This is a genomic window from Micromonospora parva, assembly GCF_040649675.1.
GTDB classification, from domain to species: Bacteria; Actinomycetota; Actinomycetes; order Mycobacteriales; family Micromonosporaceae; genus Micromonospora; species Micromonospora parva.
In genome coordinates this window covers 398,486-455,495 of the sequence record NZ_JBEZFX010000007.1, presented here as the reverse complement: position 1 = coordinate 455,495, position 57,010 = coordinate 398,486, and the positions used below count along the sequence as shown (strand labels likewise).

At 71.6% G+C, this 57,010-nt stretch carries 50 protein-coding genes (2 of these 50 cut by a window edge); 22 read left to right on the top strand and 28 right to left on the bottom strand.

Annotation, left to right across the window (positions count from 1 at the left end; all coding sequences use genetic code 11):
- Positions 1-924 carry the 5' portion of an endo-1,4-beta-xylanase gene (locus AB0C03_RS20405; RefSeq protein WP_036411375.1) on the bottom strand. 192 nt of this gene lie to the left of the window's left edge, so 924 of the gene's 1,116 nt are visible here — the first part of the coding sequence; it begins with the start codon at positions 922-924; its stop codon lies beyond the left edge, outside the window.
- A 304-nt stretch (positions 925-1,228) separates the two neighbouring features.
- Between AB0C03_RS20405 and AB0C03_RS20400 the strand changes: the two genes are divergently transcribed.
- The 5 genes from AB0C03_RS20400 to AB0C03_RS20380 are packed head-to-tail and all read left to right on the top strand — an operon-like array spanning position 1,229 to position 6,577.
- A complete protein-coding gene (locus tag AB0C03_RS20400) occupies positions 1,229-2,827 on the top strand; it encodes a lipopolysaccharide biosynthesis protein (RefSeq protein ID WP_357638364.1) in 1,599 nt (532 codons plus the stop codon).
- A 33-nt stretch (positions 2,828-2,860) separates the two neighbouring features.
- Complete coding sequence (locus AB0C03_RS20395) at positions 2,861-3,892, top strand: glycosyltransferase (protein ID WP_030331241.1); 1,032 nt, start codon at positions 2,861-2,863, stop codon at positions 3,890-3,892.
- Positions 3,889-4,833 (top strand): NAD-dependent epimerase/dehydratase family protein, encoded by a 945-nt coding sequence (locus tag AB0C03_RS20390; RefSeq protein WP_357638362.1) that lies wholly within the window; start codon positions 3,889-3,891, stop codon positions 4,831-4,833. Before AB0C03_RS20395 ends, AB0C03_RS20390 begins: the two co-directional genes overlap by 4 nt.
- Complete coding sequence (locus AB0C03_RS20385; protein WP_357638360.1) at positions 4,830-5,870, top strand: GDP-mannose 4,6-dehydratase; 1,041 nt, start codon at positions 4,830-4,832, stop codon at positions 5,868-5,870. Before AB0C03_RS20390 ends, AB0C03_RS20385 begins: the two co-directional genes overlap by 4 nt.
- Complete coding sequence (locus AB0C03_RS20380) at positions 5,867-6,577, top strand: nucleotidyltransferase family protein (RefSeq protein WP_357638358.1); 711 nt, start codon at positions 5,867-5,869, stop codon at positions 6,575-6,577. The genes AB0C03_RS20385 and AB0C03_RS20380 overlap by 4 nt, the downstream gene beginning before the upstream one ends.
- 60 nt (positions 6,578-6,637) lie before the next feature.
- On the opposite strand, the gene AB0C03_RS20375 is transcribed toward AB0C03_RS20380, so the two are convergent.
- The 3 genes from AB0C03_RS20375 to AB0C03_RS20365 all read right to left on the bottom strand — a co-directional run bounded on the left by AB0C03_RS20375 (position 6,638) and on the right by AB0C03_RS20365 (position 11,615).
- The gene (locus AB0C03_RS20375) at positions 6,638-7,603 is read right to left on the bottom strand and encodes a glycosyltransferase family 2 protein (protein WP_357638356.1); all 966 of its coding nucleotides are present in this window, start codon (positions 7,601-7,603) and stop codon (positions 6,638-6,640) included.
- 269 nt (positions 7,604-7,872) lie between these two features.
- Complete coding sequence (locus tag AB0C03_RS20370; protein ID WP_357638354.1) at positions 7,873-9,615, bottom strand: O-antigen ligase family protein; 1,743 nt, start codon at positions 9,613-9,615, stop codon at positions 7,873-7,875.
- Positions 9,615-11,615, bottom strand: coding sequence for a trypsin-like peptidase domain-containing protein (locus AB0C03_RS20365; RefSeq protein WP_357638352.1), 2,001 nt, complete (start codon positions 11,613-11,615; stop codon positions 9,615-9,617). Before AB0C03_RS20365 ends, AB0C03_RS20370 begins: the two co-directional genes overlap by 1 nt.
- 201 nt (positions 11,616-11,816) lie before the next feature.
- Here AB0C03_RS20365 and AB0C03_RS20360 point away from each other — a divergent pair, with 201 nt between their 5' ends.
- The 7 genes from AB0C03_RS20360 to AB0C03_RS20330 all read left to right on the top strand — a co-directional run bounded on the left by AB0C03_RS20360 (position 11,817) and on the right by AB0C03_RS20330 (position 21,635).
- Positions 11,817-12,668, top strand: coding sequence for a MurR/RpiR family transcriptional regulator (locus AB0C03_RS20360; protein WP_030331255.1), 852 nt, complete (start codon positions 11,817-11,819; stop codon positions 12,666-12,668).
- 16 nt (positions 12,669-12,684) lie between these two features.
- Positions 12,685-14,343 (top strand): urocanate hydratase, encoded by a 1,659-nt coding sequence (hutU, locus tag AB0C03_RS20355; RefSeq protein ID WP_030331256.1) that lies wholly within the window; start codon positions 12,685-12,687, stop codon positions 14,341-14,343.
- Positions 14,340-15,542 (top strand): allantoate amidohydrolase, encoded by a 1,203-nt coding sequence (locus AB0C03_RS20350; RefSeq protein WP_030331257.1) that lies wholly within the window; start codon positions 14,340-14,342, stop codon positions 15,540-15,542. Before hutU ends, AB0C03_RS20350 begins: the two co-directional genes overlap by 4 nt.
- 256 nt (positions 15,543-15,798) lie before the next feature.
- On the top strand, positions 15,799-17,160 hold the full coding sequence (locus AB0C03_RS20345; protein ID WP_357638349.1) for a formimidoylglutamate deiminase: 1,362 nt from the start codon (positions 15,799-15,801) through the stop codon (positions 17,158-17,160).
- Positions 17,157-18,353: an imidazolonepropionase gene (gene hutI / locus AB0C03_RS20340; RefSeq protein WP_210863388.1), complete on the top strand. Its 1,197-nt coding sequence runs from the start codon at positions 17,157-17,159 to the stop codon at positions 18,351-18,353. The genes AB0C03_RS20345 and hutI overlap by 4 nt, the downstream gene beginning before the upstream one ends.
- Positions 18,350-19,888, top strand: coding sequence for a histidine ammonia-lyase (gene hutH / locus AB0C03_RS20335; RefSeq protein ID WP_357638346.1), 1,539 nt, complete (start codon positions 18,350-18,352; stop codon positions 19,886-19,888). Before hutI ends, hutH begins: the two co-directional genes overlap by 4 nt.
- A 271-nt stretch (positions 19,889-20,159) precedes the next feature.
- Positions 20,160-21,635 (top strand): glycosyltransferase family 39 protein, encoded by a 1,476-nt coding sequence (locus tag AB0C03_RS20330; protein ID WP_357638344.1) that lies wholly within the window; start codon positions 20,160-20,162, stop codon positions 21,633-21,635.
- Between the two features lie 79 nt (positions 21,636-21,714).
- Here the strand turns inward: AB0C03_RS20330 and rdgB are convergent, their stop codons facing one another.
- The 9 genes from rdgB to AB0C03_RS20285 all read right to left on the bottom strand — a co-directional run bounded on the left by rdgB (position 21,715) and on the right by AB0C03_RS20285 (position 28,694).
- A complete protein-coding gene (gene rdgB, locus AB0C03_RS20325) occupies positions 21,715-22,329 on the bottom strand; it encodes an RdgB/HAM1 family non-canonical purine NTP pyrophosphatase (RefSeq protein WP_030331263.1) in 615 nt (204 codons plus the stop codon).
- A 52-nt stretch (positions 22,330-22,381) separates the two neighbouring features.
- On the bottom strand, positions 22,382-23,113 hold the full coding sequence (rph, locus tag AB0C03_RS20320; RefSeq protein ID WP_030331265.1) for a ribonuclease PH: 732 nt from the start codon (positions 23,111-23,113) through the stop codon (positions 22,382-22,384).
- A 157-nt stretch (positions 23,114-23,270) separates the two neighbouring features.
- Positions 23,271-24,014: an MBL fold metallo-hydrolase gene (locus AB0C03_RS20315; RefSeq protein WP_030331266.1), complete on the bottom strand. Its 744-nt coding sequence runs from the start codon at positions 24,012-24,014 to the stop codon at positions 23,271-23,273.
- A 223-nt stretch (positions 24,015-24,237) separates the two neighbouring features.
- On the bottom strand, positions 24,238-25,203 hold the full coding sequence (locus AB0C03_RS20310) for a PLP-dependent cysteine synthase family protein (protein WP_030331268.1): 966 nt from the start codon (positions 25,201-25,203) through the stop codon (positions 24,238-24,240).
- 11 nt (positions 25,204-25,214) lie between these two features.
- Positions 25,215-25,601: a MoaD family protein gene (locus AB0C03_RS20305; protein WP_210858730.1), complete on the bottom strand. Its 387-nt coding sequence runs from the start codon at positions 25,599-25,601 to the stop codon at positions 25,215-25,217.
- Positions 25,602-25,666: 65 nt separating this feature from the next.
- A complete protein-coding gene (locus AB0C03_RS20300) occupies positions 25,667-26,155 on the bottom strand; it encodes a M67 family metallopeptidase (RefSeq protein ID WP_030331272.1) in 489 nt (162 codons plus the stop codon).
- 52 nt (positions 26,156-26,207) lie between these two features.
- Positions 26,208-26,708 (bottom strand): DUF2017 domain-containing protein, encoded by a 501-nt coding sequence (locus AB0C03_RS20295; protein WP_030331274.1) that lies wholly within the window; start codon positions 26,706-26,708, stop codon positions 26,208-26,210.
- Complete coding sequence (clpS, locus tag AB0C03_RS20290) at positions 26,705-26,995, bottom strand: ATP-dependent Clp protease adapter ClpS (protein WP_357638341.1); 291 nt, start codon at positions 26,993-26,995, stop codon at positions 26,705-26,707. Before clpS ends, AB0C03_RS20295 begins: the two co-directional genes overlap by 4 nt.
- A gap of 148 nt (positions 26,996-27,143) precedes the next feature.
- Positions 27,144-28,694 carry a P-loop NTPase family protein gene (locus AB0C03_RS20285; RefSeq protein ID WP_030331278.1) on the bottom strand — a complete coding sequence of 517 codons (1,551 nt, stop codon included), beginning with the start codon at positions 28,692-28,694 and terminating at the stop codon, positions 27,144-27,146.
- Positions 28,695-28,889: 195 nt separating this feature from the next.
- Here AB0C03_RS20285 and AB0C03_RS20280 point away from each other — a divergent pair, with 195 nt between their 5' ends.
- The 4 genes from AB0C03_RS20280 to AB0C03_RS20265 are packed head-to-tail and all read left to right on the top strand — an operon-like array spanning position 28,890 to position 34,780.
- Positions 28,890-31,568: a LuxR C-terminal-related transcriptional regulator gene (locus tag AB0C03_RS20280; protein WP_357638339.1), complete on the top strand. Its 2,679-nt coding sequence runs from the start codon at positions 28,890-28,892 to the stop codon at positions 31,566-31,568.
- A gap of 16 nt (positions 31,569-31,584) precedes the next feature.
- Positions 31,585-32,871, top strand: a complete 1,287-nt coding sequence (locus tag AB0C03_RS20275) for a nicotinate phosphoribosyltransferase (RefSeq protein ID WP_030331281.1) — start codon at positions 31,585-31,587, stop codon at positions 32,869-32,871.
- A gap of 36 nt (positions 32,872-32,907) precedes the next feature.
- A complete protein-coding gene (locus AB0C03_RS20270; RefSeq protein ID WP_030331282.1) occupies positions 32,908-33,489 on the top strand; it encodes an isochorismatase family protein in 582 nt (193 codons plus the stop codon).
- A gap of 40 nt (positions 33,490-33,529) precedes the next feature.
- Positions 33,530-34,780 (top strand): MFS transporter, encoded by a 1,251-nt coding sequence (locus AB0C03_RS20265; protein WP_030331284.1) that lies wholly within the window; start codon positions 33,530-33,532, stop codon positions 34,778-34,780.
- A 784-nt stretch (positions 34,781-35,564) separates the two neighbouring features.
- Here AB0C03_RS20265 and ctaD read toward each other — a convergent pair.
- Both ctaD and AB0C03_RS20255 read right to left on the bottom strand, forming a co-directional pair.
- Positions 35,565-37,322, bottom strand: a complete 1,758-nt coding sequence (ctaD, locus tag AB0C03_RS20260) for an aa3-type cytochrome oxidase subunit I (RefSeq protein ID WP_030331286.1) — start codon at positions 37,320-37,322, stop codon at positions 35,565-35,567.
- 130 nt (positions 37,323-37,452) lie between these two features.
- On the bottom strand, positions 37,453-38,559 hold the full coding sequence (locus AB0C03_RS20255; RefSeq protein WP_357638336.1) for an FAD-dependent monooxygenase: 1,107 nt from the start codon (positions 38,557-38,559) through the stop codon (positions 37,453-37,455).
- A 298-nt stretch (positions 38,560-38,857) separates the two neighbouring features.
- Here AB0C03_RS20255 and AB0C03_RS20250 point away from each other — a divergent pair, with 298 nt between their 5' ends.
- Positions 38,858-39,982 carry a glycoside hydrolase family 12 protein gene (locus tag AB0C03_RS20250; RefSeq protein WP_030331290.1) on the top strand — a complete coding sequence of 375 codons (1,125 nt, stop codon included), beginning with the start codon at positions 38,858-38,860 and terminating at the stop codon, positions 39,980-39,982.
- Between the two features lie 121 nt (positions 39,983-40,103).
- Here the strand turns inward: AB0C03_RS20250 and AB0C03_RS20245 are convergent, their stop codons facing one another.
- The 4 genes from AB0C03_RS20245 to AB0C03_RS20230 form a co-directional block, all read right to left on the bottom strand.
- A complete protein-coding gene (locus tag AB0C03_RS20245) occupies positions 40,104-40,598 on the bottom strand; it encodes a hypothetical protein (RefSeq protein ID WP_210865129.1) in 495 nt (164 codons plus the stop codon).
- 152 nt (positions 40,599-40,750) lie between these two features.
- Positions 40,751-41,716: a golvesin C-terminal-like domain-containing protein gene (locus AB0C03_RS20240; protein ID WP_030331295.1), complete on the bottom strand. Its 966-nt coding sequence runs from the start codon at positions 41,714-41,716 to the stop codon at positions 40,751-40,753.
- Entirely contained in the window at positions 41,716-41,868 is a 153-nt protein-coding gene (locus tag AB0C03_RS20235; protein WP_167337296.1) for a hypothetical protein, read from the bottom strand. The genes AB0C03_RS20240 and AB0C03_RS20235 overlap by 1 nt, the downstream gene beginning before the upstream one ends.
- Positions 41,869-41,993: 125 nt before the next feature.
- Positions 41,994-42,782, bottom strand: a complete 789-nt coding sequence (locus AB0C03_RS20230; protein ID WP_030331297.1) for an aldo/keto reductase — start codon at positions 42,780-42,782, stop codon at positions 41,994-41,996.
- 94 nt (positions 42,783-42,876) lie between these two features.
- On the opposite strand from AB0C03_RS20230, the gene AB0C03_RS20225 reads away from it, so the two are divergent.
- Both AB0C03_RS20225 and AB0C03_RS20220 read left to right on the top strand, forming a co-directional pair.
- Positions 42,877-43,917 (top strand): DNA polymerase ligase N-terminal domain-containing protein, encoded by a 1,041-nt coding sequence (locus AB0C03_RS20225; protein WP_357638332.1) that lies wholly within the window; start codon positions 42,877-42,879, stop codon positions 43,915-43,917.
- 13 nt (positions 43,918-43,930) lie between these two features.
- Positions 43,931-45,121, top strand: coding sequence for a threonine synthase (locus tag AB0C03_RS20220; RefSeq protein WP_357638330.1), 1,191 nt, complete (start codon positions 43,931-43,933; stop codon positions 45,119-45,121).
- A 42-nt stretch (positions 45,122-45,163) separates the two neighbouring features.
- On the opposite strand, the gene AB0C03_RS20215 is transcribed toward AB0C03_RS20220, so the two are convergent.
- From AB0C03_RS20215 to AB0C03_RS20200, 4 genes are all read right to left on the bottom strand, one after another.
- Entirely contained in the window at positions 45,164-46,531 is a 1,368-nt protein-coding gene (locus tag AB0C03_RS20215) for a pectate lyase (RefSeq protein WP_030331302.1), read from the bottom strand.
- Between the two features lie 238 nt (positions 46,532-46,769).
- Entirely contained in the window at positions 46,770-48,569 is a 1,800-nt protein-coding gene (locus AB0C03_RS20210; protein WP_357638328.1) for a glycoside hydrolase family 15 protein, read from the bottom strand.
- A gap of 42 nt (positions 48,570-48,611) precedes the next feature.
- Positions 48,612-49,004 carry a cupin domain-containing protein gene (locus AB0C03_RS20205; protein ID WP_036411381.1) on the bottom strand — a complete coding sequence of 131 codons (393 nt, stop codon included), beginning with the start codon at positions 49,002-49,004 and terminating at the stop codon, positions 48,612-48,614.
- Positions 49,005-49,261: 257 nt separating this feature from the next.
- On the bottom strand, positions 49,262-50,149 hold the full coding sequence (locus AB0C03_RS20200) for a sulfotransferase domain-containing protein (RefSeq protein ID WP_357638325.1): 888 nt from the start codon (positions 50,147-50,149) through the stop codon (positions 49,262-49,264).
- A gap of 91 nt (positions 50,150-50,240) precedes the next feature.
- Here AB0C03_RS20200 and AB0C03_RS20195 point away from each other — a divergent pair, with 91 nt between their 5' ends.
- A complete protein-coding gene (locus AB0C03_RS20195; RefSeq protein ID WP_030331310.1) occupies positions 50,241-51,308 on the top strand; it encodes a beta family protein in 1,068 nt (355 codons plus the stop codon).
- A gap of 10 nt (positions 51,309-51,318) precedes the next feature.
- Here the strand turns inward: AB0C03_RS20195 and AB0C03_RS20190 are convergent, their stop codons facing one another.
- Both AB0C03_RS20190 and AB0C03_RS20185 read right to left on the bottom strand, forming a co-directional pair.
- The gene (locus AB0C03_RS20190) at positions 51,319-51,600 is read right to left on the bottom strand and encodes an adhesin (protein ID WP_030331312.1); all 282 of its coding nucleotides are present in this window, start codon (positions 51,598-51,600) and stop codon (positions 51,319-51,321) included.
- Between the two features lie 193 nt (positions 51,601-51,793).
- On the bottom strand, positions 51,794-52,867 hold the full coding sequence (locus tag AB0C03_RS20185) for an NAD(P)-binding domain-containing protein (RefSeq protein WP_030331314.1): 1,074 nt from the start codon (positions 52,865-52,867) through the stop codon (positions 51,794-51,796).
- A gap of 109 nt (positions 52,868-52,976) precedes the next feature.
- Between AB0C03_RS20185 and AB0C03_RS20180 the strand changes: the two genes are divergently transcribed.
- Together AB0C03_RS20180 and dacB are read left to right on the top strand one after the other, a co-directional pair.
- The gene (locus AB0C03_RS20180) at positions 52,977-53,693 is read left to right on the top strand and encodes an MIP/aquaporin family protein (RefSeq protein ID WP_030331316.1); all 717 of its coding nucleotides are present in this window, start codon (positions 52,977-52,979) and stop codon (positions 53,691-53,693) included.
- 67 nt (positions 53,694-53,760) lie between these two features.
- Positions 53,761-55,344 (top strand): D-alanyl-D-alanine carboxypeptidase/D-alanyl-D-alanine endopeptidase, encoded by a 1,584-nt coding sequence (gene dacB, locus AB0C03_RS20175; protein ID WP_030331317.1) that lies wholly within the window; start codon positions 53,761-53,763, stop codon positions 55,342-55,344.
- 45 nt (positions 55,345-55,389) lie between these two features.
- Here the strand turns inward: dacB and AB0C03_RS20170 are convergent, their stop codons facing one another.
- The 3 genes from AB0C03_RS20170 to AB0C03_RS20160 form a co-directional block, all read right to left on the bottom strand.
- On the bottom strand, positions 55,390-55,719 hold the full coding sequence (locus AB0C03_RS20170; RefSeq protein ID WP_030331319.1) for a hypothetical protein: 330 nt from the start codon (positions 55,717-55,719) through the stop codon (positions 55,390-55,392).
- A 116-nt stretch (positions 55,720-55,835) separates the two neighbouring features.
- On the bottom strand, positions 55,836-56,780 hold the full coding sequence (locus AB0C03_RS20165; protein ID WP_357638322.1) for a hypothetical protein: 945 nt from the start codon (positions 56,778-56,780) through the stop codon (positions 55,836-55,838).
- A gap of 199 nt (positions 56,781-56,979) precedes the next feature.
- On the bottom strand, positions 56,980-57,010 hold the end of the coding sequence (locus AB0C03_RS20160; RefSeq protein ID WP_030331323.1) for a pentapeptide repeat-containing protein. 563 nt of this gene lie beyond the right edge of the window; only the last 31 of its 594 coding nucleotides appear in the window; its start codon lies off the right edge, out of view; the stop codon is at positions 56,980-56,982.

Genomic DNA, 57,010 nt, shown 5'->3' with positions numbered 1-57,010 from the left:
GAGCATGTGTTGGTAGAGCAGCGCCTGGTCCAGCAGTTTCTGGGTGGTGACCGGCAACGGAATCCGTACGTCCAGTTCGGTGATGGCCACCGAGACGCCCAACGCGGCGAAGCGGCGCAGGTTTCCCGTCGCGTCCTTCGGCGGCGCCCCCAACCGGATGTGGCTCTGGAAGCCGACCCCGTGCACCGGCGCGCCACCCGCGCGCAGCTCCTTGACCAGCCGCAGCAGGCCGTCGGCCTTCCGGGTGCGACCCTCGGTGCCGTAGTCGTTGATGAACAGTCGGGCGTCCGGGTCCGCCTCGTGGGCCCAGCGGAACGCGTCGGCGATGTAGCGGGGGCCCAGCTTGCGCAGCCACAACGAGTCTCGTAACGACCCGTCCTCGGCGAGCACCTCGTTGACCACGTCCCAGGCCCAGATCTTGCCCCGGTAGCGGCTGACGACTGTGGTGATGTGCTGCTTGAGCACGGCGCGCAGCTGCTCGGGCGACCAGCTCTCGGTCACCCACACCGGAGTGTTGCTGTGCCAGAGCAGGGTGTGACCGTAGACGGCCTGCCCGTTGGCCTTGGCGAAGTCGACAAACTGGTCACTGGCCGACCAGTCGTACACGCCGCGCTTCGGCTCCAGGATCGTCCACTTCATCGCGTTTTCGGACGTGACGGCGTTGAACTGACTCGACAGCGTCGCGCGGTACCGCGGGTCCGAAGCCAACATCTGCCCGCTGACGGCGGTTCCGATCCTGACGTTCGGCGGCATCAGGTCCCGCAGCGCCGGAGGACCCGGGGTTGCCGACGGCTGTGCGGTGGGGGCGGCGACCGACTCGACCGGGCCCACCCCGCGGTCCCAGCCAAAGTATGCTGCGCAGGCGACGAGGACCAGCACCACCACCGACAGCACCACCACACGAGCCCGGGGCAGCCGTGACATCGTGCGGTCGACCGATGTCGGCACCCGCGATGGCGACACCGGCCAGCCGTCGTCCGTTCGGACAACGGTGCCCGTCGCGGCACCGGCGCGGACCTCTTCGGTCATTAGCATCCCCAGACAGAAGTTGCGACGCAGCATGACGAGGCCCAACTGATGCGCCTGATCGATCCTACGACCCTCGACCATAAGGGTCCGCCCGCCTGTCGGCTGACCTCCTCGGCGCCGACGTTGCCGTGCAGGCCGACCGCAGCCAGCGTTCATCCCCGGTCGCGCCGCGACCCATAGAGACATCGGCGGTCTGACAGTGCAGCACGGTCATCCCATCAACGGCAGCGGCGCACGCCTGCGGGATCCGGGGGTCCCACCGCTCGGCGGCGCACCCGGTGACGCCGCCGCGCGCGGAGTCGCCGCGGTGCCCCCACCGAAGCCTCCGGTTCGTGGTGGTTCCACCATCGTGCGCAGCGGCGCGCTCTCGATGCTCGCCCTGGTGGCGGTGGGCGCGACCCGTCTGGTGCACGGCTCACTCACCAGTCACGCCACGGACCGCGCCACCTACGGGTTGGTCGGCATCATGCTGGCCGCGAGCATGGTGGCCAGCCTGCTGCTGCCCGGCGGCGTCTCCAGCGGCCTGTCCAAGTTCGTCGCCTTTCATCGTGGCGCCGGCGACCTGCCCGGGGCCTGGGCCGTACACCGGTTCCTCTCCCGGCTCGGCCTGACGGCCTGCCTGGTGCTCGGCGCCGCGACGGCGCTGGTGGTGCAAGGGATCTACCACCTCGGCGTGGTGGACACCCTGACGCTCGCGGTGTTGACAGCCACCTACTCGCTCTACACCGTGGACAAGGCGGCCATGTACGGCCACGGCCTCGTCCCCCAGTACGCCCGCATCGAACTGGCCACGTCCGCGCTGGCGGTGGTCACCACCGTCGTGGTGATCGCCACCGGTGAGACCGCCTACCTCCTGCCGCTCTGCCTCGGTTACGGCGTCTTCGTCGCACTGTGCCGGCACCAGCTGCGCGCGCACCGTCGGCGGGAGGGGGTGCCGGCCGGTGGCCGGTTCGATCGACGCGAGGTCGTCACGTTCGCCGTCCTGGGCAGCATCGGCACGCTGGCCAGCGCCGGTTTCCTCCAGACGACCCAGCTTCTCGGCGGTCACTTCGCGGACCCGTCCGAGGTGGCCTACCTGGTCGCGGCCGTCGCCCTGATCGCACCGCTGTGGTTCCTGCCCCGGGCGCTCGCGTTGGCGCTCTTCCCGGCCATGGCCGGGGCTCAGGGCGCCGGGGACACCACAGCGGTACGCCGACAGGTGGACGCGTCCACGCGTGCCCTGGCGGTGACGATGGCCCCGGTCTTCGTGGTGGGCCTGCTCGCCGCGCCCCTCGTGCTGGGCCTCTTCGGCGGCCAGGAGTACGCCGCCGGCGCCACCGTGCTGCGCGTCATGCTGTGCGCCGCCTTCCTCGGCATCCTTCAGGTGCCGTCGGTGAACGCGTTGGCCAGCGGCCCGCTGACCCAGGCCCGGGTGCCGGTGATCTCCGCCGTGGTGGGCTGCCTGATCGGGTTGGCCGTGGTGGTGGGCGCGGCCAGGTCGATGGGTGCCACCGGGGTCGGCATCGGCTACCTGGTGGGCACCGCCGTCACCGCGACCATTCCGGTCGTCGCGGTCTGGTGGCTGCACCGGCTCGCCTGGACGATGACCCTGGTCCGGAGCATCGCCCTGGTCGTGGTCGCCGCGCTGGTGACCCGCCTGGACGTCATGCAGACCTGGTCGTGGACCGCCGCCGGCGTGACCCTCGCCGGGTTCGTCGTGGCCGGGCTCGTGCTCAGTGGTGACATTCGCCGGCTGCTCGTCCTCGCCCGCAGCCACCGCCGCGGTTCCGCGTCCACCCCGGTCACCACTGCCGTCTGAGACCCGACAGAGCGTCTGAAGAAAGAGAACAGCGTGAACGAGACGTCCGAGCAGTTGTCCCCACCCCTCGCCCAGCAGCGCACCCTGCGGATCCTGGCGGTCACGAACCTGTGGCCGGAGCAGGGCAGTTACCGGGGCATTTTCGTGCAGCGACAGGTGTCCGCGCTGCGCGCGCTGGGCCACCACGTCGATGTCGAGGTGGTCGCCCAGTCCCGCGGCAAACTGGACTACTTCACCGCCGCCAGCCGGATCCGTCGTCGGGCCCGGTCCGGCGCTTACGACATCGTCCACGTGCACTACGGGATGACGGCACCGGCGGCGCGGCTCGCCGGTCACCCGGCCCGCGTGCTGTCGCTCTACGGCAGTGACGTCAACGCACCCCGCCAACGTTTCATGACGAAGCTGGGCTGGGGTGGCACCCGGGCCCGGATCTACGTGTCCCGCCGGCTGGCCGAGACGGCCGGTGACGCCGCCGGCCACGTGGTGGCCAACGGGGTCGATTTCCAGCTGTTCCAGCCCGGTGACCGGTTCGCCGCCCGGCAGGCACTCGGCATCGCCCCCGACGCGCGGGTGGTGCTCTTCGGCGCCGACCCCGGCCGGGCGGTGAAGGGTTACGACGTCTTTCGTGACGCGCTGGCCGAGCTGCGGCGCCAGGACCCCTCGGTGCAGGAGCTGATCCTGTCCGCGCCGGGTCAGCCCGAGGCCGACCTGGTCCGCAAGTACGACGCGGCCGACGTCATGCTGTTCACGTCACGGCCGGGCAGTGAGGGCTCCCCCACGGTGGTCAAGGAAGCCACCGCGATGGGCCTGCCGGTCGTCACCGTCGATGTCGGCGACGTCGGGGAGGTGCTGGCCGACGTACGACCGGGAGCCGTCGTGCCGTTCCCGGCCGGTCCGTTGACCGGGGCGGCCCGCGACCACCTGGTGTCGGAGCTGGCCAACCGGGTCCGCGAGGTGCTGCACCACGGCGTACGGGCAAACGGGCGCGAGCGAAGCAGCTGGCTGGACGAGCGCCTGGTGGCGCAGCGGATCGCCGAGATCTACCGGTCGGTGCTCGGGTCGTGAGCACCACGCTCGTGACCGGGTCGCACGGTTGGGTCGGCACCCACCTGCGTCGCCTGGTCGCCGCCAACGGTGAGCGGGTGGTCGGGCTGGGTCGCCGGCCCCGGCAGCCCGGTCCAGGCGAGACCTACCACCAGCTGGACCTGCACGATCCGGCGGCGGTCCGCGCCCGGCTCCAGGCGGTACGCCCCGACGTCGTCTTCCACCTGGCCGCGACCCTCCCCCAGCGGGGGGCCAGCGGGGCGGACGTGGTGGCCGATGCCGTGCACACCACCTACAACCTGTGCCAGGAGCTGCGCCGGGTCGACACCCGGTCGGGCCGGCCGGCGCGTCTCGTCCTGGCGGGATCCTCCGCCCAGTACGGCGCGGTGCCGCCGGAACTGAACCCGATCACCGAGCAGACGTTGCCCCGACCGGTGGGCGCCTACGGTCATGCCAAGGCGGCCGCGGAGTCGCTGGCCCTCGCGCTCGGCGCCGACGGGCGGATCGCGGTGGTGGCCGCCCGTCCCTTCAATCATGTCGGCCCGGGCGAGGACGGTGCCACGGTGGCCGGCTCGCTGGCCCGACGGGTGGCTGACGTGGTGGCCGGGCGCGCCGACCGGGTCCAGGTCGCCGACCTCGACGCGGTGCGCGACTTCACCGACGTCAGAGATGTCGCGCGGGCGTACGTCGAGCTGGCGGAGCTGGGCAGGGCCGGTGAAATCTACAATGTCTGCTCGGGTTCCGGGGTGACCGTCCGGCGGGTCCTGGAGATCCTGCTGGACCTGGCCGGGCTGGACTGGTCCGTCGTTGACGTGGTCGCCGGGCACAGCGACCTTCGCTGTCAGGTCGGTTCGGCGGCCAAACTCGCCGCCGGGACACCCTGGAAGGCTGAGACGCCGTTGCGGGATAGCCTACGTGGCCTGCTGACGGAGTTGGCAACGCCGGCCGGAGCCGGCCAATGAATGACAAGGAGAGGCACGGGATGACGGCGTTATCAACCGATGGGGCTTGGGCGGGGCGCCGAGTTCTGGTCACCGGTGCCGGCGGGTTCATCGGCTCCCACCTGACCGAGCGACTGGTCAGGGCCGGGGCGGAGGTACGCGCCATGGTCCGGTACACCGGTCGGTCCGACCTCGGCATGCTCGCCGACGTCGACCCGGAGGTCCGCCGGTCGGTGGAGGTGGTGCACTCCGACATCACCGATCCTTTCGCGGTCCGCCGTGCCATCGCCGATTGCGACACGGTCTTCCACCTGGCCGCGCTGATCGCGATCCCGTACAGCTACGTGGCCCCGGCGTCCTACGTGGCGACGAACGTGACCGGCACGCTGAACGTGCTGGAGGCGGCGCGTGACCTCGGGGTGCGCCGGTTGGTTCACACGTCCACGTCCGAGACGTACGGGACGGCCCGTTACACGCCGATCGACGAGGACCACCCGATTCAGCCCCAGTCGCCCTACTCGGCCTCGAAGATCGGCGCCGACGCGATGGCCGAGTCGTTCTACCGGTCGTTCGATCTGCCGGTGGCCGTGATCCGGCCGTTCAACACCTACGGTCCCCGGCAGAGCGCACGCGCGGTGATCCCCACCGTCGCCGCCCAGGTGGTGGCGGGGCGGGAGAAGATCGCCCTCGGCGACCTGCGGCCGGTGCGCGATCTGACGTACGTCACCGACACGGCGGCCGGGTTCATGGCCGTGGCGGCTGCCGACCAGTGCGTCGGGCAGGTCACCAACATCGGCAACGGCCGGGGCATCGCCATCGGTGACCTGGCGCGCCTCATCGCGGAGGTGGCGGGGCGACCGGACATCGACATCGTCGAGGACAGCCAGCGGCTGCGGCCCCCGCAGAGCGAGGTGTTCGAACTGATCGCCGGCACCGAGCGGGCGCGGGAACGCTGTGGCTGGGAGCCCACGGTGTCGCTGCGTCAGGGCCTCACCGAGGTCGTCGACTACGTGCGGGCGAATCTGGGCCGGTTCGATGTGGACCGGTACGTGGTATGAGGGCGATCATTCTCGCTGGTGGGCGCGGCACCCGGCTGCGTCCCTTCACCACCAGCTTCCCGAAGCCGCTGATGCCGGTCGGTGACATCCCGATCCTGGAGATCCTGCTCCGCCAGCTCAAGGCACACGGCGTCACCGACGTGACACTGTTGACCGGTCACCTGGCGTACCTGCTGGAGGGGTACTTCGAGGATGGCCGCAAGCTGGGCCTGCACATCGACTACATCCGCGAGGAGCAGCCCCTGGGTACGGCGGGGCCGTTGCGCCAACTGGCGGGCAGCCTGGACGACGACTTCTTCGTGATGAACGGCGACCTGCTCACCGACCTGGACTTCACGGCCCTGATGGCGCATCACCGGGGCAGCGGAGCCCCGGTGACGATCAGCGTGTACACCCGGTCGGAGAAGATCGAGCTGGGCATCCTCAAGATTGACGAGTCCGGTGACGTGGTCGGCTACGACGAGAAGCCGACGCTGAACCTCGACGTCTCGATGGGCGCCTACGCCATGTCACCCAAGGCGCTCGAGAAGATTCCGGCCGGCGCGTACGACATGCCGCAACTCATCCTCGACCAGCTGAGCACCAACGGGCGGGTCTCCAGTTGGCGGCACCGCGGCTTCTGGCTGGACATTGGGCGGGTGGACGACTACAGCCTGGCCAACAAGATGTTCGCGGAGAACCCGACCGGGTTCCTGCCGCCCGACTAACGCCACCACGACGATTCGGCCCGGCCGCCCCCGAGGGGTGGCCGGGCCGAGTCGTTTGGTTCAGCGACCGAGCGCGGAAACCAACCACTTGCCGATCTCGCTGCTGGCGCGCACCGCCTTGATGACCAGCGCCAGGCCCGGCACCCGTGGGCGGGTGTACCGGCTGATCAGCTGGAACCAGACGCTGAGCCCGGCGATCCGGCGGCGGCTGATGCTGCCCTCGTGCCGGTGGAACCGGACGACCGGATGGTCGAGGTGCGCCGGGTGGACGCCGCTGGCGAGCGCCCGCAGGACCAGCTCGACGTCGACCTTGATCGGTAGTTTCTCGTCGTAGCCGCCGAGGCGGACCAGCAGCTCGCGCTCGATGGACATGCCGGAGTGCTTGAACGGCAGCCGCGGACGGGTCAGGACCGACCAGAGCATGCGGCGTGCCGTCGGGTAGGACGGGAGGCTGATCGACCGAGCGGAGTTGCCCACCAGCTCTTCGTAGTCGGTGTAGATCCAGACGGCCCCGGTCCGGGTCAGGAACTCCTGGATGCGGGCCAGCCCGTCCTCAGTGAACTCGTCGTCGGAGTCGAGGACGGTGACGTAACGGCCACGAGCGACGCGCAGGGCCGTGTTACGGGCTGCGCTGATGCCCGACGGCTTCTGACGCACGAGTCGAATGCGCTGGTCGGCCAGGAGATCGGCGGCGGCCAGGCATTCCTGGGCCGGCACGGTGGAGCCGTCGTCGACCACGACGATCTCGAAGTCGTCGAAGGTGCCGCTGAGCACGCTGCGGATGGACGTCACGAGCAGTTCGGGACGGTCCCGTACCGCGATGCAGACCGAGATCGCCGGAGTTACCCGGCGCACCGGCTCGGTGAGCCCGACCGTCGGCGCGTCGACGGAGGGACGGACCGGCCCGGTGAGCCCGACCGTCGGCGCGTCGACGTGACGGCCGTGGGCGCCCGGCAGTGGCTGGAGTGCGCGAGGATCCCGGTCGGTCAACTGAGCGGCGCGCACCGCGAAAGGGCCCTCGCTCACCGCGAGCGTCGACCGCCGCTCGGGGCGAGGCTCGCGTCGACCGGTGCCCGGCCAACGGACGAGCCATCGGCTCTGCTTGTATCGCCCATGCCCACAACCCCCGTGATGGTCACTGCTGGTCGTCCCTTGGCGACGCTCCGGTAGGACCGTCACGCCGAAGGATGCCCGATCTGAACGCCGCGCGCGGCAGATGGATTCTAGCGACGCACTCATGATCGCACCACTACTGAATGTGGACGAGTAGTGACACAAACGCGTGTCGCGCTACCTCAGCGGAACCCCGCCGGGGGTCGCACCCGACGCGCCTGCGCCAGGATCTCGTCGGTGGTGAGGATGCGGGTGTCGTCCTCCCGGGCACCGGCGGGGCCCGTGGCATCGGCGGGCCCGCCGTCCTTCTGATCGATGGGGGCGGAGCGCCGTGCGGCCCACCAGGCCAGACCGACGACCGTCCAGAGAAGGGGCGGGAGCAGGGGATCCTCCATCGACGGCGAGAGGAAGCCAACGATGCAGGCGAATATGAGTGCGGCAATTCCCCACAGCACGTTGGGTGCCGGCCGGTGGCCCGTACGACGCAGTTGACGGGTCCGGGCCAGCAGTGGTTTGGCAATCATGAAGAGCCACACCAGGTACGCGCCGAACCCCAGAACGCCGACCTCCATGATCAGGTGCAGCCAGAAGGAGTCCACCTGAACCGCCTGGAAGCCGTAGCGGTTGAAGCCACCCGGGCCGAATTTCGGGTTCTTGTGCCAGTTCGGATTGTCCTTCTCGGCGACCACACCGCCGAACTGGCCGATACCGAAGCCGAGAAGGGGTTGACGCGGCAGGATTTTCCCTGCCTGCTGGAGGTAGAGCACCCGGATCTCGCGGACCGGCGCGGGCGAGTGGGTGGGCTGCGGCGTGGCCGCGCCCGGCGATCCGCCCGGACCGCCGGATCCGCTGGTCCCGGGCGACGTCGACGGCTTCGCCGAGGTCTTGGGGCCACCTGACGCGGTCGAGCCGCCGTCCGGCCGGGGGGTGGCCGTCGGGGAGGGCTTGGCCGTGGCCGCCGCCGGCGGAGCTGGCGGGGACGACTCGCTGCCCGCCGGGTGATTGAAGCTCGTGAACGCGTTGCCGATGCGGCGTTCCCATTCGGCCCGGTTGTCGGGCCGGGCGGCGATCTGGGCGACGGTGCAGAGGACCACCAGCAGGCAGACGGCGAGGATGCGTCGCGTGTTCGTGCGGGCCACCACCGCGATCACCACAGCGCCGATCAGGACGCCCAGCAGCGTTTCCCTGGACTGTGTCGCGGACATGGCGACGGTGGCGACGACGGCCACCGCCCACCAGCGCCGTCGGACGTCGGTGGCGGTCGCCAGCCAGGCGACGAAACCGAGCAGGGTCAGCCCCAGGACGTGGCCGAGGTGGTTCGGGTGGGACAGCAGCCCCTGCGCGCGGCTCTGCTCCGACCAGGTCAGGTCCACCCAGCCGAGTACGCGGTAGGCCGGCTCACCCACGACCATCTGGACGAGGGCGAGCAGAACGTTGACGCTCACCACCACGGCCACCACGATGAGCAGGCGACGGATCATCGTCGAGTTCAGGTCGGCCGCGCGCAGCGCGTAGAAGACGATGACGCCACGGAAGTAGACGAACAGCGCCTCGCCCATCAGGGACATCGAGGAGTCGTTCACCAGACCGGCGAGCACCATCACCAGCCCCAGCACCACCAGGGCGAGGTCGGCGCCGGTAAGGAACCGGTGCCACAGCCGATCGACGGCGACCTTGACCACCGTCAGCCCGGCGAGCCCCAGGTAGAGGACGGTCTTCAGCTGCTTGGGCCACTGGGCCGAGCCGTCGAGGTTGGCGCGCGGATCCACGCTCGTCGGCCCGCTCAGCACCTGGGCCCAGGTTTCGAGCAGCACATGCACCAGCAGCGCGCCGACGACCACCACGATCGCGGTGGAGAGCAGCCCCGAGATGGGCCGGGCGGGCCGGTCCGTCGGCGGGGCCATGCTCTGGATGGAACCGTTCATCACACGTCCCTACGGCGTCGGACCAGCATCACCACGAGCACGATGAGACCGACGAAGAGGGCGCCGCCGGCACCGGCGAGCAACGCCATCAGCCAGACCGACTGGTCGCTCGGCTCGGACTCGTTCTGCTGCCGTTCCACGGCATTCTGCCGGTACGCCTTCGCCAGCAGGTTGCCGGGGGATGCCTGCGCGACCGCGTCGAACTGGGTGATCGCCGCCGAGTGCTGACCAGCGAAGTAGGCGTCCAGGGCCTTGCGATACAGCTTGTCGGAGTCACCGAGCTTGTTGGCGGTTCCGGCCTCGCCGATCAGCGCGTTCAGGCTCGACGACGGGACAATCACCCGATTTGCCCTGTCGGGGCGAGCCTGATCCTGGTCGATCATCCCCGCCACCCGGCCGCTCGCGTCCAGGGCGATACCGCCGTGGGACGTGGTTCCGAGATCCTGGTTGATGCGGGAGATCGACGCCGACCCCCGCCGCCCGGTGCCGGTGATACCGACGAGCTTCGACTTTGGGCCGTAGGTTGCGGTGCGGAAGTCGTCATCGGTGGTGGCGAAGCCGACAATCAGCAGGGAACTTCCGTCGGTGAGGGTCGCCGAGGGGTTGAGCTCCGCCACCGGCAGGCTCCCCCGGCCCAGCTTGATGAGCGCGATGTTGCCGGTGTCGGGAGGCAGCGCCCGGACGACCTGCGCCGGGATCGCCGGCTCCGTGGTGAGGTTGCCCTTGGCGGTGTTGAGCTGGCCGTGGATCTCGGTACCGGGCTCGGTGCCCGGATCGATGCCGGTGAACTTCGTCTTGCCCATGTTGGTCCGGATGTACTCCTGGACCTGCGCGGGGACCAGTGTCTGCTCGCGCACGAGCATCCGGGCCACCGTGTCGAGCGCGATCTGCCGGGCGGTTTCCTGGGTGGGCTTGACGCACGCGCTACTGGTGAGGGCGTGCCCGTCCGGGGTGACCACGAAGGCACTGCACCTGCGGGTGAAGGTGATGGGCGTGGCCCGTATCGGCGCGTTGGTGCTGGCGTCGCGGACGTAGCCGGTGAAGACCGTTTCGACGAAGACGAGCGCGGGCGCGGCAACCGCCAACGCGCGCTCCTCGGGGCTGTACGGGGCGGCCTGCGCCCATGGCTTCAGTGGCGGGTCGACGGCGGCGGCAGTGGGGAACGCGGTGGCGCCAACTGTCGGCGGGATGTCGGGGTCGGTCGGCTCGTCGGGGGCGAGCGCCCAGACCGCCGCACCGCTGCCCACCGCCACCGCCAGCGCGAACGCGGCCACCTTGACCCAGAGGCCGGTGCGCCGCTTCGGTGGGGCCGACGGCTGGATCCGTCGCACCGGCGCGGCGAACGGATCGTGCGGTGGCGGGGCGTCCACCGGTCCGACGGCGGGCGGCTGCGGCTCGTCGGTGGCGGGCTGCGCGGGCGCGGGGTTGGGGTTGGGGTTGGGCGCCACCGGCGGGCCGGCGTGCAGCGCCCAGGGCGCCGGCGGAGGGCCCGAGGTCAGCTGCGGCACACCCGACACCTGTTGCGGCACCCCGGAAACCTGCTGCGGGACGCCGGACACCTGCTGCGGGATCCCGGAAACCTGCTGCGGCACACCAGACACCTGCTGAGGGATGCCCGACACCTGCTGCGGCACGCCGGAAACCTGCTGCGGGATGCCGGAGACCGGGGCGGCGGGAACGCCCTCGGTGGGCACCGGCTGGTAGTCCTGGCCGAGCGCCCGGAACAGTCGCTCCGCGCCCGGGCCTGCCTCCGCGGGGTACGCCACCCACGGCTCGGCCGCGGAGAAGTCGGCGTAGGCGAAGGTCTGACCGCCGGGCGCCTGCGCCAACCCGTTGGCGGTGCCGACGAAGGCCTCCCGCCAGCCCGGCGCGTCCGCGACGGCCGCGTTCAGCACGGCAATCGTCACCAACCGGCCCTGCCCGTCGATGGCTGCCCATGCCTTACCGGCCGGGCAGGTGCCCAGCATGTGGGTGAACCTGTACGGACCAACCGGTTGCATGCGCACTCCTCTGCTCAACCGCCGTGCGGATACTACAGAGAGCGCGCTCGTCCGCCGCCCTGGTGGTCGTCGGCCCGACAGCCGGTTTGACGGGGCCCGCGAGGCGCACTTTCCCAGCCCGTCAAGGGGTTCCCCGGCCAGCCGGCAAGCGACGTGTGACGCCTGTTGCTTATTGAAAGTTTTCATGCATAGAGTCACCGTGTGAATGAAGGAGCTGTCGGGGCACCGGCCGAGCAGGTGCTCGACCTGCTCCAGGGGGTGCGGCTCACCCCCACCCAGCGCCGGATCGCGCACTGTCTGGTGCAGCACGCGCCCACCGTGGCCTACCTGTCCGCCGCCGAGGTGGCCGAGTTGGCCGGCGTCAGTCAGCCGTCGGTCACCCGGTTCGCCGTCGCGCTCGGCCACGACGGCTACCCGGCGCTGCGCCGCCGGCTGCGCGACCTCACCACCACCGCACCGGGCGGGTCGGCGGACGCCGGCAACGAGCTCCAGCAGGCGGTCCGCGCCGAGATGGACAACCTGGACCGACTGGCCGGTCAGCTCGCCGACCGGGACCGGATCGCCGAAACCGGGCGGTTGCTCGCCGCGAGTCGTCCGCTGCCGGTGCTCGGCCTGCGCGCCGCCGCACCGCTGGCCGCGTACTTCGCCTACTTCGCGGCCAAGGTGCACCCGGACGTGCGCGTCCTCGACGACGGGGGAAGCCTGCTCACCGACCGCCTGGAGCAGGCCGCCGAGGCCGGGGCGAGCGCCGTGCTCGCCTTCGTGCTGCCCCGCTACCCCCGGGAAACCCTGGACGCGTTGCGCGACGCCCGCGACGCCGGGTTGACAGTGGTGGCGATCACCGACTCACCGGTCAGCCCGGCCACCGAGCACGCCGACGTGGTGCTCGCCGCCGCGGTGGGCGCGCAGCTCGTCTTCGACCTGCACACCGCCCCGATGACCCTGGCCATGGTGCTGCTGCAGGCGATCTGCGATGCCGCGCCGGCCGACACCCAGCGCCGACTGGAGGCGTTCGAAGCCTCGGCGGCCCGCCGACAGTTGTTCCTCGGTTGACCGGAGGAGACCAGAGATGACCCAGCCCATTCGTGCCGCACGAGGCAGCCAGCTCACCACCCGCGGGTGGCAGCAGGAGGCCGCCCTGCGGATGTTGATGAACAACCTCGACCCCGAGGTGGCCGAGCGCCCCGACGACCTGGTGGTCTACGGCGGCACCGGCAAGGCGGCACGCGACTGGCCGTCGTACCACGCGTTGGTCCGCACCCTGACCGACCTGCGCGAGGACGAGACGATGCTGGTGCAGTCGGGCCGCCCGGTCGGGGTCATGCGCACCCACGAGTGGGCGCCCCGGGTGCTGCTGGCCAACTCGAACCTGGTCGGCGACTGGGCGACCTGGCCGGAGTTCCGCCGCCTCGAACAGCTCGGCCTGACCATGTACGGGCAGATGACTGCCGGTTCGTGGATCTACATCGGCACCCAGGGCATCCTTCAGGGCACCTACGAGACGTTCGCGGCGGTGGCCGCCAAGCGGTTCGCGGGCACTCTCGCCGGCACGCTGACGTTGACCGCCGGTTGCGGCGGAATGGGCGGCGCGCAGCCACTCGCGGTCACCATGAACGGCGGCGTCTGCCTGATCGTGGACGTGGACCGCACCCGGCTCGACCGCCGCGTGCACGACCGTTACCTGGACGAGGTGGCCGACTCGCTCGACGACGCGGTGCGGCGGGTGCTCGCCGCGAAGCGGGACCGGCGCGCGCTCTCCGTCGGTGTGGTCGGCAACGCGGCGGTGGTCTTCCCCGAACTCCTGGTGCGGGGCGTGGAGATCGACATCGTGACCGACCAGACCAGCGCGCACGACCCGCTGTCGTACCTGCCGGTGGGGGTGGAGCTGGCCGACGCCCGGGAGTACGCGGCGGCCAAGCCGGCCGAGTTCACCGAGCGGGCCCGGGCGTCGATGGCCCGGCACGTGGCGGCGATGGTCGGTTTCCTCGACGCCGGCGCCGAGGTGTTCGACTACGGCAACTCGATCCGGGGCGAGGCGCAACTCGCCGGCTATCAGCGCGCCTTCGACTTCCCGGGTTTCGTGCCCGCGTACATCCGGCCGTTGTTCTGTGAGGGTAGGGGTCCCTTCCGGTGGGCGGCGCTCTCCGGCGACCCGGCCGACATCGCGGCCACCGACCGGGCCGTCCTCGACCTGTTCCCGGAGAACGAGTCGCTGGCCCGCTGGATCAGGCTGGCCGGTGAGCGGGTCGCCTTCCAGGGCCTGCCGGCCCGGATCTGCTGGCTGGGCCAGGGCGAACGGGACCTGGCGGGCGTGCGGTTCAACGACATGGTCGCCTCCGGCGAACTCTCCGCCCCGGTGGTGATCGGCCGGGACCACCTGGACACCGGCAGCGTCGCCAGCCCCTACCGGGAGACCGAGGGGATGGCCGACGGTTCCGACGCCATCGCCGACTGGCCGCTGCTCAACGCCCTGGTCAACACGGCCAGTGGCGCGTCCTGGGTGTCCATTCACCACGGCGGTGGGGTGGGCATCGGCCGGTCCATCCACGCCGGGCAGGTGTGCGTGGCGGACGGCACCGCCCTGGCCGGTCAGAAGATCGAGCGGGTGCTCACCAACGACCCGGCGATGGGTGTCATCCGGCACGTCGACGCCGGCTACGAGAGCGCCCGCGAGGTCGCCGACCGCACCGGCGTCCGGGTGCCGATGACCGAGGGCGGACCGGCGTGAGCGACGACCTTTCGGCCCGGTTCCGGGCGCTGTGGGACGAGATCGCGCCGGTCGGGCGGGACGCCGACAGCGGCGGCTACCTGCGGTACGCGTTGACCGAGCCGGAGCGGGAGCTGCGCGCCTGGTTCCGCGCGCAGGCCGAGCGTCGGGACATGCCGGTCACCGAGGACGGCAACGGCAACCTCTTCGCCCACTGGGGTGACCCGGAGGCGCCCGACGCGGTGCTCACCGGCAGCCACTTCGACTCGGTGCCGCACGGCGGGGCGTACGACGGGCCGCTCGGCATCGTCAGCGCGTTCCTCGCCGTGGACGAGCTGCGCGCCGCCGGCGTCACCCCCGCCCGGCCGCTGGTGCTGGGTGCCTTTGTCGAGGAGGAGGGGGCGCGCTTCGGCGTACCGTGTCTGGGGTCGCGGCTGCTCACCGGCGCGCTGTCGGCCGAGCGCGCGGCCGGCCTGCGCGACGCGGCCGGGGTGAGCTTCGCCGAGGCGCTCGGCGACCGGCCGGCGGGCGCCCGGCCGGAGCTGCTGGGCCGGTTCGGCGCCTTCGTGGAGTTGCACGTCGAGCAGGGCCGCGCGTTGGTCGACACGGACGCGCCGGTCGCGGTGGCCAGCGCGATCTGGCCGCACGGCAGGTGGCGCTTCGACGTCGTCGGCGAGGGCAACCACGCGGGTACCACCCGGATGGCCGACCGGCGCGACCCGATGCTGACCTACGCGTTCACGGTGCTGGCCGCCAACAAGGAGGCCCGGCTGCGCGGCGCGCACGCCACGGTGGGCCGGGTCGCCGTCGAACCCAACGCCACCAACGCGATCCCGTCGAAGGTGACCGGCTGGTTGGACGCCCGGGCCGCCGACCCGCAGACGCTGACCGGGCTGATCGACGCGGTGCGCGGCAAGCTCGCCGAGCGGGCCCGCCGCGACGGTACGGAGGTGACAGTCACCGAGGAGTCGGCCACTCCACTGGTCGCCTTCGACGGTGGGCTGGCCAAGCGGCTGGCCACGCTGCTCGACGCCCCGGTGCTGCCCACCGGGGCGGGCCACGACGCCGGGGTTCTCGCCGGGCACCTGCCCACCGCGATGCTCTTCGTGCGCAACCCGACCGGGATTTCGCACTCCCCCGCCGAGGCCGCGACGGACGATGACTGTGCGGCCGGGGTACGGGCGCTGGCCCAGGTGCTGGAGGAGCTGACATGCGTGTGAACGAGCTGGCGAGTTGGTGGCCGGGGGCCTCGGATCTCCGGCGAGCGCGGGTGCGTGGTCTGCGGCGCGGCGCTGGTCGGCACCTCTTGCCGTCGTGCTTTGGAGCTGATGTCGCAAACGAATCAGCCCTCGCGCCCCACACGCTGACACCACCCGAACCGTCGACAGCGCCCCGGCCGCGGATGTCACCCGAGCCGTCGACATCATCCCGGCCGCTGATGTCGCAGACGATTCAGCTCCAAAGGGAGCGAGGAGCATGACCACCGCCCGCTGGCTCGCCCAGTACGCCTGGCTGCCCGAGCACGCCGAACCCACACCCGACGTGCTCATCGAGGTCGAAGCCGGCCGGATCGCGGCGGTGACGCCACTGACCCCCAGCAGCAGGCCACCGGCCGGGGTCGAGGTGTACCCCGACGCGGTACCGCTGCCCGGCCTGACGGTGCCCGGTCTCGCCAACGCGCACTCGCACGCCTTCCACCGGGCGCTGCGTGGGCGCACCCACGGCGGCCGGGGTGACTTCTGGACCTGGCGGGACCAGATGTACGCCATCGCGGACCGGCTGGATCCGGACACGTATCTCGCCCTGGCCCGCGCTGTCTACGCGGAGATGGCGCTCGCCGGGGTCACCTGTGTGGGCGAGTTCCACTACCTGCACCACCGGCCCGGCGGCGGCGCGTACGACGACCCGAACGTGATGGGCGCGGCGCTGGTCGAGGCCGCCGCGCACGCCGGGATCCGGCTCACCCTGCTGGACACCGCCTACCTCACCTCCACGGTGGACGGCCAGGCGCTGGCCGGGCCACAGCGCCGCTTCGGCGACGGGGACGCGGCCCGCTGGGCACAACGGGCCGCGGCGTTCCAGCCGACCGACTCGCACGTCCGGGTCGGCGCGGCTGTGCACTCGGTGCGGGCGGTCCCGGCCGACCAGCTCCGCACTGTCGCCGAGTGGGCCGGGGAGCGGCAGGCGCCGCTGCACGTGCACCTCTCCGAGCAGCCGGCCGAGAACGACGAGTGCCGGGCGGTGCACGGGCGCTCGCCGACCGCGCTGCTCGCCGAGCACGGCGTGCTCGGGCCGAACACCACAGCCGTCCACGCCACCCACCCGACCAGCGCGGACCTCGCCCTGCTCGCCGACAGCCGGACCGGCGTGTGCCTCTGCCCGACCACTGAGCGGGATCTCGCCGACGGGATCGGCCCGGCCCGGCTGATGGCCGAGGCGGGCATCCGGCTCAGCCTGGGCAGCGACAGTCACGCGGTGATCGACCTGTTCGAGGAGGCCCGGGCGGTGGAGCTGGACGAGCGGCTGCGTACCCGCCGGCGCGGCCACTTCGCACCGCTCGACCTGCTGACGGCGGCCACCGCCGCCGGGCACACCGCGCTGGGCTGGGCCGACGCCGGGAGGATCGCCGTGGGTGCCCGCGCCGACCTGGTGACGGTACGCCTGGACAGCGCCCGCACCGCCGGGGTCCCGCCGGTGGGCGTGTTCTTCGCGGCCGGTGCGGCGGACGTCGAGCAGGTCATGGTGGACGGCCGGGTGGTGGTGGCCGAGGGCCGGCACCTGAGCGTCGACGTGCCGGCCGAGCTGGCGGCGGCCATCGAGGCGGTGAACCCCACATGAGCAGCCTGCTGGTCGACAACATCGGGGAGCTGGTCACCAACGGTGCCGGCGAGGGCCCGCTCGGCATCCGCCGCGACGCCGCCGTGCTGGTCGAGGAGGACCGGGTGGCCTGGGTCGGGCCGTCCGCGTACGCGCCGGCCGCCGACCATCACATCGACGCCGGCGGGGCCGCCGTGCTGCCCGGCTTCGTGGACAGCCACGCCCACCTGGTCTTCGCCGGGGACCGGGCCGCCGAGTTCGCCGCTCGGATGGCCGGTCAGCCCTACACCGGCGGCGGCATCCGGACCACTGTCGGCGCGACCCGGGCCGCCACCGACGACGAGCTGCGCGCCAACGTGCGCCGGCTGCGCGGGGAGGCGCTGCGCCAGGGCACCACGACCATGGAGATCAAGAGTGGGTACGGGCTGACCGTCGCCGACGAGGCCCGCTCGCTGCGGATCGCCGCCGAAAGCAGCACCGAGACCACCTTCCTGGGCGCGCACGTGGTGCCCGCCGAGTACGCCGACCGCCCCGACGACTACGTCGGGCTGGTCTGCGGCCCGATGTTGGCCGCCGCCGCGCCGTACGCGAAGTGGGTCGACGTTTTCTGCGAGCGGGGCGCCTTCGACGTGGACCATGCCCGCGCCATCCTGGCCTGCGGTCAGGCCGTCGGTCTGGGCGTCCGGATTCACGCCAACCAGCTCGGCCCCGGCCCCGGCGTTCAGCTCGGCGTGGAGCTGGGCGCGGCGAGCGTCGACCACTGCACCTACCTGTCCGACGCCGACATCGACGCGCTCGCGTCGAACCGGATCGACTGCATGTGCCATGAAGGCCTGCACACCACCACAGTCGCCACGCTGCTGCCCGGCGCGGAGTTCTCCACCCGCTCGCCGTACCCGGACGCGCGCCGGCTGCTCGACGCCGGTGTCACAGTGGCGCTGGCGACGGACTGCAACCCCGGCTCGTCGTACACCTCGTCGATGCCCTTCTGCGTGGCCCTCGCGGTCCGCGAGATGCGGATGACCCCGGCGGAGGCGGTCTGGGCCGCCACCGCCGGTGGCGCGCGGGCGCTGCGCCGCGACGACATCGGTGTCCTCACCCCCGGCGCGCGGGCCGACCTCGTCGTCCTCGACGCGCCGTCACACCTGCACCTGGCCTACCGGCCCGGTGTCCCCCTGATCCGCCAGGTAATACGCAACGGAGTTCCGCAATGACGAACGTGACCATCCAGCCCACCGGGATCACCGCCGACGACGTTCTCGCGGTGGCCCGCGGCACCGCCACGGTCGTCCTCGCCCCCGCCACCATCGAGGCGATGGCGACCAGCCGGGCCATCGTGGACGGCATCGAGTCGTCGGGTCGCCCCGTCTACGGGGTCTCGACCGGGTTCGGGGCGTTGGCCAACACCTTCATCGCCCCGGAGCGACGGGCCGAGCTGCAACACGCGCTGATCCGCTCGCACGCCGCCGGGGTGGGCGCTCCGATGCCGCGCGAGGTGGTCCGGGCCATGATGCTGCTACGGGTCCGGTCGCTCGCCCTGGGCCGCTCCGGGGTCCGGCCGCTGGTCGCCGAGGCCCTGGTCGACCTGCTCAACCACGACATCACCCCGTGGGTGCCGGAGCACGGCTCGCTGGGTGCCTCCGGCGACCTGGCGCCGCTGGCGCACTGCGCGCTGGTGCTGCTCGGCGAGGGCTGGGTCCTCGGCCCGGCCGGTGAGCGGCAGGACGCGGCCGACGCGTTGACCGCCGCCGGGCTCAAGCCGATCGAGCTGGCCGCCAAGGAAGGGCTGGCGCTGATCAACGGCACCGACGGCATGCTCGGCATGCTGTTGCTGGCCATCCACGACGCGGCGCACCTGTTCGCCATGGCCGACGTGACGGCCGCGCTGGCCATCGAGGCGATGCTCGGCTCGGAGCGGCCGTTCCTGCCCGAGCTGCACGCGATCCGGCCCCACCCCGGTCAGGCGGCGTCGGCGGCGAACATCCACCGGCTGTTGCAGGACTCCCGGGTGATGGACTCACACCGCGACGACCTGGCGCACGCCGTGCAGGACGCGTACTCGATGCGGTGCGCGCCGCAGGTGGCCGGCGCGGCCCGCGACACCCTGGACTTCGTCCGCACCGTCGCCGCCCGGGAGCTGGTGTCCGTTGTGGACAACCCGGTGGTGCTGCCGGACGGCCGGGTCGAGTCGACCGGGAACTTCCACGGCGCGCCGCTCGGCTTCGCCGCGGACTTCCTCGCCATCGCCGCCGCCGAGGTGGGCGCGATCGCCGAACGGCGGGTGGACCGGCTGCTCGACGTCACCCGCTCCCGGGAGCTGCCGGCGTTCCTCTCCCCCGACGCCGGGGTCAACTCCGGGCTGATGATCGCCCAGTACACGGCGGCCGGGATCGTCGCCGAGAACCGTCGGCTCGCCGCCCCCGCCTCGGTGGACTCGCTGCCCACCAGCGGAATGCAGGAGGACCACGTCTCGATGGGCTGGGCCGCAGCCAAGAAGCTGCGTACCGTGCTGGACAACCTGACCAGCCTGCTCGCCGTGGAGCTGCTGGCCGGCGTACGCGGCCTTCAACTGCGGGCCCCGCTGCAGCCGTCACCGGCCGGTAAGGCCGCCGTGGAGGCGCTCACCGACGTGATCGGCGAGCCCGGGCCCGACGTGTTCCTCGCTCCCCTGGTGGAGACGGCCCGTGCGGTGGTGAGCGGTCCGAACCTGCGAGCCGCCATCGAATCGGAAATCGGCACGCTCAGCTGACGCGGAAAAGACGCTCCCACCGTCCGGAAGGTTGAGCCGTTCAGGTGGATTTCGCTGGTCGAGGCCCTTGCTAGGCTTCCCGCCCGGCGGGGGTATCCGGAGCCTCCCGCCCGACGGGGGCATCCGGAATGGGTTCCGAAGGTGAGCAGGCGTGAACGACGTCACTGAAGAGTTGCATCTCGGCGATCGCTATTCCGGAATACCAGCACAGAGGTCTGCGGCGGCGGCAACGCCAGCCGCTGGTGGTGATGGTGATGGCACCGCGTCGCCGGTGGCCACCGACACCGGCACCGGCACCGGCACTGGCCAGCAGTGGTGGCAGCGGCCCGCGGCGGTACCGCTGGCCGCCGGCGCGCTGACCCTCGTCGTGGTGCTGATCGCCGCGGGACGCCGCCAGCTGTGGCGAGACGAGTTCGCGACACTCGACGCCGCCCGAATGGGGCTCCGAGAGCTGTATGCGTTGGTGCAGCAGAAGGATCTGGTGCTCCTTCCGTACTACCTCGGAATGCATTTCTGGGTGCGGCTCTTCGGCGACAGCGAGGTGGCGCTCCGCCTTCCCTCGATGATCGCCGTGGCGATCGCGGCCGCCCTGACGGCCCTGCAGGGCCGAATGTTGTACGGCCCACGGGTGGGTCTGCTGGCTGGCGTGCTGTTCGGGCTCCTACCGGTCGTGACCCGGTACGGGCAGGAGGCGCGGCCCTACGGTCTGGTCATCGCCGCGGTGGCGGCGGCCGGCCTGTTCGCGGTGATGGCGACGCAGCGGCACTCCCGCGTGGCCTGGATCTGTTACGCCCTCATGCTCGTCCTGGTCGGCTGGCTGCACCTGATCGCCCTGGTGGTGCTGCCCGCACATGGCCTGCTCGTCCTGCTGGAGGCCCGCCGACGGCAGAGTTGGCAGCCGGTCACCTGGTGGATGGGTGCGACAGCGGCCGCTGTCGCAGTCCTGTCACCGCTGGTGTGGCTGGCCAAGGCACAGAGCGGTCAGATCGCGTGGATCCAACCCGTTTCGGTGGGCGACCTCAGCGAGTGGATGCTGGAGTTGCCCGGCGCGATCGGGGTCGGCGGGGTGCTGTTGGGCCTCGGCATCCTCGGCTGTGTCGGCGGTGGACCCCGCGTCGGCTACCTCGCCGCCTGGGCCCTCGGTCCGTTGATTCTGCTGTGGGCGCTGACTCCCGTCATGCTGCTCTTCACCGAGCGCTACGTGCTGTTCGTGCTGCCCGCGTGGTGCCTGTTGGCGGCCGCCGGGGTGCAGGTCGCCGCCCAGCGGTTGAGTACGTTCACCGTGGCGGTCCCGGTGCTGGTGCTCCTCGTGGGTCTCAGCAGCCACGTCGCGCTCAGGGCTCCGGTCACCGAGTTCGAACCCGACCTGCGGGGCGCCGCGGCGGTGATCGACCAGCAGCGACGTACGGGTGACCTGGTGGCGTACACCGGCCCGTTCCCGTGGTGGGCGAACGCTGGCATCAAGTACTACCTGCAGGAGAAGCCGCTCCCCGAGGTGTTCCAAGCGACCGAGGGGCAGGCGACGCCGAACTACCGGGCGTGGTGCGGCGGGCCGGCCAAGTGCCTGGACACCAGGGCCCGGATCTGGCTGATCAACACGAAACCGTCCACCACCAAGCTGACCTCGTTCGCGGGGATGAATCCCGAGGTGGAGAAGGCGCTGCGGGCCCGGTTCGTGGTGACCCAGGTGGACCGCTTCACCGACGTGAGCGTCTCACTGCTCACCCCCCGGCCCAAGAAGGGGTGACTGACGGGCCGTTACGGTCGTCCGTCAGTCACCTTCGCCAGCCAGCCCACTCGGGGCTCAGCTGGAACGGGCCGGGTGTTCAGGCGGGCGGCAGCACCTTGGCGACCAGCTTGGCCAGCTCACGCAACGCCTTGCCCCGGTGGCTGATGGCGTCCTTCTCCGCCGGGGTCAGCTCGGCGTTGGTCCGGTCCTGCCCGTCGCCCAGGAAGATCGGGTCGTAGCCGAAGCCGCCGTCACCGCGCGGTGCGCGCAGCACCCGCCCAGGCTGCCGGCCGTCGACGAGGTGCTCCTTGCCGCCGGGCAGCACCAACGCCACGGTGCAGACGAACGAGGCGGCCCGCTGCTCGTCGGGCACGTCGGCGATCTGATCCAGCACCAGCTGAAGGTTGGCCCGGTCGTCGCCGTGCTTGCCGGACCAGCGGGCGCTGAACACGCCCGGCATCCCGTTGAGCGCGTCGACGGCGAGCCCGGAGTCGTCGGCGATGGTCGGCAACCCGCTCTGCCGGCACCCCTCCCGCGCCTTGATCAGCGCGTTCTCGCCGAAGGTCAGGCCGGTCTCCGGCAGTTCGGCGTACTGCTCGACGTCGTCCAGCCCGAGCAGGGCGATCCGGTGCGCGCCGAGCGCACCGTCCAGGATCCGCTGCAGCTCGACGAGCTTCTTGCGGTTACGCGTGGCGAGCAGGACCTTGTTCATGCTGAATCACCTTTGTTCGCGACTGCGGGGCTCGCAAGCTCACTCCTCGCGCTCACGGGGAGGTAAGTGCCTTTCGCTGGGCTTCGGCCAACTCGGCGCACCCGGCGACGGCCAGGTCGAGCAGGGCGTCGAGCTGGTCGCGGGCGAACACGCCCGCCTCGCCGGTGCCCTGCACCTCGACGAAGTCGCCCGCGCCGGTGCACACCACGTTCATGTCCACCTCGGCGGCGACGTCCTCCTCGTAGCAGAGGTCGAGCCGGGCCTCCCCCGCGATGATGCCCACGCTGACCGCGGCCACCGACCGGTGCATCACCTTCTCCGGCTTGCCGGCCAACGCCTTGCGGGCGGCAAGCCAGCCCACCGCGTCGTGCAACGCGACGTACGCGCCGGTGATCGCGGCGGTGCGGGTGCCACCGTCGGCCTGGAGCACGTCGCAGTCGAGCACGATCGAGTTCTCGCCGAGCGCCTTGAGGTCGATGCTGGCCCGCAGGCTACGGCCGATCAGCCGGGAGATCTCGTGGGTGCGGCCACCGACCCGGCCCTTGACGCTCTCCCGATCGGAGCGGGTGTTGGTGGCCCGGGGCAGCATCGCGTACTCGGCGGTCACCCAGCCGAGCCCGGAGCCCTTGCGCCAGCGGGGCACGCCCTCGGTGACGCTCGCCGTGCAGAGCACCCGGGTGCCACCGAACTCGACGAGCACCGAGCCCTCCGGGTGGGTGCTCCAGCCACGGGTCACTGTCACCGGTCGGAGTTGAGAGGGCCCTCGCCCGTCAGGTCGCGCCATGCCTGCACCTTATGCGGTGCGGTGATCCGCCGCGCTCGGGGTGCCCCGGCGAACGTCGGCGCCGTGCACACCGAGGAACCCGTCGACAGCGGCCGGCCAGCCGAACTCCTCGGCTCGCGCCTGGGGCGGCCCGGCACCGTGAGACGGACCTGCCGGGTCAGACGTCGTAGCTGGCGCCGGGCCGGACCACCTCGAGTGGCCCGGTGTACGCGGAGGCGGCCGACTCCAGGGTGTGCGCCTCGCTGCCCCAGGCGGGCACCAGGTGGGTCAGCAGCAGCCGGCCCACAGCGGCCTTGGTGGCCGCCTCACCGGCCTCCCGACCGGTGAGGTGCAGATCCGGTGGATTGTCCATCCCGTCGAGGTAACTGGCCTCGCAGAGGAAGACGTCGGCGTTCTGCGCCAGCCGCAGCAGCGCCTCGCACGGCGCGGTGTCCGACGAGTAGCACAGCGACCGGCCGTCGTGCTCCAGCCGCACGCCGTACGTCTCGACGGGGTGGTTGACCCGGTCGACGGTGACGGCGAACGGGCCGATCGGGAAGGTGCCCGGCTGGAGCGCGTAGAACTGGTACACGTCCTCCACCGAACCGTCGTCGCCGTACGCGGCGCTGAGCCGGTCCGGGGCGCCGGCGGGCGCGTACACCGGCAGGGCCGGGTAGGGGCCGTCCGGGGCGTAGCGGCGCACCACCACGTAGAGCACGGCGTCGAACATGTGGTCGCAGTGCAGGTGGGTCAGCAGGATCGCGTCCGGGGCGTGCAGCCCCGCGTACCGCTGGAGGCTGGACAGCGAGCCCGAGCCGAAGTCGACCAGGAGCCGGAAGCCGTCAGCCTCGACGAGATAGGCCGAGCAGGGCGATTCGGGGCCAGGAAAACTGCCGGCGCTCCCCAGGACGGTCAGTCGCATCGAGTGGTCTCGCTGTCACTATCAGTAGCACCCGTGCCGGCGATCGTCCCGGCCATGATCTCTACCGACGCGTACGCCACGCTGCGCAGCCTACGCTGACACGCCCGGAAGCAAGAATCATCCAACGGAAGTTGTCACGAACGTGACACCGGCTCGCGGTACGCCGGGCAGCCAACGGGCCGTCGACGGATGTCGACGGCCCGTAGTCGGCAGACCAGATCGGTCAGGCCCAGAGCTGCCCCTCCAAGGCGTCCTCGGCATCGGCGAGCGTGCCGCCGTACGCGCCGGTGGACAGGTACTTCCACCCGCCGTCGCAGACCACGAAGGCCACGTCGGCCCGCCGGCCGTCGCGAACCGCCTCGTGCGCCACCGCCAGCGCGGCGTGCAGGATGGCACCGGTGGAGAACCCGGCGAAGATGCCCTCCACCTCCACCAGCTGGCGGGTGCGCAGCACCGCGTCGCGGGTGCCGACCGAGAAACGCCGGGAGAGCACCGAGGCGTCGTAGAGCTCGGGCACGTAACCCTCGTCGATGTTGCGCAGGCCGTAGACCAACTCGCCGTAGCGCGGCTCGGCGGCCACCACCTGAATGCCCTCGACCTTTTCCCGCAGGTACCGCCCGGTGCCCATCAGGGTGCCGGTGGTGCCCAGCCCCGCCACGAAGTGCGTGATGCTGGGCAGGTCGTGCAGCAGCTCCGGCCCGGTCGTCTCGTAGTGCGCCCGCGCGTTCGCCTCGTTGCCGTACTGGTAGAGCATCACCCAGTCCGGGTGCTCGGCGGCGATCTGCTTGGCGGTGGCGACCGCCTGGTTGGAACCGCCCGCCGCCGGCGAGAAGATGATCTCGGCCCCGTACATCCGGAGCAACTGGACCCGCTCGGTGGAGACGTTCTCGGGCATCACGCAGACCAGCCGGTAGCCGCGCAGCTTCGCCACCATCGCCAGCGAGATGCCGGTGTTGCCACTCGTCGGTTCGAGGATGGTGTCACCCGGGCGGAGTCGGCCGGACTCCTCCGCCGCCCGGACCATGAACAGCGCCGCGCGGTCCTTGATGCTGCCGGTGGGGTTGCGGTCCTCCAGTTTGGCCCAGAGCCGCACCGGAGGGGCCCCGTCGGGCACCGTCGGGGAGAGCCGGGGCAGACCGACGAGCGGCGTGCCCCCGCAGGCGTCGAGCAGGCTGTCGTACCGCGCCATGGCGGCCGACCTCAGCGAGCCGCGACGGCGTCGCCGGCCACCACGGCCGCCGCGCTGTGCGAACTGGTCGCCGCTGCCGCGGCGCTGTGCGAACTGATCGCCGCCGCCGCGGCGAAACCGAACGCGCCGCCGGCCACGGCCGGCAGGATGGTGACGCTGTCGCCGTCGGAGAGCTTCGCGTCCAGCGCGCCGAGGAAACGGACGTCCTCGTCGTTGACGTAGACGTTGACGAAACGGTGCAGCGTGCCCGCGTCGGTGATCAGCCGGCCGCGCAGACCGCCGTGCCGGGAATCCAGGTCGGTGAGCAGGTCGGCGAGCGTGTCGCCGGTGCCCTCGACGACCTTTGCGCCGCCGGTGTAGCTGCGCAGGATGGTGGGGATGCGAACCTCGATAGCCATGATGTCGAACTCCTCGATCGGGTGTGCCTACGGTGACGGGACGAGACGGTTGCGGCGCTGACGGGTCAGCGGCCGGAACACTCGTAATCGACCGTCGCCGGGCTCTGCCCGAACATGTAGGACTGCACGGCGTGCGGGTCGACGCCGGCCTCCACGACACGGACCGGCTCCTCGGTGACCACACCGTCGACGATCCGGAACGACCGGATCTCCTCCGAGTCGGGCTCACGGGTCGAGACGAGCAGGTAGTGCGCCCCCGGCTCACCGGCGAAGGCGACATCCGTCCGCGACGGGTACGCCTCGGTGGCGGTGTGCGAGTGGTAGATGACGACGGGCTCCTCGTCCCGATCGTCCATCTCCCGCCACACGCGCAGGTGCTCCATCGAGTCGAACTCGTAGAAGGTCATCGAGCGGGCGGCATTGTCCATCGGGATGTGCCGGGTCGGGGTGTCGCTGCCGACGGGACCGGCGACGACGCCGCACGCCTCGTCGGGGTGGTCCCGCCGCGCGTGGGCGACGATCGCGTCGATGATCGACCGGTCGATGCTCAGCACGTGCACCAGCCTAACGCCTGTCGAGCACAGGCCGAAGTGGTGCCGGTCACCCCTAGTCGATCAAGGCGTTGAGCAGCGACTCCTGTAGATATCCGAGATACGCGTAGACCGAAAGCTGGAACACCCTGCTGGAACCCGGGTCCTCAGCGACCGCGTCGTCCAACTCCTCGCCCAGATCCGTGCCGTCCTTGATCTCCAGGCGGACACCCATCGCGAGCCGGGCGTCGTTCAGTGCCCGCAACCACGCCTCGGCGGCCTCGGCGTCCAGCCGCACCTCGCCACCGGCGTCGTCCGGCAACGCGGCCAGGATCGCCCCCGCCTGATCGATCTTCGCGGTCTTCAGGTCGCCCTCGGTGTAGCGGCGAAATTCGGCGGTGCCCGGAGCGTCCTGCGGGTAGACCGCCGGGAAGAGCCGACCGACGACCGGGTCGGTGTGGTCGAAGCCGTCGGTGAGCAGACCCACCACCTCGGAGGCGACCTTCCGCAGCACCCGCACCTCGTCGACGGCGAAGACGGCCACGTAGTGACCGGCCTGGCGACGGAACATGCTCATGATCTGTCCACCGTCGCCCAGAGCCCGTACGCGTGCAGTTGCGACGCGTCGTGCTCCATCCGCTCGCGGGCACCGGTGGAGACCACGGCACGCCCCTTGTGGTGCACGTCCAGCATCAGCTGTTCGGCCCTCTCCCGGCTGTAGCCGAAAAGCCTCTGGAAAACCCAGGTCACGTACGTCATCAGGTTGACCGGGTCGTCCCACACGATCGTCACCCACTGCCGGTCGGACGCCGGCACCTCGTCAGTGTCCGGCGTCTCGACCGGTACAACCTGCGGAGCCGCCATGCCCCCCATCGTGCCACCGGTTTCCCGGAACCGAGGAACCGGAACGCCGGCCCGGCGCGGATCACCCACTCCGGGCACTCCCGACCCGCTCTGGACGCCGCCGAGCGCCGGGTCGGGCCCGGACCCGGGCCAACCGGCGGGCGCGCCGTCAGGCGAGCAGGATGCCGTGATCAACTGCATCGGAGAGCACCACGCCCAGCGAGAGGCGGATCACCTCGAACCGTCGGGAGATCTCCCTGGACAACCCCAGCTCGACCTCGCGCACCGCCCGCTGGGACCAGGCCCGCGCCGCGCTGTGGTTGTCGTTGCCGGGGGTACGCCACTGCTGCCAGCACCCGCCGGAGAGCGCCACCGCGACCGGTGGGAGCACCTCGTCACGGGACGCCACCGGATAGCTGGCGGCGGCGTCGATCGCCTCCGGGCCGGTCAACTCGGCCACCCCGGCCGTACTGGTGATCAACAGCACCTTGTCCAACTCCTGGCCGGGCCGGTGATCGGCCAGGCCGTACTGCACAGCGGCGGCGATCCGACGTCGCACGCCTTCGCTCGGCGGCACGCCCAACACCCGGGAGGCGACGTCGGTCACGATGCCGCGCACCGCCTGATCGCACTGCGCGGTGGCCAACAGCGACAACGCCGCCATCTCCCGGTCGAGCAGATCCGGCAGGCCGGCACAGCCGACTCCGAACACGATCTCCTGAACGGCCCGCAGGTGGATGTTCGCCAACTCCAGGGCGAGGTGCTGGCGGATCCGCTGAGCACACGAGCGGGCGTGACGGTCGAGCCGTTCGGACCAGTCACCCGGATCGGCGGCCACGGCGACGCGACCCTGCTGGCCCGGCACTACCGGTGGGCCGACGCTGGCTCGCTGCAAACCCTCACGCGACGCCCAACCCACCAGCGCCCGCCGCAGGTCGGCGGCGGAGGCGGCGTCGTCGACCGGGAACCACCGCGCGCCGGCCAACGCCGGCACCGCGGCCAGCAGCGCGGCCCGATGCGCCTCCACCGTCACCGCTACCGCGTCCACCTCGGTCTGCGCACCCCCGACCGGCGGGACGGACGCCCCCGCGCCCTCCGTAGTCGCCGTGCCGTCGGCCAGCGGAGCCCAACCCGCCGCGCCGGGGGTGACCGCGAAGACGACCTCCACCGAGGTCGAGGCGACTTCGGCGAGCAGGTTCAACTCGGCGGCGGTGAAAGCCTGGTCGGCGGCGATCACGAAGAGCAGCGCGCCGGCCCGGCCCGCCGCTTCGAGCAGCACCTGGGTGCCGGCGACGCCGAGAGTGGCGGTGTCCGGAACGTCGATCAGGGCGAAGTGCCGCAGCAGCGGCTCGGGCACTGTCAGCTCGACCCGCCGGGGCGGGCGAGCCAACGCCGGACCGGCGGCGTCCCGGTCCGCGCCGTACGAGTGCGGCTGGCGGTAACCGGGCACGAACGCCGCCCGGGTGGGCACCTGGGCGTTGCGCACCACCAACCAGCTGCCGGCGGGCACGGTGAGCATGACCGGGTCGAGCCCGAGCAGTGTGGCGAGCACGGCACGCCGCTCGGCACCGGCCGGACCGACGGCGACCACACCGAGCGGCTCGTCCGGGGCGGGGCCCGCCACGCCGATCCGGGTGGGGAGCGGGCCGCAGGTGGGTAGGTCGGTTGGGCCGGTCATGTCGTCCGACGAGTCGACCGAGGGGAGAGGGCCCTGCTTCATCAGGTGCCTCCCGTTGCAGGTGGTCGGAGGTCCGGTCGCGAAATTTTCCGGTACGTCAACCCGGATGTCGGAAGACTACGGGCGGGCCGACGACCGGGCAGAACACCCCGAATACTCACCGGTAATTGTGCGCTTACTCAACTTCGCACCGTGACGGTGCGGGCGCGGACGGATTTCGATCGATATGCTGCGCGGATGAGTCGATGGGAGTTCGTCGGCCGCACGGATGAGCTCAACCGCCTGCTGGAGGCGGTGACCGGTGAGGCCGGCCGGGGGCTCTTCTTCAGCGGCAGCGCTGGCATCGGCAAGAGTCGGTTGCTGCGCGAGGGCGTGGGCGCCCTGCCCACCGACCGGTTCGCGATCTGGTCCATCGCCGCGAGCGCCACCACCGCCGCGCTGCCGTTCGGCGGCCTGGTCCAGGTCCTCCCCGCCGAGCAGCCCCAGGGCCTCTCCCCCGCCGGCGTCCTGCGCTGGGCGCTCAACGTGCTGCAACAGCAGGCGGCCGGCCGACGGATCGTGCTCGCCATCGACGACGCCCACCTGCTCGACCCACCCTCGGCCGCACTGGTGCACCTGGTCGCCCGCGCCGAGAACGCCACAGTGGTCGGCACCCTGCGCGACGGCGAGCAGATCCCGCTGCCGATCCGCGCGCTCTGGACCGACGACCTGGTCGAGCACGTGGAGCTGACCCCGATGCCGCAGGCGGAGACCGCTGGTCTGCTGGCGGCGATCCTGGGCGGCCCGGTCGACCCCGGCTCCGCCGACCGGCTCGGCCGACTGTCGTCCGGCAACCCGCTGCTGCTGCGTGAGCTGGTGCACGCCGCCAACGGCAGCGCCGAGCTGAAGCAGACGTACGGGATCTGGAAGTGGACCGGGCGGTTGGAGCTGGCGCCGAACCTGACCGACCTCATCGACACCCGGGTCGGAAAGCTCACCGACGGCGTCCGCGCGGTGGTCGAGCTTGTCGCGTTCGGCGAACCGCTCGGCCTGCAACTGCTCAAGCAGGCCGCCGATCAGAAGGACGTGGAGACCGCCGAGGAGCGCGGGCTGATCACCGTGGACCAGCACGACCGGCGCACCAACGTCCGGCTGGCCCACCCGCTCTACGGCGAGGTGATGCGCCGGCGCTGTCCGGTCAGCCGCACCCGCCGGCTTCAGGCACACCTCGCGGAGCTGATCGAGCAGGTCGGCAAGCGCCGCCGCGACGACCTGCTGCGGGTGGCCGTCTGGCGACTCGACTCGGGCACCGCACAGGACCCGGCCCTGCTGCTGGAGGCCGCCGTACAGGCGTTCACCCGCTACGACGTGCCGCTGGCGACGCGCCTGGCGCGGGCCGCGCTGAACGCCGACGGCGGCTCCGACGCGGCCGAGCTGCTGGCCACCATCCTGATGTTCGCCGACCGGCCCGGCGAGGCGATCGACGTCCTCGACGCGGTGCCCCCGGAGCCCGGTGACGAGCGACGGCTCTGCCGCTGGCTGACAGTGCGCGGCATGGTCAGCTACTGGGGGTTGAGCCAGGAGTCCACGGTGGAGGAGATCGCCGACCGGGTCGAGCAGCTCAGCGACTCCGCCGACCGGGCCCGGGTGCACGCCTTCGAGGCGATCATGCGCCTGCACCGGCTGGACACCGCCGCCGCGGTGCGGCTCAGCCAACGTGTCCTGGACCGGCCGGCGGCCGGCGTCGCCGCCCGCGAGCTGGCCCGTTCCACGATCGCGTACGTCCAGGCCGCACAGGGCGAGCTGACCCGCAGCGGTACGGCGATCGCCCAGGTGCACTCGGCAGCGGCCAACTGGCGCACCGACATGCCGTACCTCCAACTGGCCCTGGAGTTGGCCCGCGGCACCCGGCTCATGCTCACCGGCGACCTGACCGGAATCGACGCGATCGTCGCCGACGAGTTCGCCGACCTCGCCGGGGAGGGTGACTTCCGCCTCGGCACCGGATACCTGGCAATCCTTCAGGCGTACGCGTTCCGGCTGCGCGGGCAGAGCGGCGCCGCCATGCGGACCTCCCTGAGTGCCTGTGCGGTGCTGGCCACGAGTCGGGTCTACGCCGGTCTGGCCCAGGCCGAACGCGCCCAGTCGGCGGCGCTGCGCGGCGACGCCGTGCAGGCGGCCGCGGCGATGGCCGAGGCCGACCGCACCCACGCGCCGGGAATGGCGGTGCTCTACCCGTGGCTGGAGCAGGCCCGGGGTGCGTCGCTGGCCGCCGGTGGCGACCTGCCGGGCGCGATCAAGCACCTCGGCGACCTGGTGGATCGGCTGCGCTCGGACGGCTTCGCCGGGCACGAGGTGCACGTTCTGCACGACCTGGTTCGACTGGATCAGGCAGGCATGGCGGTCGGGCCCACCTGTTCCGACGGTGGTCGGCGCACTGTCGCGCAGCGCCTCGCCGAGCTCTCCGAGCGGGTCGACGGGGTGTTGCCGCCGCTGTTGGCCCGGCACGCCCGCGCCGCGGTGACCGACTCCCCCGCTGATCTGCTCGCGGTCGCCGACGACTACGCCGCGCTGGAGTTGACCGTGTACGCGGCCGAGGCCACCTCCCAGGCCGTTCAGCGGCTGCGCCAGCAGCAGTCGGCGGCGGCCAACGACGCCCGGGAGCGTCTCGCCGGGTTGCTCGGGCGCTGCGACCTGATCCGGACGCCGGCGCTCCAGGCCGGTGCGCCGGTGCTCACCGAGCGGGAGTGGCAGGTGGCTCGCCTCGCCGCGCACGGTGCGGCCAGCCGGGCCATCGCCGAACGGCTCTACCTGTCGGCGCGCACTGTGGAGAACCACCTCCAGCGGATCTACGCCAAGCTCGGCGTGACCAGCCGGGCCGAGCTGTGGGCGGCGTTACGGTCGATCCCGGGCCACGACGGCGGCGACGCGGGCTGAACCTTAGGCTGGGGCGGTGAGCATCCACCGCCCCGCGCTGCTGACCGACCACTACGAGCTGACGATGGTCAGCGCGGCCCTGAAGGACGGCACCGCCGACCGCCGGTGTGTCTTCGAGGTGTTCAGCCGCCGGTTGCCCAGTGGCCGCCGGTACGGCGTGGTCGCCGGGACGGCCCGACTGATCGAGCTGATCCGCGACTTCCGGTTCGATCCCAGCGAGGTGGAGTTCCTGCTGCGGACCGGGGTGGTCGACGAGATGGCGGCGGCCTGGCTCACCGACTACCGCTTCAGCGGGGACGTCGACGGCTACGCCGAGGGCGAGCTGTTCTTCCCCGGTTCACCGATCCTCACCGTCTCCGGCGGTTTCGCCGAGTGTGTGGTGCTGGAGACGCTGGTGCTGTCCGTGCTCAACCACGACAGTGCGGTGGCCGCCGCGGCGGCGCGGATGGTGACCGCGGCGCGCGGCCGGGCGCTCATCGAGATGGGGTCGCGCCGGGCGCACGAGGAGGCGGCGGTGGCCGCGGCGCGGGCGGCGTACCTGGCCGGTTTCCGGTTCACGTCCAACCTCGCCGCCGGTGCGCTCTACGGTATTCCGACGGCGGGCACGGCGGCGCACGCCTTCACCCTGCTGCACGACGACGAGCGGGCGGCGTTCGCCTCGCAGGTCGCCACGCTGGGCAAGGACACCACGCTGCTGGTCGACACGTACGACATCAGCCAGGGCATCCGCAACGCGATAGCGGTGGCCGGGCCGGAGCTGCGGGCGGTACGCATCGACTCCGGCGACCTCGCGGTGATCGCTCAGCAGTCCCGGGAGCTGCTCGACTCGTTGGGCGCCACCGAAACCAAGATCATCGTTTCGGGTGACCTGGACGAGTACGCGATCGCCGCGCTGGCCGCCGAGCCGGTCGACATGTACGGCGCCGGCACGGCCGTGGTCACCGGTTCCGGGGCACCGACCGCCGGGTTGGTGTACAAGCTGGTCGAGGTCGAGGGACGGCCGGTGGTGAAGCGCTCCGAGCACAAGGCGACGATCGGAGGGCGGAAGGTCGCGGTCCGCCGGCACAAGCCGACCGGCACCGCCACCGAGGAGATCATCGTCCCGCAGGGCGTTCCGGACCGGCAGCCCAACGACCGCCTGCTCCAGCAGTCGTTCGTGGTCGCCGGGGAGCCGGTGCCGATTCCGACGCTCGACGAGTCGCGGGAGCACCTGCGGGAGTGCCTGATCTCCATCCCGTGGGAAGGGCTGAAGCTCTCGGCCGGCGACCCGGCCGTGCCGGTCACCGTCGTACCCGCTGGTTGAGCCTTCCGCCGATCCGATCTCGAAGGGGAACCCCTGATGGCCAACGCGCTGATCATCGTGGACGTGCAGAACGACTTCTGCGAGGGCGGCTCGCTGGCCGTCGCCGGTGGGGCCGGGGTGGCCGCCGGGATCTCCCGGCTCCTCGCCGCCGAGCCGGACCGGTGGACGCACGTGGTCGCCACCAAGGACTACCACGTCGACCCGGGTGCCCACTTCGGCGATCCGCCGGACTTCGTAGAGTCCTGGCCCCGGCACTGCGTGGTCGGCACCAGCGGTTCGGAGTTCCACAGCGAACTGGACACCGCCCGGATCGAGGCGATCTTCCACAAGGGCGAGCACGCGGCGGCGTACTCCGGTTTCGAGGGGCATGCCGACGACGGCGAGTGCCTGGCCGACTGGCTGCGCCGGCACGACGTGGACCGGGTCGACCTGGTCGGCATCGCCACGGACCACTGCGTGCGGGCGACCGCGCTGGACGCCGCCCGGGAGGGTTTCGCCACCACCGTGCTGCTCGAGTTGACCGCCGCCGTCGCCCCGGCGACCACCGACGTGGCGCTGCGCGCGATGGAGGGCGCCGGGGTGATCATGCACGGGCAGCCTGTGATCAGGGCCGCATGAGCCGCTAATTCGTTGGCCAAGGGGCCGCCGCCGGTTGAGGATGTCGCCGGAGGTACGGACCCACGTGAACATGAAGCCTTACCGGCGGGCACTCGCCCTGCCCGGCCTGCGATCGCTGCTGGTGGTCGCCGTCCTCGCCCGCATCCCGCTCACCGCGACCGGGGTGACGCTGACCTTCCACGTGGTGTTCGACCTTGACCGCGGTTACGGGGCGGCCGGCCTGGTCGGCGCGGCGGTCACCGTCGGCGCGGCGATCGGCGGGCCGATTCTCGGTCGGCTGGTGGACCAGCGGGGTCTCCGCCCGGTCCTGGTGCTCACCGGCATCGCGGAGGCGATCTTCTGGTCCACCGCGCCCACACTGCCGTACCCAGTGCTCCTGCCCGCCGCGTTCGTGGCCGGCTCGCTGGCCCTGCCGATCTTCTCGGTGGTCCGTCAGTCGATCGCCGCGCTGGTCCCGGAGGACCAGCGCCGCCCGGCGTACGCGTTGGACTCGATGTCGGTGGAACTGTCGTTCATGATCGGCCCGGCGTTGGCCGTCGCGCTGGTCACCGCGATCTCCGCGCAGACCACCATGTACCTGGTCGGCGGCGGCATCGTGGCCGCCGGCATCGCCCTGTGGCTGGTCAACCCGCCGATCCGCGAAGCCACCACCGGGGAGCCCAGCGGACCGGCCCAGCGGGTGCCTCGCCGGCAGTGGCTGACGCCCCGGCTGCTCGCCGTACTGGCCCTCAGCACCGCTGCGACACTGGTGCTCGGCGGCACCGACGTGGCGGTGGTCGCGGTGCTCCGGGCCAGCGGTGAGGTCGGTTGGACTGGCGCGGTGCTGGCCATCTGGGCGGTCGCCTCGCTGGCCGGCGGGTTCGCCTACGGGGCCGTGCACCGATCGTTCTCCCCACTGGCGTTGACCGCCGCACTCGCCCTGTGCACCATCCCGGTCGGGCTGGGCGGCGCGCACTGGTGGCTGCTGTGCCTGGCGCTGATCCCGGCCGGTGCGCTCTGCGCGCCGACCATCGCGGCCAGTTCGGACGCGGTCAGCCGCCTGGTCCCGGCCCAGGTACGCGGTGAGGCGATGGGACTGCACGGCTCGGCGGTCACCGTGGGCATCGCGATCGGTGCGCCGCTCGCCGGAGCGGTGATCGACGCCAGCTCGCCGGCCTGGGGTTTCGTGGTCACCGGGGCACTCGGCGCGCTGGTCACGGTGGTGGTGCTCCCGATCGAACTGCGCCGCCGTCGCGCCGCCGCATCCGTCCCACCGCCCGTCGAGGCGGACCTCACCCCCGCCGCCCGCTAACGGTTTGACCCAGGCCAGGCCAGGCCGGACCGGACCGGACTGAGGCAGCTCCGCCGGCAGGCGAGCCGGAACGGGTCGGGGCAGCCGTGCGCCGACCTAATTGGGTGGGTGTGCCGCTCGGCAGTTTCCGGCCGGCGCGCTGTCTGGGCAGCAAATACCGGGGTGACTGCGGATCGAGGTGGCCACCGGGCCACCGGGCCACATACCTGCTAGTGAGCGTGATGTCTGTGAGTCATCACGATGACTCACAGACATCACGCTCACCAGGGACATGGCCTGCCCCCGGGGCCAGGCCGCGCCGGCCAAGCCGCGCCGACGCCGGGTAGGCCGAGCCGACGCCGGGTAGGCCGAGCCGACGCCGAGCCAAGCTACGCCGACGCCGAGTCAGGCCGCGCCGACGCCGCGCCAGGCCAGGCCAGGCCAGGCCAGGCCGGGCCAGGCTGAGCCGGGCCGGGCCAGGCTGAGCCGGGCCAGGCTGAGCCGGGCCGGGCCGGGCCAGGCCCGGCTGAGCCGGGCCGGGCCAGGCTGAGCCGGGCCAGGCCAGGCTGAGCCGGGCCAGGCCAGGCTGAGCCGGGCCAGGCCAGGCTGAGCCGAGCCGGGCCAGGCTGAGCCGAGCCGACACCGAGCCCAGGCCCTGCAGACGCTACGGAAGGCAGCCGCCGGTAAGCGGCGTGGAGCGGCTGGAACGAGGCGAGACGCGAGAGTGACAGCGGCTGGACATGGCGACGGGCGCCGCTCCCGGTGTCCCGGGGGGCGGCGCCCGTCGTACTGCTGCGGTTGAGCGTCAGTGCCGATCGATGTCGCTGGCGGTGTCCTCGCGGTAGCTCGCGCCACCGTCGGACTCGCTGGTGAGCGGCTTGGCGCCACCCTCCGGCGGGCCGGCCACGCTCTGGCCGGCGGCCAGCTCGGGGAACTTCGCGTCGAACGCCGGCCGCTCGGAGCGGATGCGCGGCATGCGGTCGAAGTTGCGCAGCGGCGGCGGGCTGCTGGTCGCCCACTCCAGCGAGTTGCCGTGACCCCAGGGGTCGTTCACCTCGACCACCGGGCCGGTCTTGTACGACTTCCAGCAGTTGTAGATGAACGGCAGCGTGGAGATACCGGTGATGAACGCGCCGATCGTGGAGATCATGTTCAGCGTGGTGAAGCCGTCGCTGGGCAGGTAGTCGGCGTAGCGGCGGGGCATGCCCTCGTTGCCGAGCCAGTGCTGCACCAGGAACGTGGTGTGGAACCCGATCATGGTGAGCCAGAAGTGCACCTTGCCCAGGCGCTCGTCGAGCATCCGCCCGAACATCTTCGGGAACCAGAAGTAGATGCCGGCGAAGACGGCGAACACGATGGTGCCGAAGAGCACGTAGTGGAAGTGCGCCACCACGAAGTACGAGTCCGACACGTGGAAGTCGATCGGCGGGCTGGCCAGCAGCACACCGGTGAGACCACCGAAGAGGAACGTGACAAGGAAGCCGACCGCCCAGAGCATGGGCGTCTCGAAGCTGATCTGGCCCCGCCACATGGTGCCGATCCAGTTGAAGAACTTCATACCGGTCGGCACGGCGATCAGGTAGCTCAGGAAGCTGAAGAACGGCAGCAGCACCTGGCCGGTGGCGAACATGTGGTGCGCCCAGACGCTCATGGAGAGCGCGGCGATCGCGACGGTCGCGGCGACCAGACCCTTGTAGCCGAAGATCGGCTTGCGGGAGAAGACCGGGATGACCTCGCTGATGATGCCGAAGAACGGCAACGCCACGATGTAGACCTCGGGGTGCCCGAAGAACCAGAACAGGTGCTGCCAGAGCATTGGCCCACCGGTTGCGGGGTCGTACACGTGCGCGCCGAGGATGCGGTCCGCGGCGAGCGCGAAGAGCGCGGCGGCCAGCAGCGGGAAGACCAGGATCACCAGAAGGCTGGTGACCAGGATGTTCCACGTGAAGATCGGCATCCGGAACATGGTCATGCCGGGCGCGCGCAGGGTCAGCACCGTGGTGATCATGTTCACGGCGCCGAGGATGGTGCCCAGACCGGAGATGGCCAGACCCATGATCCACATGTTGGCGCCGACGCCGGGCGAGTGCTCGACGCTGCTCAGCGGCGCGTACGCGAACCAACCGAAGTCGGCGGCGCCACCCGGGGTGATGAACCCGGCCGTCGCCATCGTCCCGCCGAACAGGTACAGCCAGTAGGCGAAGCTGTTCAGCCGGGGGAAGGAGACGTCGGGCGCGCCGATCTGGATCGGCACGATGTAGTTGGCGAAGGCGAACACGATCGGCGTCGCGAAGAACAGCAACATGATCGTGCCGTGCATGGTGAAGAGCTGGTTGTACTGCTCGGGCGACAGGAACTGCAGCCCTGGCCGGGCCAGCTCAGCCCGCATGATCAGCGCCATCAGGCCGCCGATCATGAAGAACACGAACGCGGTGACCATGTACATGATCCCGATTTGCTTCGCGTCCGTGGTTCGCAGCAGCCGCGCGATGGCCGACCCCTTGACCGGCTCCCGGACCGGCCAGGGCCGGGTCACGACCGGCTTGGGTGCGACGGTGGTCACGAGTGGCCTCCGGTTCTCGGTTGTCCCGCTCGGCACACGCTGGTTATCGGCGGGCCGTCATCCGCAAGGAGGATAGTCCCCGGCAGGTCGCAGCGCCGCGTGGGGTGGCGTGACACGATCTACAACGGGCCTACAGCGGGCCGAGCAGGAGCCGGTAGTGCTCCCCGAAGATCCGGTCGCCGCGTCCGCGCAGCAGCGGGTCGCGCAGCGCCGGGGGCACGTCCCTGGTCCGGTTGCGGTCCCGGGTCCGGTCGGCCACCCATCGGGTACGCGGGCGGCGACGGCTCTCGTACGCCACCAGCGCCGCCTCCACGCTGTTGGCGGCGCGCAGCGACTCGGCCAGCACCACGGCGTCCTCCAACGCCATGGCCGCGCCCTGCGACAGCGTCGGGGCGGTGGCGTGCGCCGCGTCGCCGACCAGCAGCACGCGCCCCCGGTGCCAACGGCCCAGCTCCACCTCGTCGGTGATCCCGACGTGCACCTCGTCGAGCGCCGCCAGCACCTCGGGCACCGGGCCGCGGTAGTCGGCGAAGAGGTCCCGCAGCCGCGCGAGGGGGTCGGCGGGTTCCTCGGTGCCGGCCTCGTCGGCGTAGAGGTGCAGTCGCCCGGCGCCGATCGGCACCATCAGGAACCCGGAGCGCTGGCCGAGCAGTGCGGTCCACTCGGTGACCGGTGGGCCGTCGCGCAGGACGGCCCGGTAGACCACCTGCCCGACCGGGCGCGGCGGCCCGCCGAGGGCGGCCAGCGCGCGGACCGAGGACCGTGGCCCGTCGGCGCCGATGACCAGGTCGTACTCGGTGGTGGTGCCGTCGGTGAAGGTGACGCCCACCGCGCCAGGGAGCAGGTCCAGGGTGCGGACCTCGGCGCCGTGCCGGACCGCGCCGCCGGCACCGCTGAGCAGCACCCGGTGCAGGTCGGCGCGGGGTAGTGCCCGGCACTCGCCGACGCCGGCCCAGAGGGCGTCGAGGTCGACCTCGCAGAGTTGCGCGCCCGCGGCGTCGAAGAACCGCTGCCGGTGGATCACCTGCCCGACCGGCCGGACCGGGTCGTGCAGGTCGAGCCGGTGCAGTGCGCGGGCGGCGTTGCCGGGCAGGTAGAGACCGGTCTCGGTGGACTCCCCCGGTGGCAGCTTGTCGGTGACGTCGGGCCGGAAGCCCGCCAGGCGCAGCGCCCGGGCTACGGACAGGCCGGCGATGCCCGCGCCGACGACGAGGATGCGCAGGGGGGAGCCACCCATGGTGGTGTACGCCTCCGGAGGGGGAGCGGCACGCGTTGGAGGCAACACGCTACTCGGAGCGATCGGCGCACACCAGGCCCAATCGGCCCGCACCCCGCCGCTCGTCGGCGACCCGTGCCGTTTGGCCGGCCGGCCGTCGCCGGCCGTAAGGCGGGGATGGCAATCCTCACAATTTGCCAGTTCATCCCCGACGGTTGCGCGTCAGTTTCAGACATGTAAATGTGTCGTTGAGCGTGGGAGCGCTCCCGCACTGCCCCACCACATCCGGCGCCCGGCACGCGCCGAGTCAAGGAGCGTCATGAAACGTCAACTTCGGGCCCTGGCCGTCGCCGGGTTGCTGGTCGCCAGTTCCCTGGTGGCCGTGACCTTCGGCGGCACCGCCTCCGCCGACACCCTGATCTGCGAACAGTACGGCTCGACCACCATCCAGGGCCGCTACGTCGTGCAGAACAACCGCTGGGGCACCACCGCCCAGCAGTGCATCAACGTCACCAGCAGCGGCTTCGAGATCACCACCCTGAACGGCAGCAGCCCCACCAACGGCGCGCCCACCGCGTACCCCTCGGTGTTCTTCGGTTGCCACTACACCAACTGCTCCCCCGGCACGAACCTGCCGATCCAGGTGAGCCAGATCAGCAGCGCCACCAGCAGCATCTCCTACCGCTACGTCAGCGGCGCCACCTACAACGCGTCGTACGACATCTGGCTGGACCCGTCGCCGAAGCGGGACGGGGTGAACCAGATGGAGATCATGATCTGGCTCAACCGGCAGGGCCCGATCCAGCCCATCGGCTCGGTGGTCGGCACGACGAACCTGGCCGGCCGCACCTGGGAGGTCTGGCGGGGCAGCAACGGCTCCAACAACGTCATCTCGTACGTCGCGCAGTCGGCGATCTCCAGCCTGAACTTCAGCGTGCTGGACTTCATCAACGACACCCGCAACCGGGGCGCGATCACCAACTCCTGGTATCTGACCAGCATCCAGGCCGGCTTCGAGCCGTGGCAGGGCGGCGTCGGCCTGGCCGTGACGTCGTTCTCGGCCAACGTCAACGGCGGCGGCAACCCCACCAACCCGCCGCCGACCACGCCGCCGCCGGGCGGTGGCGCGAGCTGCGCGGTGAAGTACACGGCGAACTCGTGGAACAACGGCTTCACCGCCGACGTGCAGATCACCAACACCGGGTCCAGCGCGATCAACGGCTGGACGATGAACTACAACCTGCCCAGCGGGCAGACCGTCACCAACGCCTGGAACGCCACGGTGAGTCAGAGCGGGTCCGCGGTGACCGCCCGGAACGTGAGCCACAACGGGTCCATCGCACCCGGGGGCACTGCCAGCTTCGGCTACCAGGGGACGGTGAACGGGTCGTACTCGTCGCCGAGCAGCTTCTCGCTCAACGGGGCGACCTGCTCCCGGAACTGACCTGACGGCTGGGGGCGTGACCGTCCGTCGCGCCCCCACCGCAAACGGAAGCGGGCCACCGGGAGGAGTCAGGGCGTGCGCGGAGCCGCGCACGCCCTGATCCGTCCCCCCAGACGACGATTCAGAATGAACCAAAGAACCGGTCCCACCAGTCAGGTTCCCCGGAACCGTGGAAGCGCAGGTGGGCAACTCCGTCATAGCGGTTCATCAAGAGTTCTTCCGGAATCACCAGGTGTCCCGAGCCGACGAGAGCCTGCTTGACCTCTTCGAGGTCGCTGGCGTCCAGTGCGCCTTCGGCGCATGCCTCGTCGGTGCTCAGAAAGGCACCGGGGTTGTCGGCGGCGACCATGGCCAACGGCTTGAACTTGCTCACCAGGACGACGATCCGCGTTCCGCTGACCGTAGATTCCCCCGGCACTTCGATCCGCGCGTACTGTGCGGAGTCTTGAATGTCTCGCTCGATCTCGCAACTCGTCGAGAAGCGAGACTCGATATCTGCGGCGAGGATGCCGCACGAGGCCGCAAGCTCCGTTCTGCTGTAGCCAGCGGGAAACTCCAGCCATTCGGGATCATCGAGGCGACGTAACACCGCCATCAGGTTCGCATCTCGCTCCATGACTCTCCTGCTCAGCTCCCACCCTGCGGAGATCCACTCGGCTTCCGTGAAGTCGGGGCATCCTCGCACGTGGGATGCCCCGACTTCCTGAAAGGCGAGCGGATCAAGACCGGGCCGGGCCGCGTCAAGCCCGGGCGGGGCCGCGTCGGAGGTCAGACGCGGGTGAGGCGTACCGCGTCGGCGATGACCAGGCCGCTGGAGCTGCTCCACCGGCTCACACCGACCCGGTTGGCGTCGCCCGCCGGCAGGGCGAACGTGCCGAGGGCGCGCCACTGCCCGCCGGTGGCCCGTTGGTCGACCCGGACGGTCTGGTTGCCGCTGCTGGTGGCGACGATGTACGGGGCGGCGCTGTTGTAGCCCGAGTTCGCCGGCCACCAGGCCTCGACCCGGTAGTTGCCGGCGGCCGGGACGTTGAACCGGTACCAGGCGACATCGCTGGCGGCGACCGGTTCGGCGTAGCGGTAGTCAGCCCCGTAGCGCTGACTGGAGTACGACGACACGCCCCAGTTGGCGCTGGCGGTGAACCGACCGCTGGTGGTGTTGTCCACGGTTGCGGACCAGGTCGTGCCGCCGCCGGCCATCTTCGCCGCCACGTCGGCGCGCATGACGTTCAGGTCGATGAAGGACGGGTCGATCTTGCCTGTGGTGCTGGTCTCCCGGTGGCCCCGGGCGTAGCTGCTGTCCCGGCCGAGGCGGGTGAGCACGGCGGCGGTGGCGGCGACCGACGCGTTGTACTGCGCGGCCGTCATCTCCTGGTTGACGCCGTTGTAGTCGATCTCCCACCCGATCATCAGGGTGTTGCCGTCCCCGGACGGGATCGGTCCACTGCCGCCGCTGACCCCGGCGTGGTTGCAGCGGCCGGCGGAGATGACGTGGAAGACGCCGTTGTAGTCGACGAGCGCCTGGCACAGCGGCCCCGGCAGGTCGGAGCGGCCGTTGATGCAGATGCCGAGGGCCGGGTGCGGGTTGCTGGCGCTCGAGGTCGAGGCGGTGTGGTGCCAGAGCACTCCGATCGGGTCGAAGGAGCCGGGGCGCATCCGGTTGAGCCAGTCGCCCTCGACGACGACCTGGACCCCGGCGGCCCGCAGCACGTCCACCAGCCAGGGGATCGTCGCCATCAGGCGTCCGCGAGCAGGTCGGCGAGGCACTCGGCCTTCGGCGCGGCGCTGGCCGGGGCGGGTCGGGCGACGACGGTCAGCGCGGCGACCAGCAGGGCGGGGATGCCCAGCACCCCACGGCGGCGCAGACGGACGGATGGTGATCGGGTCATGGCGATCCTCCAGCGACGGCGGGCACGAACGGATCGACGAACGTGATGACGGGCACGCTATACCGTCACGTACGTCGATGTCGATACCCTTCATCAGCGGGTCACCCGCTGAAGGAATCCGCCGATCAGCCCTCGCCGAGCGCGTCGATGTCGCGCATCTCCTCCGCCGTCAGCGAGAAGTGGAAGACGTCGAAGTTGGCGGTGATCCGCTCCGGGGTCACCGACTTCGGAATCGCCACGATCTCGTGGTCGATGTGCCAGCGCAGCACCACCTGCGCGGGCGAGACGCCATGCGCGGCGGCGATCCTGACCAGCACCGGGTCACTGAGGTCACTGGTCTTGAACGGGCTGTACCCCTCCAGCACCACACCCCGGTCCCGGTGCTCGGCGTGCCGCTGCCGGTCGTACAGCGCGGGGCTCCACTCGATCTGGTTGACCGCCGGGTTCTCCTCGGTGGACTGGATCAGCTCGTCGATCTGAGCGGTGCTGTAGTTGCTGACGCCGATGGCCCGGGTGAGATTCTCGTCCCGGGCGGCGATCAGCTCCCGCCAGAGCGGGATGCTGTCGGCCGGCGACCTCGGCGGCCAGTGGATCAGCCAGAGGTCCAGGTGGTCGACGCCGAGCGCCTCCAGGCTGGCCTCCAGCGTCTGCCGCTCCCGGCCCACCTGGTTGGGCGGCAGCTTGGTGGTGATGAAGACGTCCTCCCGGCGCAGCCCGCTCTCGCGCACCGCACGGCCGACCTCCCGCTCGTTGCCGTACACGGTGGCGGTGTCGAGGTGCCGGTAGCCGGTGTCGAGCGCCGCCAGCACGGCGTCGTACCCGGCCTGGCCGGTGGCCTGCCAGGTGCCGAAGCCGAGCAGGGGCATCCGCACGTCACCGGGGAGCAGGGCGGTGGGCTGGTCGGTGAGGTCCATGAGGTCCGTTCTACCCCGCCGCGCCCCCGACCGCCGAGTGAACCGGACACTGGGGCGTCCAGCGCACCGGTCGGTTTTGCCGGAGAATGCGGGTGTGACCGACCGGCTGCGGGAGTACCGGCGACGGCGGGACGCGGCCCGCACACCCGAGCCGGTGCCGCAGGGCCCGCCGTCGGCCGGCCCCGACGCCGCCCGCTTCGTCATCCAGCAGCACCACGCCCGCAGCCTGCACTGGGACCTGCGCCTGGAGCACGACGGGGTGCTCGCGTCCTGGGCGGTGCCACGCGGGCTGCCACGCGATCCGGGTCGCAACCACCTCGCCGTGCACACCGAGGATCACCCGATGGAGTACCTCGACTTCGCCGGCGAGATCCCCGCCGGTGAGTACGGCGGGGGCCGGATGCTGATCCACGACCGGGGCACCTACCACTGCGAGAAGTGGCGCGACGACGAGGTGATCGTGACCCTCGCCGGTGACCGGACCGCAGGGCGCTACGTGCTGTTCGCCACCGGCGGGCGGGACTGGATGGTCCGCCGCACCGACCCCGCGCCACCCGGCTGGACAACGATGCCGGATCTGGTCCGGCCGATGCACGCCACGCCCGCCGCCGGGCTCCCCCGCGACAGCGCCGCCTGGGGGTACGAGCTGCGCTGGGACGGCGTCCGGGCGATGGCGTACGTCTCCGGCGGCCGGCTGCGGCTGCTCTCCGAGACCGACGAGGACATCACCGGCGGATATCAGTGGCTGCGCGCGATGGCCGAGGCGCTCGCCCCCACCGAGGCGGTGCTCGACGGTGTGCTGGTGCGCATCGACGGTGCCGGCCGGGTGCGTCCGGTGCGTCCGAGCACCGGCAGCCGGGTCCCCGCCGACGCCCAGTACCTGATCGTCGACCTGCTCTGGCTGGAGGGCGTGAGCAGCGTCGACGTGCCGTACGCGCAACGCCGGGAGCTGCTCGATGGGCTGGCCTTGGCCGGTGCGCACTGGCAGACTCCGCCGTGGTTCCCGGGCGCGGGCGACGAGGCCCTGCGTGCCGGGCAGGAACAGGGCCTGCCGGGCGTGGTCGCCAAACGGCTGGACTCGGTCTACGAGCCGGGGCGGCGCAGCCGACGCTGGCTGGGCATCGACGCGGTCTGACGCGAGGAGCGACGTGTACCTGACCCACCTGGACTGCCCGCGGTGCGGCAAGGAGCACGCCGCCGACCGGTTACAGAACCTCTGCGACTGCGGGTCGCCGCTGCTCGCCCGCTACGACCTGCCAGCCGTGGCGAAGGCGGTCACCCCGGAACGCTTTCCGCTGCGCCCGGCCGATCTGTGGCGCTACCGGGAGCTGCTGCCGGTAGCCGATCCCCGGCACGTCATCACGCTGGGCGAGGGTTGGACGCCACTGCTGCGCACCCCGGCGTACGGCACCGAGATCGGCATCGCGGACCTGATGGTCAAGGACGAGGGGCTGATCCCGACCGGCTCGTTCAAGGCCCGGGGCGCCGCGGTCGGCGTGAGCCGGGCCCGTGAGCTGGGCGTCGAGCGGGTCGCGATGCCCACCAACGGCAACGCCGGGTCGGCCTGGGCCACCTACGCCGCGCGGGCCGGGATGGGCGCGACGATCGTCATGCCGTTGAGCGCGCCGAGCATCTGCCGGCGGGAGTGCGTCGCCGCCGGGGCCGACCTGCGCCTGATCGACGGGCTGATCGGCGACGCCGGCCGGCGGGTGGCCGAGCTGATCGCGGAGTCGAACGGGGCGATCTTCGACGCCGGCACGCTGCGCGAGCCCTACCGGCTGGAGGGCAAGAAGACGATGGGGTACGAGATCGTCGAGCAGCTCGGCTGGCAGGTGCCGGACGTGATCATCTACCCGACGGGCGGCGGTGTCGGCCTGATCGGCATCCACAAGGCGCTGCACGAGCTGCGCGAGCTGGGCTGGGTCGGTGACAAGCTGCCCCGGCTGGTGGCCGTGCAGTCCACCGGCTGCGCGCCGATCGTGCGGGCGTTCGCCGCCGGCGAGAATCGGGCGCAGCCGTGGGCGGACGCGCACACCGTGGCGTTCGGCATCACGGTGCCGGCCCCGCTGGGCGACGAGCTGATCCTGGCGGCGCTGCGGGAGTCGTCCGGCACGGCCGTCGCCGTCGACGACGCGGACATCCTGGCCGACCTGCGGGAGTTCGCCGGTCGGGAGGGGCTGCTGCTCTGCCCCGAGGGTGCGGCCTGCCTGACGGCGGCGCGGCAGCTGCGCGCCGGCGGGTGGATCCGGGCCGGCGAACGGGTGGTGGTGCTCAACACCGGCGCCGGGCTGAAGTATCCGGACACTGTCGACGTGTCCGGCGTACCCGTGCTGGCGTGAGAGCCGGCACCCCGCGGACCGCGGGGTGCCGACGCACGGTGCCTACTGGTAGGTGATGTCCGATGGTGAGTAGAGGCAGTTGACGCCGTCGGCGCCCTCGCCGATCTCGGTCGGCTCGCTGCCCTTCGGCACGCCCTTGTACTTCACGCAGATCGAGGTCTCCCGGTCCGGGTCGCCGACGATGGTGATCCGGGTGAACCGGGCGGTGTCGCCCCAGTTGGTGTTGATGCCGGCGATCGCGTCGGTGTTCCGGACGATCACGTTGTCGATCACCACGTGCCGCTGGTACGACGTGGAGCAGTTGCCGCAGGCCCGGTAGAGCTTCCCGGCGTTCTCCACCCGGAAGTTCTTGATGTAGACGGTGCCCGACCCGTTGTGTTGGAAGACCTTGTCGCTGGCGGAGCGGGCGCCACCGCCGTCGACGGTGTACGTGGTGCCGCCGCGGAAGGTCGCCGCGTCCTCGCCGACGTCCTCCCACCAGACGTTGATCAGGGTGCAGTTGCCCTCGCAGTGCACACCGTCACCGGCCGGCGCGCCGATGATCACGTTGCGCAGGGTGGCCCCGGCGGCCAACTCGAACATCGGGTCCTGGCTCTCGCTCTGCCCGCCGTCACCGATGCCGTAGTAACGCTTGAGCCCGCCGTCGAAGGTGCCGGACACCGGGATGGTCGCGTCCACCTTCTGGCTGGCGGTGGGCGTCGGCCAGCCGGCCGGTGGCGGGGTGGTGGTGGGTGGCGGAGTGGTCGGCGGCGGGGTGGTGGTCGGCGGTGGCGTGGTCGGGGTGCCACCGCCGGACGAGTCGACCAGCACGTCGTCGAAGCCACCGCTGGCGTACGCGGTGACCAGGCCGATCCGGCCCGCGCCGACCAGGCTGTTGCTGCCGGAGGCGATCTGGGTGCCGTTGACGAACCCGCGGATGGTGCTGCCGCTGGTCTCGATGCGCAGGGTGTACCAGGTGCCGGTGCCGACGCCGAGCGAGGCGGAGCCGATCGCCGTGACGGAGCTGCCGTTGACCGCCTGGAGTTCGGCGCGGCCGGAGCCGAGCAGGGCCAGCCGGTACATCTTGGTGCTGCTGGAGGAGCGGGCGGCGAGCCCGACCAGGGCGCTGGACGAGCCGAAGCTCGCCGGCCTGACCCGGGCCTGCACGGAGTAGTTGGTCCAGCTGGTCTGGCCGGCGAACTGGCGCGCCAGCTCACTGCCGGCGTTGGACTGGTTGAGCACCCCCGAGCCGTCCACCGCCCAGGTGCCACCGGACTTGGACCAGCCGGAGGTGTCGCCGTCGGTGAAGTCGTCGCTGAAGATGGTGGCCGCGAAGGCCGAGGTCATGCCGGCGGCGAGGGCCGCCACGGTCACCCCGGCACCCACCGCCAGCAGTAGTGGTCGGCGGCCGGAGAGTCGTCTTTGCTGCACAGGTGTCCTCCTTGACGCATGTGGTGGTGATCCCTGTGCCCGTCGGGCCCGAGACGCGTCGGCGCGGCGTGCGGCACTGAACGGGATCGGTGTGGCCCCGTCGGACGCCCGGATCCGAAGCGGGGTGAAGCGGGATCAAAGCCGTGGGAAAGGGCTTTCCCGCATCTTCGAGGCTAGGACTGTCCAACCATCAGCGTCAATGCCTGGCGCTTGCAGGTCTGTTGCAGGATTCGACGGATCAGTAGCTCTCCGGCTCGGTGATCCGCCAGGCCGCGTTGATCAGCCCGATGTGCGAGAGCGCCTGCGGCATGTTGCCCAGCTGCATCCCGGTGGCCAGGTCGATCTGCTCGCTGAACAGCCCCACGTCGTTGGCGTACCCGACGACCCGCTCGAAGAGCGCCTCGGCCCGCTGCTGCTCGCCCGTCATCACCAGGCACTCCACCAGCCAGAACGAACACAGCAGGAAGCCGGCCGGGTCGGCCGTCCAGCGTCGCAGCAGACCGGCCTCGGTGCCCAGCTCGCGCTCGACCATCGCGATCGTCGAGCGCATCCGTGGGTCGGTGGCCGGCAGGAAGTGCGTGACCGGCAGGGCGAGCACCGAGGCGTCCAACTCCGCCGACCCGAACGCGCCGGTGAACGCCCCGATCCGTTCGTTCCACCCCTCGCGCAGCACGGTCTCGCGGATCTCGTCACGCACGTTGGCCCAGCGACGGGGGTCGGCCTGATCACCGAGCCGGTCGGCGAGCCCCACCGCCCGGTCCATGGTCAGCCAGCAGGACACCTTGGACGAGAGGTAGTGGCGCTCGTCGTCGCGGGTCTCCCAGATGCCCCGGTCCGGCAGGTGCCACGTCGCGGCCACCTGCTCGGTCAACCCGAGCACCATCTCCCGCAACTCGACCTCGAAGTTCGCACCGAGGTAGTCGCGCAGCCGCCACACCGCCGACATCACCTCGCCCGGCACGTCGAGCTGACGCTGCCGCCAGGCGTCGTTGCCGATCCGCACCGGCCGGCTGTCCCGGTAGCCGCGCAGGTGGTCGCAGTGGTGCTCGGAAAGGTCGCGCTCGCCCTCCAGCCCGAAGAGCACCGGCACGGGCTCGTCGCCGAACCGGCCGATCGAGCGGGTCGCCCAGGCGAACAGCCGGGAGGTCTCCTCGGGGCAGGCCGCCACCCAGAGCGCCCGCATCGTCAACGAGAAGTCCCGCAGCCACGAGTAGCGGTAGTCGTAGTTCCGGTCGCCACCGATCTGCTCTGGCAGCGAGGAGGTCAGCGCGGCGGCGACCGCGCCACTGCGGGCGTACGTGAGGCCGGTCAGCACCGTCGCGCTGTGTTTGACGAGTTCGGGGTAGCGGCCGGAGTACCCGTGCGTCTCCCGGAACGCCTGCCACGCCTGCGTCGTCTCCGCGAGGGCGGCCAGCGGGTCCAGTCGGGCCGGCGGATCGCCGTACGCCTCACCGAACGCGAGGTCCATCCCGATCACCTGACCGGCGGAGACCTCGAACTCGTGGGTCACCCGGTCGGTGCCCGCCCGCAGGTGCAGACCCCCGGCGCGCAACACCAGCACCACCGGGCCGGCCCCGGCCAGCACCCCGCCGTCCGGCTGGTCGTGCAGGTACGGCGTGAGCAGGCCGTACTCCGGGCGGGGTGCGAAGTCGAGCCCCATCCGCACCCGCCCGGACAGCCCCTTGACGACCCGGATCAGCACGGCCGGGGAGTTCTTGCCCAACTCGTGGGCGCGGGCGCCCACCTCGGCGGCGAGGGCGTCGACGACCGCCACGCTGCCGTGCGGCGTGTGGTGCACCGTCCGCAGCACCAGCGAGTCCGGCAGGTACGCGCGCTCCACCCGGTGGCCCGGACCGCCGACGCCTACCGGCGCCAGCCGGAAATGGCCGGCACCCGGGTCGAGCAGCCGCGCGAACACGGCCGACCCGTCGAACCGGTGCGGGCACCACCAGTCGATCGAGCCGTCCTTGCCGACCAGGGCACCCGAACGGGAGTCCGAGAGGAACCCGTAGTCGGAGATCGCCGGCTGCTGCTCCACCCGCCGGGGGTACCCGCATCAGGCCGGATCAGACCGGGCGCCTCACTCGGTCGGCGGCTCGTCCTCCCCCGCCGCCTCGGCCGCGTCGGCCTCCTCCTTGGTCTTGTGCACCGCCTGGTCGGCGTGCTCCGGCGGCCCGTAGACCGTGTACAGCACCAGCGGGTTGGGGCCGGTGTTGACGAAGTTGTGCTTGGTGCCCGCCGGAACCACGACCAGGTCGCCTGCGGCGACCTTCCGCTTCGCGCCGGCGACCCGGGCCTCGCCGACGCCGCTGACGAAGGTCAGGATCTGGTCGATGCCCTCGTGCACCTCCTCGCCGATCTCCCCGTCCGGCGGAATGGTCATGATGACCAGCTGGGTGTGCTCACCGGTCCACAGCACCCGCCGGAAATCCGGGCTCTTCTCGGCGACAGTCGCGATAGTGAAATGCTCCATGCCCACGCTCATACCCCGTCCGGCGGCGCGCCACGCCGGGAGTCGCAGATGATGGAATTCCCCACGGTCAGAGGGTTTGGATGCGCGCGGACCGGGGATCGACAGCGCGGACCGGCACGAAGCGCCGGTCGAGCCAGGTCCCCGCCGGCGTACCGCCGAACGGCTGCGGTGGTGGGAGACGGCCAGAGCGCGGCGACGTTCCGACCACGGTCGAGCGGCGCCGTGCGCTCTTTCGAGCCACCGTGCGCTCACCCGACTCAGCGATGGAGCCAGGTGAGCAGCTCGGACGGGGCCAGCGCGGCGACCCGTTGCTGATAGCGGGATCGCGCGGGCTCGTCCAGCAGGTCGCGTCCCTGACCGGAGCCTCCTCGGCGAAAGAACGCCAGGCGGTCGCGCAGCACGCCGAGGGTGTCCGGTGCCAGCTGGTCGGCGCGCTCGCGCATGCGGCCGAAGGTGGCCGCCTCGATGAGCGCGGGCCAGCGCGCGTCGGGGACCGTGATGCCCCACCGGTCGGCGAGCCGGCGCATCTCACCGCCCAGATCGGCCAGCAGGTCGTCGTAGTGCACCAATTCGATGTTCGGCTCGTGCCGGCGGGCCCACGCGTCAGTCAGGTGCATCAGCACCCCGGGGAGCGAATCCAGCTCGGAGTGGGGGTCCACCTCCCGGTCGACCCAGCTCGTCAACCACTCCCGCACCGGGGGCCGCTCACCCGGCGGCCCGGCCGGGGCGGGTTGGCCGGTCAGCTCGGCCAGCCGCGCCCGGTCCAGGTTGGCGGCCTGGTGATAGAGGGAAACCGCCATGTCCAGTGGGTGTCGGGCCACCACCACGTAGTGCACCCGCGGGTCGAGCGGCACCCCGTCCAGCGGGGTGTGCGTCTTGATGAACCGCCGGTGCTGCTGGGCGGCCAGCCGGTCGTACACCGTGGCTCGCGGCTCGCCCAACCAGTCCAGCCACGGCGACAACTCGGGCAGCGGCGCCGGCAGGTCCGGGGTGCCCAGCACCAGGAGCGCACAGATCATCTGCATCCAGGTGGTGCCGCTCTTGGACCGGGTGCTGATCACGATGTCGCCGTCGCGGAACGGGAAACCGGTCCACCGCGCGCTGTCCTCGTCGTCGGATCGGTACCGGTGAATTGGCGTGAGCACCGGTGGATGGTAGTCGTCGAACCGACAGTCGAGCAGCCGAATTCCGACTTACACCCCTGTGAGACATGCGCATGCCTGGCTAGATTGAAGTATGGTGCCCGCCCACGGGGGCCGGGCGGCGGCAACGCTCTACCGCCCCATCCTCGCCAACCGACGAGGCGAGCTTGAGGCCCTGAGCCACCTCGATCCCGCGTACGCCGAGCTGGTCGCCCCGGTCCTGGAGATCGGCACGATCGACAGGTCCACGATGGACACCGTTCGCCGGCTGCCGTCCGGGCTGCTGCCCGCCGTCGACGTCAGCGCGCTGCCCGACATCCCCGAGGCGGAGCTGACCCGCTGGGGCGTACCGATGGTGCCGGTCATCGGGCTCTCCGAGAGCGACCACCGGCTGGTCGCGCACGGCGCGGCGGCACGGGCGTACGGCCGCCGGGCGCTCATCCGGCTGCGGGCCGGCCAGGACCGGGCCGGGCCGGACGCGAGCACCACCGCTGTGGAACGGATCTGGCGGTTCACCGACCTCGCCCCGGAGGAGTGCGACCTGCTGGTGGACGCGGGGGACGTGTGCTGCCCGGCGGACGTGCGGGCCGCCGAGCCCCGGATACGCCGCCTGCTGGACTGGGCGCGCCGACACGCCTGGCGGTCGGTGACGGTGGCGGCGGGCGGCATGCCGCCGACGCTGTCCGGCCTGCCCACCGACGAACCGGTCCAGTTGGACCGTTGGGACTGGCAGCTGTGGCGACGGCTGGCCGACGCCGGGGTCGACTACGGCGACTACGGCGTCCACCCGGCGGTGCCGGGCACCGGTGATCCCGGCGACCGGTTGCCGACGGTGCGGTACACCGACGACGGCAGTTGGTGGATCTACCGCTGGGCGCGACGCGGCGGCCGGGGCGACGACCGGTTCGCCGACCTGTGTCGCACGCTGGTGTCGGCGCCACACTGGCCGACCACCGGGGCGGCCTTCTCGTGGGGTGACCATGAGCTGTTGCGCCGGGCCCGCAGGGGTGCCGGCGCCGGCTCGACCGCCAACTGGGCGGCGTGGAGCACCTCGCACCACCTGGCCCACGTGCTGAACACGCTGTTGCACCCGGCCGACGACGGTGTGCCGAGGTGGCACCCCGGGCAGGGTCCACCGCAGCGGGGGCGCCCGTTGCGGTGAGCTTCTGGTGCTACTGCTTCTCGGTGAAGCCGAACTGGATGACGCCCTCGTCGTCGACGGTCGCGTCCACCGACGCGTCACCGAGCAGCTCGGCGGCGTCCTCGTCCAGGAAGATCCGGGCGCCCTGGTTGTCGACCACCCGATCGCCCTGCACCGGCTCGGGCACCAGCTCGACGGTGAGCGAGCCGGCCTCGGTGTCGGCGGCGATTCGCACCCCACCGTCCTGGGCGACGTCCTGCTGATTGGCGAGGTCACGAATGACGAGCACGGCGTTATCGGTCATGGTGAGCATGAGTGGAACTCCTCGTGGATTCTCGGCTCGCTGTCGAATACGGCACGGACCGGACAGTCGGGCCCGCCTACGAGCACGCGTGGGAGGCGACAGAGGGGCGAACGGTCATCGCCGTCGCATCGGATCGGGGCAGCTGACGGCCCCGTCACTTCCACCGTGCCCGCTGGCGGACCATCCGTCAAATAGAGCCGGATCAGTGGAGAGCGGCGGCCGGGGCCAGCCAGGCGCGAATCTCGTTGACCGCCGCGCGGCCGGCCCGGTTGGCCCCGATCGTGCTGGCCGAGGGGCCGTACCCGACCAGGTGAACCCGCGGGTCGGCGACCACCCGGGTGCCGTCCATCGTGATACCGCCGCCCGGCGCGCGCAGGCCCAGCGGGGCGAGATGGTCGATGGCCGCCCGGAAGCCGGTGCACCAGAGGATGACGTCCGCCGACACGTTCCGCCCATCCGCCCAGGCCACCCCGTCGGGTGTGATCCGGTCGAACACGGGTAGCCGGTCGAGGACGCCGCGCTCGCGCAGCCGGCGCACCTCGGGGGTGACCGGCAGCCCGGTCACGCCCACCACGCTTCCCGGTGGTCGACCGGCCCGGACCGCCTCGTCCACCCGGGCCACCGCGGCACGACCCAGTTCCGGGCCGAACTCCTCGTCGTTGAACGACGGCGGCCGGCGGGTCACCCAGGTGGTGGCCGCCGCGACGGTGGAGACCTCACCGAGCAGTTGCACGGCCGAGGTGCCGCCGCCGACGACCACCACGCGAAGGCCGGTGAACTCGGCCGGCCCCCGATAGTCGGCGGTGTGCAGCTGCCGTCCCCGAAACGTCGACCGGCCCGGGTAGTGCGGCCAGAACGGCCGCGTCCAGGTGCCGGTGGCGTTGATCAGGGCTCGGGCGGTCCAGGTGCCCCGGTCGGTGTGCACGTCCAGTCGTCCGTCGGGGCGGGAGCGCACCGCCCGGACCCGTACCGGCCGCCGCACCGGCAGGTCGAAGGTCCTCTCGTACGCGGCGAAGTAGGCGCTGACCTGCTCGGCGGCCGGGCGGTGCGGATCGGCGGGTGGGAGCGGCAGGCCGGGCAGGTCGTGGAAGCCGTGCACCCTGTCGAAGACCAGCGTCGGCCAGCGGTGCTGCCACGCGCCGCCGGGCCCGTTGTCGGCGTCGAGGATGACGAAGCCACTGCCGGGGGCGAAACCGGTGCGGTGCAGGTGGTAGCCGGCGCTCAGACCGGCCTGGCCGGCGCCGATCACCACGACGTCCGCGGAGAGGGTGTCCACACGGGGTACAACAGCCCGGTTGTCGGGACTGTGCCCGCCGTCGGTCGTCGCGCCGGTCACAGCCGGCCATTCCGGCGTCGACCACCCGACCGGCACTTACGCTGAGCGAATGAGCGACTTCCGTCGGTACGCGGCCGAACTCCTCGGCACCCTGCTGCTGGTGTTCTTCGGCGTGGGCAGCGCGGTCGCCGCCCGGGTCCAGGGCGGCGTGGTGGTGGTGGCGCTGGCCTTCGGGTTCGTGATGGTGGCCCTGGTCTACACGATCGGCCCACTCTCCGGCAGCCACGTCAACCCGGCGGTGACGCTCGGTGTGCTGCTCTCCGGAAAGATCTCGGTGCTCGGGGCGGTGGCGTACTGGATCGCGCAGTTCGTCGGCGCGACCATCGCGGCCTTCGTGCTGTGGGCGCTCACCCGATGGGGTGACGTCGCGGACCAGACCGGAGCCCTGGGCGCGAACGGCTACGGCGCGCACATCAACCGGGGCGGCGCTGCCGTGCTGGAGGTCGTACTGACCTTCCTCTTCGTGCTGGTGGTGCTGGTGGTGACGAGTCGGAGCGAGAATCCGGGCACCGCCGGACTGGCCATCGGGCTGGCGCTGGCCGCCACCCAACTGGTGGGCGTGACGCTCACCGGTGCGGCCGTCAACCCGGCCCGCGCGTTCGGCCCGGCGGTCTTCGAGGGCGGCGTGGCGCTGCGGCAGCTCTGGGTGTTCATCGTCTTCCCGCTGCTCGGCGGGGCGCTCGCGGCGCTGGTCGCACCACTGCTGATGGGGGCGCAGCGGCACTACTGGGGTGGTCACGAGAAATCGGTCGGCGAGCCGAAATAGGCAGGTACGGCAATATCTTTCGCCCGGGGACCTTTTCCGGCGAATATCTCCGTGGCAGCATCAGCACATGCATCGTCGTCACTTTCCCCGGGCCCTCGCGCTGCTGGCGCTGGTCGCCACCGCGGCCACCGCCGCCGCGCCCGGCGCCACAGCCGAGTCGCCCACCCCCGCGACGACCCAGCTGCGCGCCACCATCGACACGATCCTCGCCGACAGCCGGCTGAGCGGCGCGCAGGCCTCGGTGGTCGTGGTCGACACCAGCACGGGGCAGACGCTCTACGACCGCAACGGCGACCGCCGGCTGATTCCGGCGTCCAACACCAAGCTGCTGACCTCGACCGCGGCCCTTGAGCTGCTCGGCCCCGGCCACCGCTTCACCACCGACGTCCGCGCCAGCGGCAAGCGTCGCGCGGGCCTGCTCTCCGGCAACCTCTACCTGCACGGCGGAGGCGACCCGACAATGCTCGCCGCCGACTACGACGCGCTCGCCGCGCAGGTCGCCGCCGACGGCGTACGGGTGGTCACCGGCAACCTGGTCGCCGACGACACCCGCTACGACAGCACCCGGCTCGGCCCCGACTGGACCTGGGACGACGAGCCCTACTACTACGCCGCCCCCGTCTCCGCGCTGACCGTCGCCCCGGACACCGACTACGACGCGGGCACGGTGATCGTGCACGCCGCGCCGGCCGACCGGGCCGGCGCCCCGCCGGTGGTAACCACCACCCCCGCCACCGGATACGTCCGGGTCGACAACCGCGCCGAGACGGTCAGCAGCGGCGAGACCTCCATCTCGATCGAGCGCGAACACGGTGGCAACACCGTCGTGGTGACCGGTCAGATCGCCCTCGGCGACGAGCCGGCCAGCGACTGGGTCACCGTCTGGGAACCCACCGGCTACGCGGCCGACGTGTTTCGGACGGCGCTGCACCGACACGGCGTCCGGGTGCTCGGCCGGACCGTGCTCGGCCAGCCCACCCCGGAGACGGCCGACCCGGTGGCGCGACACGACTCGATGAGCCTGGGCGAGCTGATGACACCGTTCCTCAAGCTCTCCAACAACGGGCACGCCGAGGTGTTGACCAAGGAGATCGGTCGGGTGCTCTCCGGCTCGGGAACGTGGACGGCCGGCCTCACCGCGATCAGCGAGTACGTCGCCGACACCGGGATGGACACCGGGAAGCTGCGCCAGCGGGACGGCTCGGGGTTGTCCCGGCGCAACCTCGTCCCGGCGACGGAGTTCGTCGACCTGCTCAGCGCCGTCCGCGCCGAACCGTGGTTCGCCACCTGGTACGCGGCGCTGCCGATCGCCGGCCAGCCCGAGCGGTTCGTCGGTGGCACCCTGCGCAGCCGGATGGCCGGCACCCCGGCGGCGGGCAACGTGCACGCCAAGACCGGCAGCCTGACCGGTGTCTCCGGGCTCTCCGGGTACGTCACCAGCGCCGACGGTCGGCTGCTGGCGTTCTCCATCCTGCTGAACAACTACCTGACGGCGTCGGTGAAGTCGCTGGAGGACCAGATCGCCGTAACGCTGGCCGGCTTCCGCGAGGGACAGACGTCGACGGCCCGGGTGGCAGCGCCGGCGGTGCCGGAGACGCCGCGCACCCCGGAGGGCGTCGAGTGCGCCTGGGTGAAACCGATCACCTGCTGAGCGACGGCCGGGAGGCGCGGACGCGCCTCCCGGCCCGGCGAGCGCTCAGGCCGGACGGTCCGGTGGGGGGACCACCGCCGTCGGGTCGCCCCGCTCGATGAGCGCGGCGATCTCAGCGGCCCGCAGCCCGCGCAGTGCCAGCACCCGGGTGCCCCAGCGGTGCAGGCGGCACGGGTGTGGGCTGGCATCGTTGCGGCAGACCACACCCCCGGACCACCGCCGGGGGGCGTGCACCACCACCGCCCGCACGGCGAACTGGGTGTCCTCGCCCGTCACGTACGGCGGCAGGGGAATGTCGCGAAGAACCTCCCCGGACGCTTCACCGGTGCCGGACGAAGCGGCACGACGGACGCGGTGGGCGGTGCTGCTGCTCATTTCCGCTGCCTCCACACTGGATGGTCGGATGGGGACAGCAGAAAGTTACGTCGCATTCGACGCTCCGCGACGGACAAACTGTCCCGCCGCCGCCCGCGCGACGATGGATCGGTCAGTCAGCGCACCGCCACGGCCTGGAGGCCGACGTTTCCGCAGTGCTGCGTGAAGACCTTCTCGACGGTCCACTTCAGCAAGAGTCGAGCACCCTTCGGCAGGGTGAAGCGGATGGTGAACTGGGCGCTCTGACTGGTGTAGGGATCTTCCAGTCGCGCGGTGCTGGCGGGCCCGCCGGTGGACAGCCGCGCTTCCAGCCGCCCGCGTGCCATCCAGATGCCGCCGTACAGCTGGACCGTGCGCGGCCCGCCGCTGCCCGCGACGGCGAGACTGAAGCCGTTGCCGGCACCGCAGGTGTAGACACCGTTGGAGGTGCCGTTCGTCGAGCGGTTCGGTGTGCCGTCGGACCAGCGCACGTACTCCTGGTTGCCGTCCCAGCCGACCCGCCTGCCGGCGCCTCCCCCGTCGATGATCTCGCCGGAGCCGGAGCGCTTGCGGATCGTCGACCTGCCGCCGTCCTCCCCCCAGTGCACCCAGTCCCGGGTGCCCACGGCGGTGAGGTCGACGGCGGCGGGCATCTCCTCCCGGCTCACCGACAGCGCCGGCGCACCGGGCTTGGCCGGTGGTGGCGGCGGGGCGGGCGGGCTGGTCGACGGTGTCGGGTCCGGCGAGGGCGGGCGCTGGCGCGGGCGCAGACCGGGGGTGGCCGGCCCCGCCTCACCGGTGCGCCCGTCGGCGGCCGGGAGAACTGGGGAACGGCCGGTCCCGGCGGACCCGCCGCCCAGACCCACCTGGCCGTCCGGCTCGGGCCCGGACCAGAAGCTGAGGTACGAGATCAACAGCACCAGGCCGACGAGTACGGCGGCTCCCTGAACCACAAAGCGCCGCCGCTGCCGGGCGCGGCGCAGCACGCTGCGGGTGAATCCGGCGGTCGTGGCACGCGGACGGTGCCTCGGCGGCGCGTCGCCAGCCCTCGAACCAGCCCGCGTGCGGTCTTCGTCCGCCACCGACCCCTCCAACTCCACCGCCCGGCCGTCCTGGACCGCAGCGGACCACACCGTCCACTGTGGGCCGATTCACGTTTACACGGGCGTGGACGACACGCTAGATCCGGACTGCCGGACGTGTCCAGCCCACAACGGGACGCTGTCGGACAACCTGGCCCGCCCGGACTGACACTTCGGCAGCCCACGACCGCCTTACGCGTCAGCCGATCCGGAAACCGAGCAGCTGCGCG

What these genes read in the sequence shown, in the direction of transcription:
- AB0C03_RS20190 (WP_030331312.1), bottom strand. Translation starts at nt 51,600, where the DNA reads ATGCTCACCATGACCGATAACGCCGTGCTCGTCATTCGTGACCTCGCC.
- AB0C03_RS20205 (WP_036411381.1), bottom strand. Translation starts at nt 49,004, where the DNA reads ATGGAGCATTTCACTATCGCGACTGTCGCCGAGAAGAGCCCGGATTTC.
- AB0C03_RS20310 (WP_030331268.1), bottom strand. Translation starts at nt 25,203, where the DNA reads ATGGCGCGGTACGACAGCCTGCTCGACGCCTGCGGGGGCACGCCGCTC.
- AB0C03_RS20270 (WP_030331282.1), top strand. Translation starts at nt 32,908, where the DNA reads ATGGCCAACGCGCTGATCATCGTGGACGTGCAGAACGACTTCTGCGAG.
- AB0C03_RS20170 (WP_030331319.1), bottom strand. Translation starts at nt 55,719, where the DNA reads ATGAGCAGCAGCACCGCCCACCGCGTCCGTCGTGCCGCTTCGTCCGGC.
- AB0C03_RS20180 (WP_030331316.1), top strand. Translation starts at nt 52,977, where the DNA reads ATGAGCGACTTCCGTCGGTACGCGGCCGAACTCCTCGGCACCCTGCTG.
- AB0C03_RS20265 (WP_030331284.1), top strand. Translation starts at nt 33,530, where the DNA reads ATGTCGCCGGAGGTACGGACCCACGTGAACATGAAGCCTTACCGGCGG.
- AB0C03_RS20345 (WP_357638349.1), top strand. Translation starts at nt 15,799, where the DNA reads ATGACCACCGCCCGCTGGCTCGCCCAGTACGCCTGGCTGCCCGAGCAC.
- AB0C03_RS20370 (WP_357638354.1), bottom strand. Translation starts at nt 9,615, where the DNA reads ATGAACGGTTCCATCCAGAGCATGGCCCCGCCGACGGACCGGCCCGCC.
- AB0C03_RS20305 (WP_210858730.1), bottom strand. Translation starts at nt 25,601, where the DNA reads ATGGCTATCGAGGTTCGCATCCCCACCATCCTGCGCAGCTACACCGGC.
- AB0C03_RS20380 (WP_357638358.1), top strand. Translation starts at nt 5,867, where the DNA reads ATGAGGGCGATCATTCTCGCTGGTGGGCGCGGCACCCGGCTGCGTCCC.
- AB0C03_RS20230 (WP_030331297.1), bottom strand. Translation starts at nt 42,782, where the DNA reads ATGGACCTCACCGACCAGCCCACCGCCCTGCTCCCCGGTGACGTGCGG.
- dacB (WP_030331317.1), top strand. Translation starts at nt 53,761, where the DNA reads ATGCATCGTCGTCACTTTCCCCGGGCCCTCGCGCTGCTGGCGCTGGTC.
- hutU (WP_030331256.1), top strand. Translation starts at nt 12,685, where the DNA reads ATGACCCAGCCCATTCGTGCCGCACGAGGCAGCCAGCTCACCACCCGC.
- AB0C03_RS20285 (WP_030331278.1), bottom strand. Translation starts at nt 28,694, where the DNA reads ATGAAGCAGGGCCCTCTCCCCTCGGTCGACTCGTCGGACGACATGACC.
- AB0C03_RS20235 (WP_167337296.1), bottom strand. Translation starts at nt 41,868, where the DNA reads ATGACCCGATCACCATCCGTCCGTCTGCGCCGCCGTGGGGTGCTGGGC.
- clpS (WP_357638341.1), bottom strand. Translation starts at nt 26,995, where the DNA reads ATGGCGGCTCCGCAGGTTGTACCGGTCGAGACGCCGGACACTGACGAG.
- AB0C03_RS20315 (WP_030331266.1), bottom strand. Translation starts at nt 24,014, where the DNA reads ATGCGACTGACCGTCCTGGGGAGCGCCGGCAGTTTTCCTGGCCCCGAA.
- AB0C03_RS20250 (WP_030331290.1), top strand. Translation starts at nt 38,858, where the DNA reads ATGAAACGTCAACTTCGGGCCCTGGCCGTCGCCGGGTTGCTGGTCGCC.
- AB0C03_RS20245 (WP_210865129.1), bottom strand. Translation starts at nt 40,598, where the DNA reads ATGGAGCGAGATGCGAACCTGATGGCGGTGTTACGTCGCCTCGATGAT.
- rdgB (WP_030331263.1), bottom strand. Translation starts at nt 22,329, where the DNA reads ATGAACAAGGTCCTGCTCGCCACGCGTAACCGCAAGAAGCTCGTCGAG.
- AB0C03_RS20385 (WP_357638360.1), top strand. Translation starts at nt 4,830, where the DNA reads ATGAATGACAAGGAGAGGCACGGGATGACGGCGTTATCAACCGATGGG.
- hutI (WP_210863388.1), top strand. Translation starts at nt 17,157, where the DNA reads ATGAGCAGCCTGCTGGTCGACAACATCGGGGAGCTGGTCACCAACGGT.
- AB0C03_RS20195 (WP_030331310.1), top strand. Translation starts at nt 50,241, where the DNA reads ATGGTGCCCGCCCACGGGGGCCGGGCGGCGGCAACGCTCTACCGCCCC.
- AB0C03_RS20280 (WP_357638339.1), top strand. Translation starts at nt 28,890, where the DNA reads ATGAGTCGATGGGAGTTCGTCGGCCGCACGGATGAGCTCAACCGCCTG.
- AB0C03_RS20295 (WP_030331274.1), bottom strand. Translation starts at nt 26,708, where the DNA reads ATGAGCATGTTCCGTCGCCAGGCCGGTCACTACGTGGCCGTCTTCGCC.
- AB0C03_RS20240 (WP_030331295.1), bottom strand. Translation starts at nt 41,716, where the DNA reads ATGGCGACGATCCCCTGGCTGGTGGACGTGCTGCGGGCCGCCGGGGTC.
- hutH (WP_357638346.1), top strand. Translation starts at nt 18,350, where the DNA reads ATGACGAACGTGACCATCCAGCCCACCGGGATCACCGCCGACGACGTT.
- AB0C03_RS20255 (WP_357638336.1), bottom strand. Translation starts at nt 38,559, where the DNA reads ATGGGTGGCTCCCCCCTGCGCATCCTCGTCGTCGGCGCGGGCATCGCC.
- AB0C03_RS20365 (WP_357638352.1), bottom strand. Translation starts at nt 11,615, where the DNA reads ATGCAACCGGTTGGTCCGTACAGGTTCACCCACATGCTGGGCACCTGC.
- rph (WP_030331265.1), bottom strand. Translation starts at nt 23,113, where the DNA reads ATGGCGCGACCTGACGGGCGAGGGCCCTCTCAACTCCGACCGGTGACA.